The organism is Limnomicrobium aquaticum (assembly GCF_040545545.1).
GTDB classification, from domain to species: domain Bacteria; phylum Pseudomonadota; class Alphaproteobacteria; order Rhizobiales; family Rhizobiaceae; genus Ensifer_A; species Ensifer_A aquaticum.
This window is the reverse complement of sequence record NZ_JBEPMB010000002.1, coordinates 1-56997: the sequence shown is the minus strand read 5'-3', so window position 1 is coordinate 56997 and position 56997 is coordinate 1. Positions and strand designations below refer to the sequence as shown.

The window sequence follows — 56997 nt, the reverse complement described above, 5'->3', positions numbered from 1 at the left end:
GACGGGGATGCCCGCGTCCGGCGCGTACAGCCCTATTCCATCATCGCCGGCGGTGCCTATCCGGCGCTCAGCCTCGCCGCCGTGCAACTTGGCGTGCTGAAGGCAGCGCCGCCGGTTCTGGAAGGGACGTCGCCGGGGCTGCGGGTCGGCACCGGCCGTTTCGACCTTTCGGACGGCGGAAATCTCCGCTTTGTGGCATCCGGAGCGCAGGCGCAGGCGTCCCGCACCATCTCGGCAGCGGACGTGCTTTCCGGCAAGGTGGCCGGGGAGCGGCTTGCGGGACGAATAGTCTTTGTCGGCAGCAGCCTGCCCAGCTTTGGAGGATTGCGCGCCACGGCCTCCATGCCGCTGGAACCGAGCGTTCAAATTCATGCCGACCTCGCAAATGGCCTGCTGGCCGGCAGTCTGCCGCAGCGCGTATCTTCAGCGGTCAGATACGAAGCGCTCTATGTCCTCTTCTGCGGGCTGCTTCTATCGCTCGCAGCAGCCCGCCTCCGCCCATCCGGTCTGGCGGCCTCGGGACTTGCGATGACCGGCCTGACTTTTGCGCTGACGCTGGCTGTTTACGCGGCCAGCGGCCTCCTTCTCGACGGCATGACAGCGTCGCTTGCGACGGCCGCGATCCTTACCGTGGTGACGAGTTCACAATATTCCCGTGTCCGGCAGGCCGAGCGGCGCGCACGCGCGCGTTTCGGGCAGTACCTGCCAAAATCGGTCGTCGACCGATATCTCGATGCGCCGGAAACCGCGCGCATGGCGGGCGAGGCGCGGGAGGTCACCGCACTCTTCACCGATATCGAGGGCTTCTCGTCGCTCGCGCGCCGCATAGACCCGAAAATGCTTGTGGGGCTCCTCGACACCTATTTTTCCGAAGTGAATGCGCTGATCGAAAAGCGTGGCGGCATGATCGACAAGGTCGTCGGCGACGCGGTTCATGCGCTGTTCAATGCGCCCGAAGATCTGGAGGGCCATGTCGATATTGCGATCAGTTGCGCTGGAGAGATCAGATTGCTGACCGAAGAGATGCGCCAGCGTCCGGCATTTGCAGCCGTGAGCTTTGGCCGAACGCGCATCGGGATCGAAACCGGCCCGGCAATTCTGGGAGAGATCGGACTTGGCGGCAAGCTGGACTATACGGCGCATGGCGAGGCGGTGAACCTGGCTGCCCGCCTTCAGGAGGCCAACAAGCGACACCAGACAAGCATCCTCATCGGCCCTGCCGCAGGAAAACGCTCAAGCCTGACGCTGCGCGGGATCGGCGAACATGAGATCAGGGACTACGGGGAACTCGCCCTCTACACGCTAGATTGACGGTTTTCAGTCCGCCAACCGGCGGCGGCGCGCGGTTTCGATCAGGGTCAGAACGACAATCTCGGCCGCGATGCCGAGATTGAACATCAGGACGGACTGTAACAGCAGCAACCAATGGGCCGCACCGGCGGAGACGAGAACAGCGGCGCCGAAGGCCGCGAAAATGAAGGTCGAAATGAGGGCATAGGCGACTGCGGAACGGAGCTGGACGGCAATCATCCCCAAAGCGATCGATGTCACGGAAATCACTGCCATCTCCTCTCGAGCGAAGGTTTCTAGAGGCTCGAACTTAGTGCCGAGCCTCTGAAGAAATACCTAACGCAACCCCGGTTCCCGCCCTGGCGCTGTTGCATTGTGGCACAGCGCAAGACGCCACCTCTCCCGGATTGCATCCTGACAGATCACGCTTGCGCCTGCCATTCCGAAATCACACCAGGCCGATGAGACCGTTGGCTGTAGTTCCCGTCGCCATGACGCGCGTTGCGCGGATGGGCAGAAGTGCGCCTGCGCCGACATTGGCGAAGGTGACGCTTGCCCCCGATAAAAGGATCGCGACGATGTCGCCGCCGATACCGCAATAGATGGCGCGCGTCGTCTCGGCGACGTTGGTGCTGTCACTGGCTGCGATGGGAAATGCATGGGTCGCCGGCCCGGTGATGGACGGCGTATTGTCTGAAAACCGATCTGCCATGGTGAAGCCTTTCCTGTTTGGCATGAAGGGCCTTCATTGTGACGGCAGGTGCAGTTGCGGGGACAATCAATTCCCGGCAACAGGCGGACAGGTCGGAAACAGATTTCTCAAGTCGTTGAATTGTCTTTCCGATCAGCCCTACCTCGGCCTCGTTTCGTCGATGCCTTCCCATTTTTCGTCCCCGGCTTTCCCCGGAGAAACGCCCCGCGCGTGCTTTTCGATCTGGTCGCCAGCGTGTATCTCTTGCGGTCATGAGCAATCTCTTCGATGCCGATTCGGCGACAAATCTCTACGAATATTCGGTCTCGGAACTGTCCGGATCGATCAAGCGCACGGTCGAAAATGCCTTCGACCATGTGCGCCTGCGCGGCGAGATTTCGGGCTATCGGGGGCCACACTCGTCGGGTCATGCCTATTTCAGCCTCAAGGATGACCGCGCCCGCATCGATGCCGTCATCTGGAAGGGCAATTTCTCCAAGCTGCGTTTTCGCCCCGAAGAGGGCATGGAAGTGATTGCGACCGGCAAGGTCACGACCTTCCCCGGTTCGTCGAAATACCAAATCGTCATTGAAAACCTCGAGCCTGCAGGTGCCGGCGCCCTGATGGCGCTGATCGAGGAGCGCAAGCGCAAGCTTGCCGCCGAAGGCCTGTTCGACGAGGGGCGCAAGCAGTTGCTCCCCTATATGCCGAAGGTGATCGGCGTGGTGACCTCGCCGACGGGGGCGGTCATCCGCGATATCCTGCATCGCATTTCCGATCGATTCCCCGTCCATGTCATCGTCTGGCCGGTGAAGGTGCAGGGCGAAGGTTCGGGCGACGAGGTAGCAAACGCCATTCGCGGCTTCAACGCGTTGGAAGACGGCGGTGCGATTGCGCGACCCGATCTTCTGATCGTCGCGCGCGGCGGGGGTTCGCTGGAAGATCTCTGGAGCTTCAACGACGAAGCGGTGGTACGCGCCGCCGCCGAGAGCGAAATCCCGCTGATTTCCGCCGTCGGGCACGAGACCGACTGGACGCTGATCGATTACGCGGCCGATGTCCGCGCCCCGACGCCGACGGGGGCTGCCGAAATGGCGGTTCCGGTGAAGGCCGATCTCGAAGCGCAGGTGGCGACGCTTTCGGCGCGGCTGAAGGCGGCGGTGACGCGCCAGATGGAGACAAACCGCCAGTCGGTGCGCGCACTCGTGCGAGCGCTGCCCTCGCTCGATCAATTGCTGGCGCTGCCGCAACAGCGGCTCGACCGCGCCGCTTCCAGCCTTGGGCGTGGGTTGGAACTCAACACGCTGAACAAGCGCCGCGCCTTCGACGCGGCGGCCGGCAAGCTTCGCCCGGACATGCTGGCGAACCGCATTGCCGAGCGCCGCCAGATGCTGGACCAGCGCATGGCGCGGGCGGAACGCTCGGTTGAGCGGCTTGTGGATCGGAGCCGGTCGCGGGTCAATCGCGCCGATGCCGCGCTGGCGGGCCTTCCCGGCCGCCTCGCGCATGAAATCGGCCGATCAGGCGACAGGCTCAAGGGTCTGGCGCTTAGGGCCGATACGGCGCTGGCGACGCGGCTGTCGCGCGAGCGCTCGGCGCTCGCTGCGCACGAGCGCATCCTGCTGTCACTGTCCTACAAGAATGTGTTGAAGCGTGGCTATGCGGTGATCCGGGACGAGGCCGATGCGGTTCTGCCTTCTGTGGGTGCGATTTCCGAAGGACAGGCGCTGTCTATCGAGTTCGCCGATGGCCGGGTTTCGGCTATCGCGGGCGATGGTGGCCACGGCGCCGCGCGACTCAAGAAAGGTGAAAAGCCCGCCCCGGCGAAAAAGCCTGAGCAGGGCTCCCTGTTCTGATCGAGGTCGCTATCGTGATCAGATTCGTCCCATGAGCAGAAGCACGATGACGATCACGACGACCAGACCAATGCCGCCCGAAGGGCCATAGCCCCAGCCGCGCGAATGCGGCCAGCTCGGGATTGCGCCAAGCAGCAGCAAAATCAGGATGATCAGCAGGATTGTACCCATCTCGAAACTCCTCTCCATGACAGATGGCGGAAGGAGAACGAGTGTTCGCCGGCGAGCCTTCCGCGGGAAGAAGAAGGGCTTCTTCCTTACGGAGACCTAACGCGACCAGACGCCAAAATGTTCCGGGTACGCGGACGCACCCGGACATGTCGATCTGAGGTCAGACGCTGGCGTTATAGGCAGCGATCGCTGCCATGTTGACGATGTCGCTATCCTTCGCACCGATGGAGACGATCTGGACCGACTTTTCAAGCCCGACAAGGATCGGGCCGATGACGGTGGAGCCGCCGAGCTCCTGCAACATCTTGGTCGAGATGGAGGCCGAGTGGAAAGCCGGCATGACGAGCACATTCGCCGTGCCGGAGAGACGGCAGAACGGATATTGCTCCATGACCTTCGGATTGAGCGCCACATCGGCGGCCATTTCGCCATCATATTCGAAGTCGACACGCCGGCGATCGAGGATCTTCACCGCCTCGATGACCCTATCCGAGCGCTCGCCGGAGGGATGGCCGAAGGTGGAATAGGCCAGCATGGCAACACGCGGCTCATAGCCCATGCGGCGCGCCAGGCCGGCGGCTTCTTCCGCGATATCGGCCAGCTGTTCCGAATTCGGCATGTCATGGACGGCCGTGTCTGCCACCAGGACCGTGCGGCCACGGGCCAGAACGATCGAAACGCCGATCATGCGATGTCCGCTCCTGACATCGATGCAGCGCTTCACGTCTTCCAGAACGGTGGAATAGTTGCGCGTCGTGCCCGACACCATGCCGTCCGCATCGCCGAGCGCCACCATGCAGGCGGCGAAGTGGTTGCGGTCATTGTTGATCAGGCGCTGGACGTCTCGGTAGAGGTATCCCTGCCGCTGCAGGCGCGCATAGAGATAGTCGGTATAGGCTTCATTGCGGGTCGAAAGCCGGGCGTTGACGATCTCGATGCCGGGTCGGTTGAGATCGACGCCCGCCTTTTCCGCCGTTTCGCGCATCTGCTCCTCGCGACCGAGCAGGATGGCGGTGCCAAGCTGCTGGTTCACATAGGACAGCGCTGCCCGCATGACCTGCTCTTCCTCGCCCTCTGCGAAGACGACGCGCTTCGGATTGCGGCGGACATATTGATAGAGCCGCTGCAGGGTCGAGGCGATGGGGTCGCGACGCGCGTTGAGTTCGCGCGCATAGGCCTCCAGATCGAGGATCGGCTTGCGCGCCACGCCGGATTCCATGGCGGCCTTCGCCACCGCCACCGGGATCGCCGAGATGAGGCGCGGGTCGAACGGCACGGGAATGATATATTGCGGCCCGAAACGCGGGCGGTTGCCCTGATAGGCCGCCGCCACATCGTCCGGCACATCCGCGCGGGCGAGATCGGCCAGCGCATTGGCGGCGGCGATCTTCATGTCGTCGTTGATCGTGGAGGCACGCACGTCGAGCGCGCCGCGGAAAATGTAGGGGAAGCCCAGGACGTTGTTGACCTGGTTCGGATAGTCCGAACGGCCGGTCGCCACGATCGCATCACCGCGCAGGCGCGCGACATCTTCCGGCGCGACTTCCGGATCGGGGTTCGCCATGGCGAAGATGATCGGATTGGGTGCCATCGAGAGCACCATGTCATCCGTCAATGCGCCCTTGCTGGAAAGGCCGAAGAAGACATCCGCGCCGACCATCGCTTCCTTCAGCGAGCGGCGGTCGGTCTTGACCGCATGGGCCGACTTCCACTGGTTCATGCCCTCGGTCCGTCCCTGATAGATGACGCCCTTGGTGTCGCAGAGTGTGACGTTTTCGGGTGAAAAGCCCATCGACTTGATGAGTTCGATACAGGCAATGGCCGCCGCCCCTGCCCCGTTGCAGACGAGCTTCGTCGTCTTAAAGTCGCGGCCCGTCAGCGCCAGCGCGTTGAGGAGGCCGGCGGCGGCGATGATCGCGGTGCCATGCTGGTCGTCATGGAAAACCGGGATGTCCATGATTTCACGCAGCCGCTGCTCGATGATGAAGCATTCGGGCGCCTTGATGTCTTCCAGATTGATGCCGCCGAAGGAGGGGCCGAGGAAGCGGACGCAATTGATGAACTCGTCCGGGTCTTCCGTATCGACTTCAAGGTCGATGGAATCCACATCGGCGAAGCGTTTGAAGAGGACGGACTTGCCTTCCATCACCGGCTTGGAAGCCAGTGCGCCCAGATTGCCCAGCCCGAGGATAGCTGTACCGTTGGAAATGACGGCGACCATGTTGCCGCGCGTCGTATAGTCATAAGCCCGCGACGGATCGTCGGCGATGGCCTTCACCGGCACGGCAACGCCCGGCGAATAGGCGAGCGACAGGTCGCGTTGCGTGGCCATCGGCTTGGTCGGTGCAATTTCGAGCTTGCCGGGGCGTCCGCGCGCGTGAAAGTCGAGAGCTTCCTGCTCCGTGACGGACGCGAGATTGCGCGTGCCCTTGTTCCCGCTCTTATCGTTGCCGGCCATGTTTCCTCACCTTTTTACAATGGCGGCCTTGTGGCCCCCTCTTCATTATCCTTTATAGTCCGCCGACCCGACTGCAGATCTCAAGACCAACCCTCCTACCATGGTGGCCACCATTTCCGATCATCGTCAAACCGTGCTCACCGCAGAATTACTGGCATCGGACGAGAGCCGTCAATCGGCCACGCCGATGATGGAGCAATATATCGAGATCAAGGCCAACAATCCGGGCTCACTGCTTTTCTATAGGATGGGCGATTTCTACGAGCTGTTCTTCGAGGATGCGGTGGATGCATCGCGCGCGCTCGGCATTACGCTGACCAAGCGTGGTCAGCATATGGGCCTCGACATTCCGATGTGCGGCGTGCCGGTCCATGCGGCTGACGACTATCTGCAGAAGCTCATCTCGCTGGGTTTCCGCGTGGCCGTCTGCGAACAGATCGAGGACCCGGCGGAAGCAAAGAAGCGCGGCTCCAAATCCGTCGTGCGCCGCGACGTCATTCGGCTCGTGACGCCCGGCACGATCACCGAAGAGAAACTTCTCTCGCCCTCGGAATCCAATTATCTGATGGCGCTTGCGCGCATCAAGGGCGGGTCGGAACCGGCTTATGCAATCGCCTGGATCGACATTTCGACCGGCGTCTTTCGTCTGGCAGAGACAGCGCGAGAGCGGATGCTCGCTGACATCCTGCGCATCGATCCCAAGGAGCTGATCCTGGCCGATCAGCTCTTCCATGATCCCGATCTTCGCCCCGTCATGGATGTTCTCGGCCGGACCGCCGTGCCGCAGCCGCAGGTCCTTTTCGACAGCGCGACAGCCGAAAACCGTCTCGCCCGCTATTTCGACGTCAGCACGCTCGACGGATTCGGCACGTTCACCCGCGCCGAAATTGCCGCCGCTGCTGCCGCCGTCGCCTATGTCGAGAAGACACAGATCGACGCCCGCCCGCCGCTCGGCCGGCCAGAGCGCGAAAGCAGCGCCTCGACGCTCTTCATCGATCCGGCCACCCGCGCCAATCTGGAGCTTGCCCGCACGCTCTCCGGCAGTCGCGACGGCTCGCTCCTCAAAGCCATCGACCGTACTGTCACCGGCGGCGGTGCGCGACTGCTGGCCGAACGGCTGATGTCGCCGCTGACCGATCCGGATGCGATCAACATGCGCCTCGACAGCGTCGCGTGGCTGATGGACGCCACGACGCTCACAGACGACCTGCGCGACGATCTCAAGCACGCCCCGGACATGACGCGGGCGCTGTCGCGTCTCGCGCTCGGGCGCGGCGGCCCGCGCGATCTCGGCGCGCTCAGGCAGGGCCTGCAGGCATCCCGCATGATTGCCGCGCGACTGGAACGCGAAATCCTGCCGCCGGAGCTTCTGGATGCGCAGAATGCGCTTCAGGAATTGCCCGTCGATCTCGCCGCCGAACTCGAAGCGGTGCTGGGCGAGGAGCTTCCGCTGCTGAAACGCGATGGCGGCTTTGTGCGGGCGGGCGCGATTGCCGAACTCGATGAGGTGCGGGCGCTGCGCGACCAATCGCGGCAGGTGATTGCAGGTCTGCAGCTCGACTACATCGAGGAAACCGGCATCAAGTCGCTGAAGATCAAGTATAATAACGTCCTCGGCTATTTCATCGAAGTGACTGCCGGCAATGCCGGCGCGATGACCGACACGAACGAGGGCCGCGCCCGCTTCATCCATCGCCAGACCATGGCGAATGCGATGCGCTTCACCACGACCGAGCTTGCCGAACTCGAAACCAAGATCGCCAATGCCGCCGACCGGGCGCTCACAATGGAGCTTGACGCCTTCGACAAGCTGACGGCCCTCGTCGTCTCGCATGCCGAAGCGATCAAGGCGGCGGCGCGGGCGCTCTCCGTCATCGACGTCTCCGCCGGTCTTGCGACCCTTGCCGGCGAACAGGGCTATTGCCGTCCCATGGTCGACGACAGCAACGCCTTTGCCATCGTCGCCGGCCGCCATCCGGTGGTGGAGCAGGCGCTGCGGCGGCAGTCGGCCGAGCCATTTGTGGCCAACGATTGCGATCTCTCGCCGCCAAAGGGCGCGAAGGACGGGGCGATCTGGCTGCTGACCGGTCCCAACATGGGCGGTAAGTCGACCTTCCTAAGACAGGCGGCGCTGATTGCCATCATGGCGCAGATGGGCTCCTTCGTGCCTGCAGGGTCGGCGCGGATCGGCGTGGTCGACCGCCTCTTCTCGCGCGTTGGGGCCTCCGACGATCTGGCGCGCGGGCGCTCCACCTTCATGGTCGAGATGGTCGAGACGGCGGCGATCCTCAATCAGGCGACCGAACGCTCGCTGGTGATCCTCGACGAAATCGGCCGTGGCACGGCGACCTTCGACGGCCTCTCGATTGCCTGGGCTGCCGTCGAGCATTTGCACGAGGTCAACCGCTGCCGCGGCCTCTTCGCCACGCATTTCCACGAGCTGACAGTGCTTTCCGAAAAGCTCGGACGTCTTTCCAACGCGACGATGAAGGTGCGCGAATGGAAGGGCGAGGTGATCTTCCTGCATGAGGCGGGACCGGGTGCTGCGGATCGCTCCTATGGCATCCAGGTCGCGCGTCTGGCAGGCCTTCCCGCCGCCGTGGTCGCCCGCGCCAAGGACGTGCTGGCGCGGCTGGAAGATACTGCGCGCAAGTCGCCGGCCAGCCAGCTGATTGACGACCTGCCGCTGTTCAAGGTTGCGGCCAAGCAGGTCGAGGAAAGCCGCCATGCAGGTCCGTCAAAGGTCGAGGAGGCGCTGGCCTCACTCGACCTCGATGATATGACCCCACGCGAGGCGCTGGAGGCTCTGTACGCGTTGAAGAAAGAACTTCGCAAGGCTTGAGCGTTATACCTGTGCTTCCGACATAAAAGCGCCTATAGAGCGCGCTGAATCGTCAGTTGCATCGCGAAAACCCGAGGAATCAACGCCGCAATGGATGTCCGCAATCCGGAACATGCCGACCTCATCGACTGGAAGGCCCTGAAGTCGCAATGCGATTTCATCGCGAGCCGCCAGGCCGAGAACGCGGCCGCGACCCGCACCGCGCTCCTCGCCGCCATCAAGGACGCGAACGCCAAAGGCCGGGCGCGCGCCGAAGAATTGCTGATGGCCGATGGCGGCGGGCTTGCCTGCGCCATGCGGATTTCGCGCCTGCAGGACCATATCATCACCATCCTGCACGATTTCGCGCTGAACCACGTCTTCAATGCCGACAATACACCGGAAGCCTCGCGTCTCGGCGTGGCGGCCGTCGGCGGCTACGGGCGCGGCACGCTGGCGCCGGGTTCGGATATCGATCTCCTCTTCCTTCTGCCCGCCAAGAAACCGGCCTGGGTCGAGCCGGCCATCGAATTCATCCTCTATATCCTCTGGGACATGGGGCTGAAGGTCGGCCATGCGACGCGCACGGTTGAAGAGTGCATTCGCCTGTCCAAGACGGACATGACGATCCGCACCGCCATTCTCGAGGCGCGCTACATCTGCGGCCAGCGCGCATTGCTGTCGGAACTCGAAACGCGTTTCGACAACGAAGTGGTCCGGAATTCCGGTCCGCAATTCATCGCGGCCAAGCTCGCCGAGCGCGACGAGCGCCACCGCAAGAGCGGCGACACGCGCTATCTGGTCGAGCCGAATGTCAAGGAAGGCAAGGGCGGGCTTCGCGATCTGCACACGCTGTTCTGGATTTCCAAATATTATTACCGCGTTCGCGACACGCAGGATCTGGTGAAGCTTGGCGTGCTCTCGCGCTCGGAATTCCGCCTATTCGAGAAATGCGACGACTTCCTCTGGGCCGTTCGCTGCCACATGCATTTCCTCACCGGCAAGAGTGAAGAACGCCTGTCCTTCGATATCCAGCCGGATATCGCCCGCCGCCTCGATTATCATGACCGCCCCGGCCTCACCGCCGTCGAGCGCTTCATGAAGCACTATTTCTGGATGGCGAAGAATGTCGGCGACCTCACCCGCATTCTCTGCGCAACGCTTGAGGAACAGCAGGCCAAGGATGCGCCGGGCCTGACCAATGTCATCAGCCGCTTCGCCCATCGCCCGCGCAAGATTGCGGGCTCCCCGCAATTCGTCGAGGACCGTGGCCGTATCGCACTTTCAGGCCCCGATGTCTTCAAGGAAGACCCGGTCAACCTCATCCGCTTCTTCCATGTCGCGGAAATGAAGGAGCTGGAATATCACCCGGATGCGCTGAGCCGCATCACTCGCTCGCTGGCACTGATCGACAATTCTCTGCGTGACAACGAGGCTGCCAACGCGATCTTCCTGTCGATCCTGACCTCGCACAAGAACCCGGCCATGACTCTGCGGCGCATGAACGAGGCTGGCGTGCTCGGCCGTTTCCTGCCCGAGTTCGGCAAGATCGTTTCCATGATGCAGTTCAACATGTATCACCACTATACGGTGGACGAGCATCTCTTACGCACCGTCGAGGTCGTCGCCTCCATCGAGGCGGGCCGCGACAAGGATATCAATCCGCTTGCCGTGTCGCTGTTTCCCTCGATCGAGGATCGCCAGGTCATCTATGTGGCAGCGCTTCTCCACGATGTCGCCAAGGGGCGCCCGGAAGACCATTCGACCGCCGGCGCCAAGGTCGCCCGCAAACTCTGCCCGCGTCTCGGCATGACGCCGAAGCAGACCGAGCTTGTCGCCTGGCTGATCGAGGAGCACCTGACCATGTCGATGGTCGCCCAGACGCGCGACCTCAACGATCGCAAGACGATCATGGACTTTGCCGAACGCGTGCAGTCGTTGGAGCGCCTGCGTCTTCTGCTGATCCTGACCGTCGCGGATATCCGCGCCGTGGGGCCCGGCGTCTGGAACGGCTGGAAGGGCCAGCTCTTGCGCACGCTCTATTATGAGACCGAATTGCAGCTGACCGGCGGCTTCTCCGAAGTCTCGCGCAAGGAGCGCGCGGCAGCCGCCCGAATTCGTCTCGCCGAAGCACTGGAAGGCTGGAACCAGAAGGATCGCAAGACCTATTCCAAGCTCCATTACGAGCCCTATCTGCTCAGCGTTTCGCTCGAAGACCAGATCCGCCATGCAGGCTTCATCCGCGATGCCGACAAGGCCGGCAAGGCACTTGCCACCATGGTGCGCACACGCTCCTTCCATTCGATCACCGAGATCACGGTTCTGGCACCCGACCATCCGCGGCTGCTTGCCATCATCACCGGGTCTTGTGCGGCGGCGGGCGCGAACATTGCCGACGCCAACATCTTCACGACCGCCGATGGACGCGCGCTCGATACGATCATGATCAATCGCGAATTCAAAAACGACGAGGACGAAATCCGCCGCGCCACCTCCATCGGCAAGCTGATCGAGGACGTGCTGGCCGGGCAGAAGCGCGTTCCGGAAGTCATCGCCATCCGCACGAAGGGCAAGAAGCGCAACACGACTTTCACCATTGCCCCGGCCGTCACCATGTCCAACACGCTGTCCAACAAATTCACCGTCCTGGAACTGGAATGCCTCGACCGGCCCGGCCTGCTCTACGAGATCACCTCCGTTCTCTCCGATCTTTCGCTCGACATCACCTCGGCCCATATCACCACCTTTGGCGAGAAGGTCATCGACACGTTCTACGTGACTGATCTGGTGGGCCAAAAGATCACCAACGAGAACCGGCAGGCGAATATCACGGCCCGCGTCAAGGCAGTTCTGGCCGAAGTCGAGGATGAAGCCCGCGCCGGCATGCCCTCCGGCATCATCGCCCCGCCGCCAATCCGCGGCGTCAAGAAGACGAGATCCGGCGCATGAGCCTGTTCAAGAAATTCGTGACGGTGGGCGGTGGCACGCTCGGCAGCCGGCTGATGGGCTTTGCCCGTGAAACGATGATGGCGGCGGCACTGGGCACCGGCCCGATGGCGGAAGCCTTCTATGCCGCCTTCAAGCTGCCGAACCTGTTCCGCCGGCTCTTTGCCGAGGGCGCGTTCAATGCCGCCTTCGTGCCGCTCTTCGCCAAGGAAATCGAAACCGGCGGGATCGACGGCGCCAAGCGCTTCTCCGAAGAGGTTTTCGGAGTTCTCTTCACCGTCCTGCTGGTGCTGACCGTCGTGATGGAGCTCGCCATGCCGCTTCTCATGCGCACGATCATCGCGCCGGGTTTCGAGGGTGACAAATACGATATCACCGTGCGGCTTGCGGCGATCATGTTTCCCTATCTCGCCTGCATGTCGCTCACGGCGATGCTGTCAGGCATGCTGAATTCGCTGCATCATTATCTCGCTGCGGCGATTGCGCCGATTTTCTTCAATGTGGCGATGATCGCCGCACTCGCCTACGGCATCTGGATCAAGGCCGACGGTGTAACCATCGCATACTATCTGTCCTACGCGGTTCTGGTCGCAGGTATCCTGCAAATGCTGGTCCTCTATTTCGGCGTGCGCCATGCCGGTATGTCGATCGCATTCCGCCGCCCGCATATGACGCCGAACGTCAAGCGCCTGCTTTTGCTGGCCCTGCCCGCCGCCGTGACCGGAGGCGTCACGCAGATCAATCTGATTATCGGTCAGGCGATTGCCTCCATGAAGGAGGGGGCCATCGCGTCGCTGCAATATGCCGACCGGATCTACCAACTGCCGCTCGGCGTCGTTGGCGTCGCCGTTGGCGTGGTGCTCCTGCCGGAGCTTGCCCGTGCGTTGAAAAGCCGCCATATGGTGGAGGCGGATAGCCTGCAGAACCGGTCCATCGAGTTCGTTCTTTTTCTGACGCTTCCGGCTGCTGCCGGCATTTTCGCGTTGTCCGACGAGATAATCCGGCTCGTCTACGAGCGCGGCGCGTTTCACCCGGACGCGACGGTGACAGTTGCTGCGGTGTTGACATTGTTCGGCTTCGGTCTGCCGGGCTTCGTGCTCAACAAGGCTTTGACGCCAGGATTCTTTGCTCGCGAGGATACGAAAACGCCGATGCGTTTCACCATGATTTCCGTCGTGGTCAATAGCGGGCTGTCGATTGCTCTGTTCCCTTTCTTTGCCGAACGCGGCATTGCTGCGGCCGAATCGATAGCAGGCTGGCTTTCGACGATCATGCTGTTCATTGCCCTTCGTCGCCGTGGCCATCTCAACATCGAACGTCCGCTCGTCACCCGCGCGATCCGCATGGTCATCGCCTCTGTCATCATGGCGGTTGCAGCGCATTACATGGCAGCCTATTTTTCCGACTACCTGCGCTCGGGTAGCCATGCGCTGACACAGGCGGCCGTGCTCTTGCCCATCGTTTTCGCCTCCTTCGTGCTTTACCTTGCCATTGTCTTCGCCATCGGCGGGGCCGATATCGGCATGATCCGGCGCAACATGAAGCGCCGCGGCAAGGCGGCACAAGCAATTCCGGAAGACCCGGCTTGATCCCGTGCGGCTTGCACGCTATTGCGCCTGCTTGAACGGGCGATCGCCCACATCTGGCCAGACGCGGGCCTTCCAACCGCCCGCATGAGAGGACAATCATGAACCAGTTCCAGCCGCTCGTCTTTTCCGGCGTCCAGCCGACCGGCAACCTGCATCTCGGCAACTATCTCGGTGCGATCCGCAAGTTCGTGGCGCTGCAGGAGAAGAACGACTGCATCTATTGCGTGGTCGACATGCATGCGCTCACCGCGCAACTCGTCCATGACGAACTGAAGGAGCAGACTCGCTCGATCGCCGCCGCCTTCATCGCATCGGGCATCGACCCGACGAAGCACATCGTCTTCAACCAGTCCAAGGTCGCAGCGCACGCGGAACTGGCCTGGATCTTCAACTGCGTGGCGCGCATGGGCTGGATGAACCGCATGACGCAGTTCAAGGACAAGGCCGGCAAGGACGCGGAAAAGGCGTCGCTCGGCCTGCTCGCCTATCCGAGCCTGATGGCCGCCGACATTCTGCTTTATCGCGCCACCCATGTGCCGGTCGGCGACGACCAGAAGCAGCACCTGGAACTCACCCGCGACATTGCCCAGAAGTTCAACATCGACTTCACCGCGCAGATCCGCAAGACCGGCAAGGGTGTCGACATCAAGGTTGGCGACGAGCCTGTTCATGCCTATTTCCCGATGGTCGAGCCGCTGATCGACGGTCCGGCGCCGCGCGTCATGAGCCTGCGCGACGGCACCAAGAAAATGTCGAAGTCCGACCCGTCAGATCTCTCGCGTATCAACCTGATGGACGATTCGGAAACGATCGCGAAGAAGATCAAGAAGGCCAAGACCGATCCGGACGGCTTGCCGGGTGAGACGGATGGCCTTGCCGGTCGGCCCGAAGCCGACAATCTCGTCGGCATCTATGCTGCGCTTTCGGACAGGTCCAAGGCGGACGTGCTGAAGGAATTCGGCGGCCAGCAGTTCTCGACCTTCAAGCCGGCGCTTGCCGATCTCGCCGTCGCGGTTCTGGCTCCGATCAACGCGGAAATGCGACGCCTGATGGCTGCCACCGACCATATCGACACGATCTTGAAGGAGGGGGGCGATCGCGCTGCCGCCCGCGCCGCCGTGACGATGGCGGAAGTCCGCGACATCGTGGGCTTTCTCTGAGACACCGACGATCACCGATGAAGCACCCTCCCCGCAGTTTTGACGGCTTGCGGGGCGGGCGCGCAAATGGCATTGTCCGCGCATGGTTTCAAGACGCCTATCCCGCCTAGAAGGTCACCGCCGCAAGTTCATGGCCGTGGTGGACCAGACGCCCGAATGCAGCCGAGCCGTTCTTTTTGCCGGCTATCGAGCCCGTAACACCGGCGGCGGGGTCGTTCTCATGTTCGTCGTGCCGCAGCAGGATTTCCAGCAATGGCTGGGCGTTGGCGACATCATGCGCGAAGAGGCGATGGAAGAGGCAAACGCCGCTCTGGCCAAGACCGCGCAATTCATTCGTGAAAAGGTCGGCATCGAACCGGAACTCGTCATTCGCGAGGGACAGCCGGTCGAGCAGATCCACGCGCTGATCGAGGAAGACCGCGATATCGCGATCCTGGTTCTCGCTTCCGGATCGACCAAGGAAGGGCCGGGGCCACTCGTCTCTTCGGTCGCCGGGCGCGCCGCAGCCTTCCCGATCCCGGTCACCGTGATCCCCGATGCGCTGACCGATGAAGAGATCGAAGCGCTTTCTTGAGTTTCTGAGAAAAGTTTTTTTCGCTATAAGGGCTTTTGACCGGTTCGCGGGCTTGATCGACTTTCGCGATAGGCCTATTTTGGAAGCATTCTAAAAAGTTTGTGCCGCTTGATGAGCGGCGACGGAGACCGGCATGTTTATCCAGACCGAAGCAACCCCGAACCCCGCAACGCTGAAGTTCCTGCCCGGCAAGGTGGTTCTGCAGGAGGGAACGGCGGATTTCCGCAGCGCCGACGAGGCCGCAGCCTCGCCGCTCGCGTCGCGCCTGTTCGGCATTCCGGGCGTGACCGGCGTGTTCTTCGGCTACGATTTCGTCACCGTCACGAAGGAAGACCAGGAATGGGCGCATCTGAAGCCCGCCATTCTCGGCTCTATCATGGAGCATTTCATGTCCGGCGCGCCCGTCATGGGTGGTGCCAGCACGGCTGAAGCGACCGATCCGTCGGGTGAATTCTACAACGAAGGCGACGAGATCATCGTCAAGACGATCAAGGAACTCCTGGAAACCCGCGTCCGCCCGGCCGTTGCCCAGGATGGCGGCGACATCACCTTCCGCGGCTTCCGCGATGGCAAGGTCTTCCTGAACATGAAGGGTTCCTGCGCCGGGTGCCCGTCGTCCACTGCCACACTGAAGCATGGCGTGCAGAACCTGCTGCGCCATTTCATACCGGAAGTGCAGGAAGTCGAGGCCGTCTGAGGCCTCGCATGATCGTTCTTGCCATCGATACTGCTGGCGTCGATTGCTCCGTGGCCGTCTATGACGTTTCCACGGATACAGTGCTTGCGCGCGCGCAGGAAGCACTCGGCAAGGGCCATGCGGAGCGGCTTGCGGCGATGATTGACGAGGTGATGCACGCGGCCTCGCTTGTGCCTGCAGGCCTCGGACTCATCGGCGTCACGGTAGGGCCGGGATCGTTTACCGGCATTCGGGTCGGCGTCGCCGCCGCCCGCGGGCTTGCGCTGGCACTTGGCATTCCGGCCATCGGGGTCACCACGCTTGAAGTGCTGGCTGAGACCGCAAGACGAAAAGGCGAAACGGGCGCCATCATCGCCACGATCGACGCGAAACGCGGCGAGGTCTATGTCCAAAGCTTCGACAAAGAGGGGAAAGCAACTGACGAGCCGTGCGCTCTGCTGCTGGATGATGCGCGGGCGCTTGCTGCGTCTTCGCAGGCTAGACCCGTCGGTTCGGGAGTGGCTGCGCTGGCAAATTCGTTAGCAGAAGCTGACCATTTCGACATCGATACCGTCGCGCGGCTTGCAGCCCGTCAGCCGAAGGTTACGGGCAAGCCCGCGCCTTTATATCTGCGAGGACCAGATGCAAAGCCACAGGCAGGTTTTGCGATTGAGCGCAGAGCATAGGGACATGCTGGAGAAGTTCTTCTCTCGGAAAGTGGAGTTTGACATCCTGCCGATGCAAGCGACGCATTGCCGCGCCGCATCCGTCATTCATGGCGAACGTTTCTCCCGCGGCTGGAGTGACGGAGAATTCCACGATCTGCTGGGCCAGGACACGGTTGGCGGTCACGTTGCGCTTCAAACAGGCATCGCGCCTCACGAGGGCGTGGCGGGTTTTGTGCTGTCGCGCACGGCAGCCGGCGAGGCGGAGATTCTGTCTATTGGCGTCCATGCCCGTGTTGCCAGGCAGGGCCTTGGCTGGCGTCTCATGCGCGCAGCGCTGGCGGACATTGTTGCACGCGACGCGGCAACGGTCTTTCTTGAGGTGGACGAGACGAATACGGCAGCTCGCGCGCTCTATTCGAAACTCGGCTTCCGGAAGGTCGCCGAACGTCCTGCCTATTATGCCGGACCTGACGGCAAGAAGACCACGGCTCATGTCATGCGTCTCGACCTTAATCTCTCGCGAAACTCCCGGAGCGCCAAGCCGTGATGACCGGGCTTCGGATTGCGGCGCTTCTGGCTGTCGTCGTGATCGTGACACTGTTCATGGCGCCGTTGCAAATTCTTGCCCTGCGCTTTGACTGGCATCTGCGCCGGAAGCTCCCCGGCATCTGGCATCGCATCGCCTGCCATTTTCTCGGCCTCCGCATCCACGTCAACGGTGCACCCGCCTCCGGCCGCCCGCTTATGATTGCCGCCAATCACTCGTCCTGGCTCGACATTCTCGCCTTGAGCGCGGTGGCCGATGTGGTCTTCATTGCCAAGTCCGAAGTGAAGACCTGGCCGATCTTCAACACACTCGCACGTCTTCAGGCCACAATCTTCGTCGAACGCGAGGAGCGTCGCAAAACCGGCGATCAGGTCAACGAGATCGGCGCGCGCCTCGCCGGAGGGGAGATCGTCGTCCTCTTCCCGGAAGGCACGACCTCCGACGGAAACCGTCTCCTGCCGGTCAAGACCTCGCTGTTCGGCGCCGCTTCCGCGGCCCTTCCGGCGTCGCCTGAAGGCGTGGTCCTGATACAGCCCGTTGCGGTCGCCTATACCCGCGCCCATGGACTGCCCCTTGGCCGCTTCCACCGCGCCATCGCCGCATGGCCGGGCGATACTGAACTCATGCCACACCTTTCCAGGGTCCTCAAAATGGGCTCCATTGAGGCGGAAGTCACATTCTGCGACCCGATCGTCTATTCCGCCTCCAGCAATCGCAAGGCGGTGAGCCGTGCGGTCGAGGAAGAGATCGCAAACGCCCTGCACGCGTCGCTTCGCAGCCCTGCCTGAACCGTATCCGGCTCAGGCAGCCGCTATCAGCCGCTCCCCTGCAATGCGATAGGAAATAGCCTCCGCAATGTGAATGCGGCCAATGGCACGCTGCCCGTCGAGATCGGCAATGGTGCGAGCCACTTTGAGAATTCGGTGATAGCCGCGCGCGGAAAATTTCAGCTTTTCGGCCGCGTCCTGAAGAAGCGTCAATCCGCCGCGATCCGGCTCTGCAATCTTCTCGATGATCGCCGTGGAGCATTGCGCATTCGTTCGGATATGGGGAGCGCCGAATTCGAGGAAACGTTCGCGCTGCCTGTCGCGGGCCGCAGCCACGCGGCGCGCCACCTCGGCACTCCGTTCGGACGCTGCCGGGATCAGGAGATCGGCCGCGCTGACGGCCGGCACGTCGATGCGTATGTCGATCCGATCCATCAGTGGCCCCGAAATGCGAGCCTGATAGTCCGCGGCACATCTAGGGCCGCGCGCGCAGGTGTGGCCAGGTTCGCCCGCCATGCCGCAGCGGCAGGGATTCATGGCGGCGATCAGCTGGATATTGGCGGGATAGGAGACGCGATGATTGGCGCGCGCGATCACGCATTCGCCGGTCTCCAGCGGCTGGCGCAACGCATCGAGCGCCTGGGCCGAGAATTCCGGCAACTCGTCGAGGAAGAGCACGCCGTGATGGGCGAGCGAGACCTCCCCCGGCTTTGCCCTCAAGCCTCCGCCGATAAGCGAGGCCATGGTCGCCGAATGATGCGGGGCGCGAAAGGGACGCCGATCCGACAGTTTGCCGCCCGACAATTGCCCCGCAACCGAATGGATCATGGAGACTTCAAGCAGTTCGGCCGTCGAGAGCGGCGGAAGGATCGACGGCAGGCGCTGCGCGAGCATCGATTTGCCCGAACCGGGCGGGCCGATCATCAAAAGGTTATGTCCGCCGGCGGCCACGACTTCCAGTGCGCGCTTTGCGCTTTCCTGACCGCGGATGTCGGCGAGATCGGGCAGATTGGCCGGCAGTGCCCGAACGGCCGGCTCGGGGCGCGTGAGAACCTGTGTTCCGCGAAAATGATTGGCAAGCGCAATCAAGCTACGCGGCGCCAGAATATCGATATCGGGGCCGGCCCAGGCCGCCTCGGGACCGCTGGCAGCGGGGCAGATCAGCCCCTTGCCCATCGCATTGGCTGCAATCGCCGCGGGCAACGCGCCGGCAACCGGCGCAATGGTACCGTCGAGGTTCAACTCGCCCACCACGGCATAGTCGGACAAGGCGTCCGCCGGGATCGCACCCAAAGCCGCCATCAGGCCGAGCGCAATGGCGAGATCGAAGTGGGAGCCCTCCTTCGGCAGGTCCGCAGGCGCCAGATTGACAGTAATGCGCTTGGGCGGCAGCGACAGGCCGGAGGCGTGAAGCGCGGCATGCACCCTCTCACGGCTTTCGGCCACTGCCTTGTCCGGCAGACCGACAATCTGCATGACGAGCTTGCCCGGCGAGACCATCACCTGCACATCGACCGGCAGTCCCTCGATGCCGTGAAATGCTACCGTTGCCACCCGCGATACCATGACCCACCCCTCAACCTCTTAGGTTGCAGGCAGCCTCTCACAGTTGCAAGAATGAAGCAAGAACAAAAAAGCAACAAAATGGCGGAAAAATCCACACATGGTTGTATGCGGTTGTGTGCCCGGAACAAAACTCGAATTTGGGGGTGGCGCTCGCGAAAAATCATGTCGCCGCGAGCGGGAACCGAATGAATACTAAGAGGGGCGCTTGGCCTCGATTGCATCCCACAGAAAGCTCGCGATATCCGTGCCGCTGAAGCGCTTGACCTCGCGGATGCCGGTCGGCGAGGTCACGTTGATTTCGGTGAGATAGTCGCCGATCACGTCGATGCCGACGAGGAGGAAGCCGCGTTCGCGCAAGGAAGGGCCGATGCGGTCGCAGATTTCCTGCTCGCGCTTCGTCAGTTCGGTGTGTTCGGCGCGACCGCCGACATGCATGTTGGAACGGCTGTCATGCTCCGCCGGCACGCGGTTGATGGCGCCGACGGGCTTGCCGTCGATGAGGATGATGCGCTTGTCGCCCTTGCGCACGTCGGGAAGATACTGCTGCGCGATGAAGGGCTCGCGGAACATCAGGCCGAAGGTTTCCAGCAGCGAGGAGAGGTTGCGGTCGTCCTTCTTGAGATGGAAGACGCCGGCGCCGCCATTGCCGTAGAGGGGCTTGATGATGATATCGCCCATCTCCTCACGAAACGCGCGGATTTCGGCAGCGTCGCGGGTGATGAGTGTGGCCGGCATCAGGTCCGGGAACTCGGTGACGAAGATCTTCTCCGGCGAATTGCGCACCCAGGCCGGATCGTTGACGACCAGCGTCTTGGGGTGGATGCGCTCCAGCATGTGCGTGGAGGTGATGTAGGCCATGTCGAAGGGCGGATCCTGGCGCAGCAGAACGACGTCCATCGTGGAGAGGTCGATGCGTTCCGGCGCGCCGAGGGTAAAGTGGTCGCCCTTGGTGTCGCGCAGCTCCATCGGCTCTGCCGTGACATAGACCTTGCCGTCGCGCAGCGACAGTTTCTCCGGCGTATAGTGGAAGAGCCTGTAGCCGCGGGCCTGTGCCTCAAGGCTCATGGCGAAGGTGGAATCGCCCGCGATGTTGATGGACGAGACATGGTCCATCTGGACCGCGACATTCCTGATTTTTGCCATTTGAATTCCTCGGGCACGATTGCCCGGGATATTTAGGCGGTCACAGCGCCGAGCGCAACGGGCGTTTGATCACGCGGGCGATCTGGCGGTCGATCTTGCTTTTGAGCCGCATGGCCAGTGCAAGCGGAAGCGGGAAGGGACGGCGCAGGAAGGCAATCTTGCGGACATACTGCTCCACCTTCCACACCGCCCATGTATCGCCGGAGAAATAGGCAATGTCGCCGGCCTTCAGGGTGCGTGTCGCGCCGTTCTCATCGGTGACCTCGACCTCGCCCTCAAGGATCATAACGGTCTCGTCCCAGGCAAAATACCAGCGAAACGTGCCGGCTGTGCAGTCCCACAGCGCAGTCATCGCCGCCTTGTCCGAGCTTTGCGAATGCTCGGCCATGCGAGCCTCGGGCGCGCCGCTGAGGATCCAGGACGGATCGATCGGCGCGGGCTTCATCTGCAGATCGGCGGAGGCAGCGGTGACGAGCGGCGGAACGTCGTTCATGTCCAGAAGCGGACGAGCTCCGGCAACCAGAGCCATGAATGCCTGTATCGGCAGAAGATGAAACGCCATGGGAGGCTCCCTCTCGCAAAACTTGAGGGCCAATCTGCCGCAAAAACTTCACGAAATTCCTACGCCGAAAGATTGCATTTGAACAAACTTGCGCAATTTCAACATCGGATCGCGGATTTCTGTCCCGTTTCGGCGCAGATTCGTTTCAGACCGGTGCGACTTCGACGCGTCTTCCGCTGTCGACGGCGAAGAAATGCAAACGGTCCTGCGCAATCGTCAGGCGGATATCGGCCGCCAACGGCAGATCGGGGGACACGGCGACGACGAGAGGCTCGGCCCCGCAATGGCCGTGCAGCAGGCGCTGGGCACCCAGATCCTCGATGAAAGAAAGCGCGAAAGGCAGGCCAAGACCATTGTCCGAAAGGCGCAGGTCTTCCGCGCGCAAGCCAACCGTCACGTTTCCGTTCGGCAGATTGGCGGAAAGCCCTGTTTCGGCTCCGCCGATCGCAATCGCCCCGTTGCTGACGCTCGCTTTCAGGAGGTTCATGGCAGGGGAGCCAATAAAGCTGGCAACGAAGGTCGAGGCCGGACGGTGATAGACTTCCAGCGGTGCCCCGATCTGCTCGATGCGACCGCCGTTCAGCACGACAAGCCGGTCGGCCAGCGTCATGGCTTCAAGCTGATCATGCGTGACATAGATCGAGGTCGTGCCGAGGCGCTTCTGCAGCTGCTTGATCTCGCCGCGCATGGTGACGCGGAGCTTGGCGTCAAGGTTGGACAGCGGCTCGTCGAAGAGGAAGGCTGCGGGCTTGCGCACGATGGCGCGGCCCATGGCGACGCGCTGACGCTGGCCGCCGGAGAGCGCGCGCGGCTTGCGCTCCAGATAGGGCTGCAGTTCGAGCATGCGGGCAGCTTCGGCCACGCGCGCGTCGATCTCTACCTTCGGCGTGCCACGGTTGCGCAGGCCGTAGGCGAGATTGTCGTAGACGCTCATATGCGGATAGAGCGCATAATTCTGGAACACCATGGCGATGTCGCGCTCGGCCGGCTCGATTTGGTTCACCACGCGGTTGCCGATGGAGACAGTGCCATCTGTGATGGTCTCAAGCCCGGCGACCATGCGCAGCAGCGTTGACTTTCCGCAGCCGGACGGGCCGACGAGAACGATGAATTCGCCATCTGCAATGGCGATTGAAATGTCGCTGACGGCGTTGACATTGCCCGCATAGGTCTTGCCGACGCCCTTGATGTCGATGGCAGCCATGTTCTTACTTCTCCGTTTCGACCAGGCCCTTGACGAAAAGGCGCTGCATGAAAATGACGACGAGGACGGGCGGCAGCATGGCGAGGATCGCAACCGCCATGACGAGGTTCCATTGCGGCTCGGCATCGGTGACGTCCGACATGCGCTTGATGCCCATGACGATGGTGTAGTGCTGGCTATCTGTGGTCACGATCAGCGGCCAGAGGTACTGGTTCCAGCCATAAATGAAGAGGATGACGAAGAGCGCTGCGATATTGGTGCGCGACAGCGGCAGCAGGATATCCTTGAAGAATTTCAGCGGACCTGCGCCATCGACGCGGGCGGCTTCCAGCAGTTCATCCGGAACCGTCAGGAAGAACTGCCGGAAGAGGAAGGTGGCGGTTGCCGAGGCAATGAGAGGGATGGAAAGACCGGCATAGGAGTTCAGCATGCCGAGATCCGCCACCACCTTGAAGGTGGGCACGATGCGCACTTCTACCGGGAGCATGAGCGTGACGAAGATGATCCAGAAGGCGAGCTGGCGGAAGGGAAAGCGGAAATAGACGATCGCATAGGCAGAGAGGATCGATATCGCGATCTTCCCGATGGAAATCGCGAGCGCCATGATCAGGCTGTTGCCCAGCATCAGGCCAATCGGCGGTGCACCGGAGGAAGCAAGCCCGTCGAAAAGAATGGTCTTGTAGGTGGAGAAGAAATCCGAGCCCGGCAGGACAGGCATCACGCCGGTGATGAAATCCGTCGTCTTGTGGGTCGACGCGATGAAGGCGACATAGACCGGGAACGCGACGATGACGACGCCGAGGATGAGGACAAGATGGGAAAGAAGCTTCAGGAACGGGCGATGTTCGACCATGTCATCCTCAATATTGCACGTTGCGCTCGACGAAGCGGAACTGGATGAAGGTGAGCGCAATCACGATGGCCATCAGCACGACAGACTGCGCTGCGGAGGAGCCGAGATCGAGCCCGATGAAGCCGTCGGTAAAGACCTTGTAGACGAGAATGTTGGTCGCCTGGTTGGGTCCGCCCTGGGTGGTCGCGTGGATGACGGCGAACGTATCGAACATCGTGTAGACGACATTGACGACGAGCAGGAAGAAGGTCGTGGGCGAGAGCAGCGGGAAGACGATGTCGCGGAAGCGCTTGCCAGGACCCGCGCCATCGATCGCGGCCGCCTCGATCAGCGCCTTTGGAATCGATTGCAGGCCAGCGAGGAAGAACAGGAAATTATAGGAGACCTGCTTCCAGCTTGCCGCGATGACGACCAGGATCATGGCATCCGTGCCGTTCAACCTGTCATCCCAATGGTAGCCGACGCCCTTGAGCAGGTAGGGAACAAGGCCGATGGTCGGGTTGAACATGAACCAGAAGAGCACGCCGGCAACGGCCGGAGCCACCGCATAGGGCCAGACCAGAAGCGTCGTGTAGAGGCTGCGGCTTTTCAACAGCGAATTGGCGGCGACCGCGAGAACAAGCGCAACCACGATAGACGCCGTTGCCACCGAGACCGAGAAGACGAGCGTGACGATCAGGGAATTGAGATAGCCGGGATCGTGCAGGATGGCGGCATAGTTGGCGAGGCCAACGAACTGGGTGCTTGTGCCGAAAGCATCTTCGCGCAGGAAAGATTGCCAGACCGCCTGTCCGGCCGGCCAGACGAAGAAGATGAGCGTTACGGCAAGCTGCGGCAGGATGAGCCAGTAGGGCAGGATCTTGCTCGAAAATATGGTGCGTTTGGTCTGCATGGCCGGTTCCGATGGATCGGGAAGGCGCGCTCGCCGTGAAGCGAGCGCGCCCGAGGGAAAGACGTCTGCCTGATGGCCGGTCTTACTTGTTGGAGGCCGCGAATTCGGCGATCAGCTTGTCGCCGCGCTCGACGACGGCGTCGAGGGCTTCCTTGGCGGACTTCTTGCCGCCGAGCAGTGCCTGGAATTCCTCGTCAATCACCTTGCGGATCTGGACGTAGTTGCCGAAGCGCAGGCCCTTGGAATTCGAGGTCGGCGCGTTCAGCGTGATTTCCTTGATACCGACGTCAGAACCGGGGTTCTTTTCGTAGTAACCCTGCTTCTGGCCGAGTTCGTAAGCGGCCTGCGTGATCGGCAGGTAGCCCGAGAACTGGTGCCAGTCAGCCTGGACCTCAGCGGTCGACAGGTAGCGGAAGAAGTCGGCGACGCCCTTGTATTCTTCAGCGTCGTGGCCCTTGAGAACCCAGAGCGTTGCGCCGCCGATGATGGAGTTCTGCGGAGCACCCTTCACGTCGGCATAGTAAGGCAGCATGCCGTAACCGACCTCGAAGTCCTTGGCGTTGTTGACGACGCCGGCGCGGGACGACGACGAGTTCATATACATCGCGCATTCCTGGCTGTAGAACTTCGGCGGTGCGTCATTGCCGCCTTCCGGACCGCCATACTGGAAGAGGCCTTCCGTCTGCCACTTCTTCAGGTTTTCCCAATGCTTGATCTGGGTCGGACCGTTGAAGGAGAGCTTCGAATCGACGCTGCCGAAGCCGTTCTCGTTGGTGCCGATCGGCAGGTTGTGCCAGGCCGAGAAGTTTTCCAGCTGAACCCAGGAGATCCAGCCCGTGGTGAAGCCGCACTTGGCAGCGCCGGAAGCCATGATCTTCTTGGAGAAGGATTCGACATCTTCCCAGGTTTTCGGGGCCACGTTCGGGTCGAGGCCGGCCTTCTTGAAGACGTTCTTGTTGTAGTAGAGAATAGGGGTCGAGGAGTTGAAGGGCATGGAAAGCATGTTGCCCTGGGTATCGGTGTAGTAACCGACAACGGCCGGGAGGTATGCCTTGGGGTCGAACTGAGCGCCCGCATCCTTCATCAGCTGGTAGACCGGATAGACGGCGCCCTTGGCGGCCATCATCGTGCCGGTGCCGACTTCGAAGACCTGGACGATATCGGGCTGCTGCTTGGCGCGGAAGGCGGCAATCGCTGCGGTCATCGTTTCAGCATAGGAGCCCTTGTAGGACGCCACGACCTGATACTTGTCCTGCGACTTGTTGTAGTTGGCGACGATTTCGTCGAGCTTCTTGCCAAGCTCGCCACCCATGGCATGCCACCAGGTGATCTGCGTGGCTGCAAACGAGCTGGACGCGGAGAGCGCCAGTGCTGCTGCAGCGAGCGTGAGTTTCTTGAACATGAGATTGCCCCTTCCATTGGGTTGATGGACTGGAGCGGGCATTAGCCGTCTCAGGTGACGGGTAGATGAATTTTTTATTTCACTAATATGACAATCGATCCAAGGACTTCCATTTAGAAGACGTCGGGGAAATGAACCGGCAACCGCCACGGGAGAATGGCCACAATATCGTAGCGCCGCGAGAGTTTTGCGGCGTCCTTCTGTTTCGCCAACCAGTGCAGGCTGGCGGCCTCGATCCGCCGTTGCGCCGTGAACCCGACCGCAGAAATAGCCTCATCGACATGGCGCCGCGCCTTCACCTCGACGAAGACCGCAAGGTCGCCCTTGCGCGCGACGATATCGACCTCGCCGCCCCTGGAGCGGTAACGCATGGCGGCGATGTGATAGCCTTTGAGGAGAAGATAGAGGGCTGCAATATATTCCGCGAAAAAGCCTCGCCGGTAGGCCGCAAGCTTCTTGTCCTGCGGTCCCGACGCCATCGGTTCAACCCTTCAGCGCCATCAGACGTTCATAGAGCTCGCTGCGGGCAAGGCCGGTCTGCTTTGCGGCCTCCTGTGCGGCCTTGCTCGCCGGCATGTCGTTCATGAGTGAGAGAAGAAGCGCGTCCACATCGATCTCCTGTGCCACCTTCTCGCCCGGCGGCCCGATGACGAGCACGATCTCGCCCTTCACCGCCGCATCCTCATAAGCAACGGCGAGCTCGGCAAGCGTGCCGCGCCGGAACTCCTCGAAGGTCTTGGTCAGTTCGCGACAGACGGCGGCAGGACGATCACCTCCCAAGACATCGGCGGCAGCGGCAAGCGTATTGTCGATCCGGTGCGGCGATTCAAAGAAGATGAGGGTCGCCGGGACGTCTTTGAGTTCCGCCAGCCGATCGCGCCTGGCCTTGTCCTTCGTCGGCAGGAAGCCCGCGAACATAAAGGCATCGTTGGGCAGACCGGCGCCGACAAGGGCGGCAAGCGGCGCGGATGCGCCGGGGATCGGGATGACCCTGTGGCCTGCTTCGATAGCAAGCTGTCCAAGCCGGTAGCCGGGATCGGAGACCAGCGGGGTGCCGGCATCCGACACCAGCGCCACCGTCTTGCCCGCTTCCAGAAAGCCGAGAAGCCGCGCACCCGCTTCATCGGCATTGTGTTCGTGATAGGCAAAGGGCCGGTTGCGAATGCCGTAGCGGTCGAGAAGCACGCGGGTGACGCGCGTATCCTCGCAGGCCAGTACATCAGCGCCAGCCAGCGTTTCGAGCGCGCGCAGCGTGATATCGCCGAGATTGCCGATCGGCGTCGCGACAAGGTAGAGACCGGGACCGAGCGGACGCGCCGGCAATTCGGTATTGCCGATCCGGTAGGTCCGTTCTTTTGCGCTTGTTTCCGTCATCATGCCTGCCTTTTGTGGGCAGTTTCGCGCGAAAGCAAGCATGGGGGCAAGCGGCGGGAAGATAAATTGTGCGGCATCCGCTTAGATGCTTGCGTTCCGGTGCTTGTTTCTGCCATTTTGCCGGTCCCATCGGCCGGACCGGCCATCTGAGCGAGAAGAGGGCCGCGCGCTCACCGGGCGCGCTACAGCCACAGAAACGGTAACAGTTCCATGCGCATTACGATCGAGCGTTCCAATCTTCTGAAGTCGTTGAACCATGTGCACCGCGTGGTCGAAAGACGGAACACGATCCCGATTCTCTCCAACGTGCTGCTGCGCGGCGAAGGCCAGAGCCTGGAGATGAAGGCGACCGACCTCGATCTGGAAATCACGGAATCGACACCAGCCCAGGTCGAGCAGTCCGGCGGCACGACCGTTCCCGCCCATCTTCTCTATGACATCGTCCGCAAGCTGCCCGATGGAGCCGAAGTTCTGCTGGCAACGACGACCGACGGCAGCGCCATGACGGTCGCGTCCGGCCGCTCCAAGTTCTCGCTGCAATGCCTGCCGGTGTCCGATTTCCCGGACCTCAATGCCGGTACGTTCAGCCATTCCTTCAAGGTCAAGGGTTCCGACCTGAAGATGCTGATCGACCGCACGCAGTTTGCGATCTCGACGGAAGAGACGCGCTATTATCTCAACGGCATTTTCATGCACACCGTCGAGGCTGGCGGCGATCTGAAGCTGCGGGCCGTGGCCACCGACGGCCATCGTCTCGCGCGCGCCGACGTCGTAGCGCCTTCGGGCTCGGAAGGCATGCCGGGCATCATCATTCCGCGCAAGACGGTCGGCGAACTGCAGAAGCTCGTTGATGGCGTCGAGGGCGACGTTTCGGTCGAGATTTCGGACGCCAAGATTCGCGTCACCACCGGCCCGATCGTCATGACCTCCAAGCTCATCGACGGCACGTTCCCGGATTACCAGCGTGTCATTCCGTCTGGCAATGACAAGGAAATGCGCGTCGATTGCGCCACCTTCCAGGCTGCCGTCGACCGCGTATCGACCATTTCATCGGAGCGCGGCCGCGCCGTGAAGCTCGCGATTTCAGATGGCCAGCTGACGCTCACCGTCAACAATCCGGATTCGGGCTCGGCGACCGACGAAGTGCCCGTCGGCTACGACAACGATCCGCTCGAAATCGGCTTCAACGCCAAATATCTGCTCGATATTACCCAGCAACTATCCGGCGGCGAGGCAATCTTCATGCTGGCCGATGCCGGGTCGCCGACCGTCGTGCGCGATGTCGCCGGCGACGACGCGCTCTACGTTCTGATGCCGATGCGCGTCTGAGGACCTGCTTTCTGTCACATTGCTAAAGTGTGCTACATTTCGGTGCGCTTGCCCAATTGCGCCTTGTTTTTGTCTTAACGCGCCGCGATAGTGAAATTTCGTTGGTTGCGTCGTGAATGGAGAGAACATGGTCGTTGGGCTGGTGCGCAAGAAAATCGGCAAACATTTCGATGGTGAACTGCGCTTCGTGCGCGGCATGATCGAAGGACCCAAACAGGTTGGTGCAATCCTGCCCACCTCTTCCGTCACCGCGAGAGTCATGGCGCGGGTTATCGACCCCGCTTCCGGTCTGAAAGTGTTGGAGCTGGGTCCCGGCACAGGCGCGATTACCAAGGCGATCCTCAATCGCGTGTCGCCCCAGCGTCTCGTCTCGATCGAATATTCAACGCCGTTCTACAATCATCTGACGGCCACCTTCCCGGACGTGCATTTCATCAATGGCGACGCCTTCGATCTCGACACGTCGCTCGGCGATCTGCGCAATGAGACCTTCGATTGCGTAATCTCGGCCATCCCGCTTCTCAATTTCCCGATGAGCGGGCGCATTTCACTGGTTGAGAGCCTGCTTGAGCGAATTCCGGCTGGCCGGCCTATCGTGCAGATCTCCTACGGCCCGATTTCGCCTGTCGCGGCGAAGCCGGAGAGCTACACGATCAAGCATCTGGACTTTGTTGTTCGCAACATTCCGCCCGCGCAGCTCTGGACCTACACGAAGAACACCTAAGCCGCACCCGTGTTCGCGGTCTATCTCACCCATCCGCAGGTTCTGATCGATCCAGCCATTCCCGTTCCGCAATGGGGACTGTCCGACCTTGGTCGCGAGCGGACGATCAAGACCTCGCAAAACCCGTGGCTGCGCCACATCCGTCGCGTCGTTTCAAGCGATGAGGTGAAGGCGGTCGAAACCGCATCCATTCTGGCGGAGGCCACCGGCTGCGCGGTCGAGATCGCGGAACACATAGGCGAAAACGACCGCTCAGCGACCGGCTTCCTGCCGCCGCCGGAATTCGAAAAGGCTGCCGACTGGTTCTTCGCCCATCCACAGGAAAGCTTCAAAGGCTGGGAGCGGGCCGTCGATGCGCAGGCGCGGATCGTGTCTGCCGTCGAAACCGTACTTGCAGATCACGATCCGAAAATCCCGATCCTCTTCGTCGGCCATGGCGGCGTCGGAACGCTACTGAAGTGTCATCTCGCAGGCCGCGCCATCGGGCGCGATGCCGACCAGCCGCCGGGCGCGGGCGGCAATCTTTATATGTTCGATCTCTCAACAAGACGGCTTGCCTGCGACTGGCAAAAAATGGAACTGTGGTCGGGACCTGCATGAACCCGGTGACAGCCTGATGATTGTTAAGCGTAGACTGACGGACAACTGGACGCTCACGCGGGTGGCAGGACCTTCCACTGCCCCGGATCTTCCCAACCAGATCGCAGCGTCCGTTCCCGGCACCGTGCATACCGACCTTCTGGCCGCGCATCTCATCCCCGACCCCTATCTCGACGTCAACGAGATCGCGCTCGACTGGATCGGCCGCTCGGTCTGGCGCTATGCGACGGACTTCGACTGTTCCAATCAGGATCATGATCATCAGGAACTTGTTTTTGAAGGTCTCGATACGGTTGCCGATATCCGGCTCAACGGGCAAGTGATCGGCAGCACGCGCAATATGAACCGTAGCTACCGTTTCAATGTGGCTGCACTTCTGCGCGAGGGTCGCAATCGGCTCGAGGTCGATTTCCTGCCGGTCGAAGACTACGGCGCTGAGGTGCGGGCCGAACTCGGTTCCGCCGCAGAAATTCCGGCAAACTATCCGGGTTCATGGCCATTCGTGCGCAAGATGGCCTGCAATTTCGGCTGGGACTGGGGACCCACATTGATCACGGCCGGCATCTGGAAGCCGGTGACGCTGGAAAGCTGGTCAGGCGCGCGGCTCGGCACGGTGCGTCCGCAGGTGACGCTCGCAGGCGGCCTCGGGCGGGTGGTGGCGGATGTCGCGGTTCATGGAGTCGCAACGGAGCATGAGCTTTCGCTGACGATATCGATTGCAGGCGCACAATCGACGGCCACTCTTCCGGCCGGATCGGACCAGATCAATTTTTCGCTCGACATCGAGAACCCGAAAATCTGGTGGCCACATGGCCTCGGCGATCAGCCGCTTTACGACCTCGACATCACATTGACCGATAAAGCGGGCACTGTCCTCGACCGCTGGACGCGTAAGACCGGCTTCCGCTCCGTCCGCCTCGACACATCGCAGGACGAGCACGGCTCCGCCTTCACCATCATCGTCAACGATGTTCCCGTCTTCGCGCGCGGCGCGAACTGGATTCCCGATGACTGCTTCCTGCCCCGCGTAACCCCTGAGCGCTATGCCACGCGGATCAGTCAGGCGCGGGACGCGAATATCAATCTCCTGCGCGTCTGGGGTGGCGGGATCTACGAGACGCGGGAATTCTACGAGACGTGCGACAGGCTCGGTCTCCTTGTGTGGCAGGATTTCCTCTTCGCTTGCTCGGCCTATCCGGAAAACGAGCCGGTGCGCAGCGAGGTGGAGGCAGAGGCGCGGGAGAATGTCGCCCGCCTGATGCCGCATCCCTCGCTCATTCTCTGGAACGGCAATAACGAGAATATCTGGGGCTATTTCGACTGGGGCTGGCAGGATGTGCTGGGAAACCGTCCCTGGGGCGCCGGCTATTATCTCGATCTGCTGCCAAAGATCCTCGCCGAGACCGATCCAACGCGGCCCTATTGGCCGGGCAGTCCCTATTCCGGTTCCATGGATCTGGCGCCCAACCTGCCGAGCCATGGCTGCATGCATATCTGGGATGTCTGGAACGATGTCGGCTACGAGACCTATCGCGATTACATTCCGCGCTTCTGCTCTGAATTCGGCTGGCAGGCCCCGCCGACGCTGGCGACAATCAAAGAAACGGTGCGCGACAACGCGCCCGCGTCCGATTCGCCGGGAGTCCTGCATCATCAGAAGGCGACGCTGGGCAATGACAAGCTGCTGCGCGGTCTGGAAGGCTGGTTCCCTCCGCCTTCGACCTTCGAAGACTGGCATTTCGTCACCCAACTCAATCAGGCCCGCGCCATAAAGCTCGGCATCGAGCATATGCGCTCGCATCGCCCCGTCACCATGGGCGCGATTGTCTGGCAGCTCAACGATTGCTGGCCTGTCACGTCCTGGGCGGCAATCGATGGTGCAGGTCGCAAAAAGCCACTGTGGTATGCGCTGCGTCAGGCCTATCAGCCGCATCTTCTGACCATCCAGCCGCGTGACGACACCCTGAAAGCCATCGCCGTCAACGAGACAACGCTGTTCTGGCGTGTGCCGTTCATGATCGAGCGGCTCGATGTGGAAGGCAAGGTTCTGGCGAGCCATAAAGTCTGGCGCGTGCTCTGCGACCGCTTTGAAGCAACCGAGATCGAACTGCCGGCGGAAATCGTCACGTCGGGGGACCCGTCGCGCGAATACCTGCGCGCCCGCATGGGCAAGGCAGAGGCGTTTTGGTTCTTCGCGAAGGACAAGGATTTCGACTATCCGAACCCGGAGTTCGACTGCCGGGAGGAACGTCTCTCCGACCGTGTCCGGGTGACGATCACGGCAAGGACGTTGCTACGGGATTTCACCATATTGGCCGATACGCTGCATCCGGATGCCGAGGTCGACGACATGCTTGCAACGATCTTACCGGGCGAGGCGCGCGTCTTCGATATCACCTTCGGCGTGGGGGACATTCCCGGCGGCTTCCGCTTCGATCCGGCATGCATTCGCACGGCCAATACGGTTGCCCGAAGCGCCGGATAACGGATACATTTGCCTTGCCATCCCACGCCTTGCGTGCGAATCCACCGGCAGAGGCAAGATCGGGGGTTAATCCATGACTGCAGACATGCGCGAGCGGCTGATCGTCGGGCTGGATGTCCCGACCGTGCGCGAAGCGGAGGCTATCGTTCGCAAGCTCGACGACGAGGTGACCTTCTACAAGATCGGCTACCAGCTGGCCTTTGCGGGCGGGCTGGATTTTGCCCGAGAGCTTGCCAAGAGTGGCCGCAAGGTCTTTCTGGACATGAAACTTCTCGACATCGACAACACGGTTGCCAGTGCTGTCGAGAACATCGTCAAGATGGGCATGACCATGCTGACGCTGCATGCCTATCCGAAGGCGATGAAGGCCGCCGTTGCCGCTGCCAGCGGCTCAGACCTCTGCCTTCTCGGCGTTACCGTGCTGACCTCCATGGACGAGCAGGACATGATGGACGCAGGCTATGAATATGATCCGCACACGCTGGTACTGCGCCGCGCCGAACAGGCGCGCATTGCCGGCATGGGCGGCATTGTCTGTTCGGCGGAAGAGGCAAGCGCCGTGCGCCGCATCGTCGGGCCTGACATGGCCGTCGTCACGCCCGGCATCCGCCCCGCCGGCGCCGACAAGGGCGACCAGAAGCGCGTGATGACGCCTGCCGATGCGCTGCGCGCTGGCGCAAGCCATCTCGTTGTTGCGCGCCCGATCGTCAAGGCGGACGACCCGCGCGCGGCTGCCCGCGCCATTCTCGCCGAAATGGCAACCGTGAAATAAGCAAAGGGAGTGAACAAAATGGCCAAGGGATACTGGATCGCACGCGTCGATATCCGCGTGCAGGAGCGCTACCACGAATATGTCGCCGCCGCGAAGCTCGCCTTCGACAAGTATGGCGCGAAGTTCCTGGCCCGCGGCGGCAAGACCGAAGCGGCCGAGGGCACGGCGCGCGCGCGCAACGTCATCATCGAATTCGATAGCTTCGAGACAGCCCAGGCCTGCTATCATTCGCCGGAATACCAGATCGCCGCAGCCATCCGGCAAGAAATCGCCGACGGAGAAATCGTTCTCGTCGAAGGCGCGTGAACCGGGTCTCCCGGAGGCCCGCGTGCACTGCAAAATCACGCCTTCACGGAAGGCGCGAATTGGTCTAAGAGACCTTGAAACTCAGGACATTCAGGAGCGCTTGACATGACAATTGCCAACCAGACCAAACTCGTCACCGTTTTCGGCGGCTCGGGCTTTGTCGGGAGGCACATCGTGCGGGCACTCGCGAAGCGTGGCTACCGCATTCGCGTCGCCGTCCGCCGCCCCGATCTCGCAGGCTTCCTGCAGCCGGCGGGCAATGTCGGCCAGATTTCCTTCGTCCAAGCGAACCTGCGCTTCCGCAACTCGGTCGACCGCGCGGTTCAGGGCTCCGACTACGTCATCAACTGCGTCGGAATCCTCTTCGAAAACGGCCGGAACAAGTTTGACTCGGTGCAGGATTTCGGCGCCCGCGCGGTCGCTGAAGCCGCACGCGCCACCGGCGCCAAGCTGATCCACATGTCGGCCATCGGCGCCGACTCGGGCAGCAGCTCCGATTATGCCCGAACCAAGGGGCTCGCCGAGAAGGCGATCCGCGAAATTCTGCCCGACGCGACGATCCTTCGTCCCTCCATCGTCTTCGGGCCGGAAGATGAGTTCTTCAACAAATTCGCCAACATGGCCCGCACCGCGCCCTTCCTGCCGCTCGTCGGCGGAGGCAAGACCGCATTCCAGCCGGTCTATGTGGGCGATATCGCCGAAGGCGTTGCCAATATCGTTGACGGCAAGGCGCTCGCCGGCCGCATCTATGAACTCGGCGGCCCGGAAGTCCTGACCTTCCGCCAGTGTCTCGAGATCATGCTGTCCGAGATCGATCGCCAGAAGCCGCTCGTTTCGCTTCCCTTCTCCGTCGCTTCGCTTGTCGGTTCCCTGGCGTCGCTGGTGCCCTTTATCGCCCCACCGATCACCGCCGATCAGGTCAAGCTGCTGAAGCGCGACAACGTGGTTTCTAAGGAAGCGGAATCGGAAGGCCGTACGCTGGCAACACTCGGCGTCACGCCGACGCTGGTCGCTTCGATCATTCCGTCCTATCTGGTGCATTACCGCCCGGCCGGCCAATATGCCCGCACCGGCAAGGCCGCCTGAAAAAAATCGGCTTATCAACCCGTTCGCTGCCCCAGCGTGACGGGTTGAGACGTACAGTCTGAGCTGCTCCAGGTTGCGACGTGACTAAAATGCACCACGATTTTTTTACGCGACGTTTAACCTGAGATTCAGGTTACTGCGTTATTGATCTCCCCACGGGCCGGGCTTAGACATCGCGCACCCTTTCACAAGGACGCGCCGCCTCCCGGGGACGGCCAAAAAGTTTCACAGGGCGACATTCATCATGGGCAAATCCATCGCAATCTTCTTCGCATGTTCGGCACTGATCATCCTGGGAGCATCGTTTACGGCTCCTACCGCGATCGCTTCAAAGGCGGAGTGCGCCCCGGCCTATGGCGTTGATCCCTGCGCGGTCACCGCTTCGACGCGCTGAACGTTTCTACGAAGATTAATTAATGTGTACGCCTGTCGGTTAACCCGGCAGGCGTTTTTGTTGGATTTTCCCTGGCCTGCAGGCCATAAGCGTATACCAAGGACCGGTGATCAGAATTCATTTGACCGGATCGATTTTTGACGTCCGACCTGGAAGACCGGCGGTCCGACCTCACGGTCTGGCGAATATTTTCGACTACTTGCGGACGCCAGGAGCGGCCAACTTCACTGGCCTGGACGCTGTATCCGCATGCAGGATTGCAAAGGCAATATGCGGCGAACTGACCGAGCGGGCTTGTGTTCAATTGTCGAGATTTTGGTTGCGGGCGACTGATTGCACGGAGACTTGTATATTTGGGCCAACAGCGAAAGAAAAGCCAGTTCTCCGTGGCGGCCTCAAACGATGAAATCAAATACCCTGCGGTCAACGCGAACTGCGGCCCCGCTCGTTGCCGCAGAGCGCGGCGAGGCCAAATAGACCGCCATATCGCCACCTCTTCGACTGTTGCCAGCCGGCCGACGATTGACGCAGGGCGAAATGCCCTCACGAATTTCTCTCCCGCTTGCTCCCGCGATTTTTCCTCGGATATTGCATCTCTCAGCGTCTTGCGATGCCCTCGGACATTATCGGGCGGGGCAGGACAAGTTCGCGTCACTGCCCCGTCCGGCACGGTCGGGAGCGCCATCGTCCCGGACGATGACAATGACAATGACAATGACAATGACAATGACAACCGATCAGGGACCGCCGAGGGCGTCGCCATAGAATAAATGGAGTCATTCGGAATTTTCGAACCCGCCCGTCTGCTTGTCCGGCGGCAGGCCCGGCAAACCCGGGTAAAAGTCTATGTTCGCCTGCACCTCTCGCGTGATCAGCGTCCACGCTTTGGTTCCGATCGCTAATCGGCGAGCCGAAGGGTTTCGAACAGGAACCAGGCCCGCTGTTCGGCCTCGTCAATCCAGTTCTCGACGAGGCTTGCCGTCGCAACGTCGCCATGCTCGTCGCAGAGATCGTGGAGCGCGCGCAAGCGCCCGATGACAACGCTGTTGTCGTCCCTGAGTTCTGCCAGCATCTCGTGCGGATGGACGAAATCGGCGTTGTTGTCCTTGATGCGCTGCTTTGCGGCGATATCGCCGATCGAGCGCAGCGTCGTGCCGCCCAGTTTGCGAACCCGCTCGGCCAGCGGATCGGTCATGGCCAAGAGCTGATCGCCCTGATCATCGAGGAGCAGATGGTAGTCGCGGAAATGTGGTCCGGCCATGTGCCAGTGAAAGTTCTTGGTCTTGAGATACAAGGCGAAAATATCCGCAAGCAGCGCCGTTGCTGCCGCCGATATGTCGTGAACCGCCTCCCGGCCCAGTCCGCTCGGTGTATGCAGAGATGCGGCCCTGCGCGCCTTTGCGTCATTTTCCATGTCGGGTTCCTCTCCTGGTTCACGGCAAAATTGCCTGTTCTGAATGTGCGGGCTGTTCGAAACGGCCGCTTGCCGGGGGATCGCTCGCGGGAAATGTCTCGATCAACGCCTCGTCCAAATTCTCGTCGTCATGCTGCTTCTTGCGGTCTTGCTGGAGGCAATCATCTATGTCAGCCGGTTCCGGCAGGCTCTCCTTGCCGTCGCGCAGGTGCTTGTCCTGTTCTGGTGTCGTCTTTTTCATCCGATTTTCTCCCTCAAGAGCTTTCTTCCACCCGATCTGAGTTCAGCAACGCCAGTCCAATGAGGACGGGGGGTACAATGAAGCACCAGGTGTTTGACGCAAGGAAGGCACCCGCCGCGCTCACACAGCCGGCCGCGAACGATAAGAGGCTGAGGATCATCTTCGAGAGCCGGGCCTTGATGGCCTGCTTCCCTTGAGAAACATTTCCCGTCAGCAGATCGCCGAGATCCACCATGATTTGTGTGGTCGTTCCGGTCATTAGCGTTGTCGGCGGCATTTTGGTCATATGGGCGCGATGCACCGTGTTCTGCACCGCCATGGCTGCGACGAGAACCATGCCGATTGCAACGGTGGCAAACGCATCGGCGTCGCGGAAAGGGCCATGCCAGAACGCGAAAGCGCAGGCCGCGGCGAGGAGAACGAATTTGATAGAAAGCAGGACTTTGACAACGGGCCACCGACGCATTTCCATGGCCGTTCCGCCGATCCTGGTCACGAGTACGATCAGGCAGAAGATCGGCAGCGCCAGAAGCTTCGCGATAGCCCCGCCCGAACCGAAGGCGATCGCTGCGCCCAGCGTCACGAAGTTTCCGGTGACATGGGCGGTGAACAACCCGGCAAGAGCCAGAAAACCCATCGTGTCCACATAGCCGCCGTTCAACGAGAGGAGCGCGGAAATGGGAAGCCTGAACATGGCATCTCCTTTTGCAAGCGTGCGCGACCGCGCTTTCGGTTCGTGGCGCACCCGGCGGCGGGGACCGCCGGGCACATAGAAATAAAAGGCGAAATCGCCGGATTCAGGCTTGGATAAAAGCCAGAAGATCGGGATTGATGACGTCGGCATTGACGGTGAGCATGCCGTGGGAATAGCCCTCGTAAACCTTCAACGTGCCGTTCTTCAGCAGCTTGATCGAAAGTTCGGCGGAATCCGCGATCGGCACGACCTGGTCGTCGCCACCGTGGAGCACCAGCGTCGGCACGGTGATCGCCTTCAGGTCTTCCGTCTGGTCGGTCTCCGAAAAGGCCTTGACGCCATCATAGTGCGCCTTAGCGCTGCCCATCATGCCCTGACGCCACCAATTCAGGATAACACCGGGATGGACCTCGGCACCCGCCCGGTTGAAACCGTAGAAAGGGCCACTCGGCACGTCGTGGAAGAACTGGGCGCGATTGGCCGCGACCCCGTTGCGGAAGCCGTCGAAGACTTCCATCGGAAGTCCACCCGGGTTCGCTTCGGTCTTCAGCATCAACGGCGGAACGGCACTGACCAGAACAGCCTTGGCAACACGACCAGCGGGCTGACCGAACTTTGCAACGTAGCGCGCCACTTCACCGCCACCCGTCGAATGGCCGATATGGACGGCGTTCTTCAGGTCAAGATGTTCGGCGACAGCGAAGGCGTCGGCTGCATAGTGGTCCATGTCGTGGCCTTCGCTGACCTGCGAGGAACGACCGTGACCACGGCGGTCATGGGCAACGACGCGATATCCGCGCTGAACGAAGAAGAGCATCTGGGCATCCCAGTCGTCGGACGACAATGGCCAGCCGTGATGGAAAACGATCGGCTGGGCGTCCTTGGGACCCCAATCCTTGAAGAAGATATCGACTCCATCCTTCGTCTTTACATAGCTCTCAGTCATCGGAATGTTCCTTTTTCCGTGGGGTTAGACATTCCCGGAGCCGAGGCTGATGCCGCCGCGGCCACAGGACTGAAATCGCCGGCCATGATCATTTGCCGGCAAAATGAATTCAGTTCGGGTGGCCCTTCCTTGAAGATTTCTCTGACTCAGAGCGACCTTCTCTTCCGGAACCTCGACTTTACTTGCGCCAATCTGCCATGTTCACGGGCCGCCTTATTGTACGATCAGCCGCTTTTTCGGACAAAACAGCGCGCCGCTCCTGTCCAGTGATCCGTGCACTAGACCCGATGGATCAGGCTGGCGGGAACGCTCTCAAGCGCTACCAGGACAAACGCCGCAGCAAGGCCGAGATGCTCGAAAAAGCCGTTCATGGCCGCGGAACGCGCCGCGCCACGGGGGAGCTCCCAGAAACGGAGAACGATCAATGTCGACAGAAGCGTGAAAGCCGCAAGCGCAAGGGCTGCTGCCCAACGAAGGTAACCGGATATGACCATCGCCGACGATGTCAGCTCGAAGATGATGACCGTGACAGCGAAAACGGGAGCGGGAGACAGTTTGTAGCGCTTCATTTCCTCAACCGCGCTGCGAAAATCCAAGATCTTGACGACCGGGCCCTGGATATAGGCAGAGCATAGCAGGACAAGGACTGCCGTTTTCCAAACAGAATCTTTGATCAGGCCGGGGTCGGGAAAGCCGAAGAGCGTCATGGTTTTTCTCCCTTGCTAGACGGCCCAGCAGGAGCAGCCCAGCGCGCCGAAGAAGCCCTTGAGGTCATCGATGGGAAGTTTGGACGTCCATGCGCCGGCATGCGCATGACCGTGAAGATTGCAATTGCTGGCGCAGCCACAGGCAGAGATGATCTTGCGGTGCAGAGAATTTCTCCCCGCGCCTTCGGGCTCTCCCCAGGCGGCATAGCCGCCGAATTTGCGAACCGGAGACCAGTCCGGCATGGCGGGCGGCAACGGGTTTTCGTCGTAAGGCGCAAAGTCCGCAGCACCGTAGACGATCTTGCCGCCGACCACGGTCAGTTCGGACGTCAGGAACGAAATCTGATCTTCCGGGCATGAGAAGAAGTCCTTGTCCGGCACGATGAGGTCGGCGAACTGCCCCTTGGCGATCTGGCCCTTCTTGCCCACTTCATTGGAGAACCAGGTGACGTTTTCGCTCCACATTCGCAATGCCGTCTCGCGGTCGAGGCAATTGGCGCGTGGATAAAGTTGCATCCCGCCCACCGTCTTGCCCGTGATCATCCAGGCGAGCGAGACCCAGGGATTGTACGACGCAACGCGCGTGGCATCCGTGCCGGCGGACACGCGCACGCCCTTTTCAAGCATTCTGGCAATAGGCGGCGTCGCTTCGGCAGCGCCATGGCCATAGCGCTCGACGAAATATTCGCCCTGATAAGCCATGCGATGCTGAACCGCGATACCGCCACCCAGAGCCGCGATACGGTCTATCGATTGGTCGGAAATCGTTTCGGCATGGTCGAAGAACCAGTTCAGGCCCGAAAGCGGTATGTCCTGGTTGACGCGTTCGAAGACATCGAGCGCGCGGGAAATGGTTTCGTCGTAGGTCGCATGCAAGCGCCAGGGCCAGCGGTTTTCGGCCAGGATGCGAACGACGCCCTCGAGCTCGCCTTCCATTTCCGGCGGCATATCCGGTCTGGGCTCGCGAAAATCCTCGAAATCGGCTGCTGAAAAGACCAGCATTTCGCCGGCGCCGTTGTGGCGGAAATAGTCGCTGCCTTGTCTGTATTTGACCGAAGCCGTCCAGTTGAGAAAGTCCTCTTTTTCAGCCTTGGGCTTTTGGGTGAAGAGGTTATAGGCAAGGCGCACCGTCATCTGGTTTTCCTCAGCCAGCTTCTGAATGACGGCGTAGTCGTCCGGGTAGTTCTGAAAACCGCCGCCCGCATCGATGACGCCGGTCACGCCCAGCCGGTTCAGTTCACGCATGAAATGCCGGGTCGAATTGACCTGGTAGTCGAACGGAAGCTTCGGCCCCTTTGCAAGCGTCGCATAGAGAATGCCCGCATTGGGTCTGGCAAGCAGCAGACCGAGCGGATTGCCGTTTGCATCGCGCACGATTTCGCCGCCTGGTGGATTCGGCGTGTCCTTCGTGTAGCCCACGGCCCTCAGAGCGGCCGCGTTCAACAGTGCACGGTCATAAAGATGCAGCAGAAAGACCGGCGTATCTGGCGCGACCGCGTTGATCTCCGCAAGTGTGGGGAGGCGTTTTTCCGCGAACTGATGTTCGGTGAAGCCGCCCACGACGCGCACCCACTGAGGCGGCGGCGTGATGGCCACCTGCCGTTTCAGCATGTCCACCGCATCGGCAAGCGACCTCACGCCATCCCAGCGCAGCTCCATATTGAAGTTGAGCCCGCCACGAATGACATGGGTGTGGTTGTCGATGAGGCCCGGAAGAACGCGCCGGCCCTTCAGATCGATCAACTTTGTTTCAGGCCCCGCCAGTTCCATCACCTCCTTGTCGCCACCGACTGCAAGGAACACGCCGTCCTTGATGGCAACGGCGGATGCGGCGGGCCTGGATCGATCGAGCGTTGTGATCAGGCCATGATAGAGAATCAGATCTGCGGCCATGGGGGCTCCAGTTGCCGAATGCAATCGTGGCAGACCTCGCGATGCCTGCGGGGCGGCGACACGTGCGGGAAGGGATAAAGTCGGACCTCAAGCGAGGCTATTTGGCTGGTGTCGCCCTCGATAACGACACGGGGACGACTGGCCCGCATCATTGCGCTCCGGCACCTGGACTTCTTGAAGATTAGTGGGCTGGTTTGGACATTTGTGATTTCAGGAAATCACGTCCATTGCCACGCGATCGCGGCCTCCGCAGGACTTAAGACCGATGTCGCCGACGCCATGTTCCGGGCGGTGTACCCATTTTCCTGCTGAAAACACGCGTCAGATGGCTTTGGTCGGCAAAACCGCACAATTGCGAGATCTCCGCGACCGAAAGCTTCGTCTCGAGGAGCAGCGCCTTTGCCTTTTCGGTCCGGCGCGCGAGCAGCCATTGATGCGGTGTTTCGCCGGTGGTTTCCCGAAATGCCTGAACGAACAATGCACCCGGCATGTCGCCACAGGCCGTCGCCATCATGGACACCGGAATGTCACCGCTTAGGCTGTTATCAATCAGGTCTTTGACGCGCTTCATCTGCACTGCGGAAAGCGTAGTGCCCCGCTTCGTTGCCGCCGCGTCATGCGAACCATAATATCGCAACAGATGTGTTCCGATAGCCAGGCTCATCTGATCGACAAAGAGAAGGCTGCATTCCCGTTGATCTGAAACGGCAGCGTTCAAGGCACTCAGGAGGCCGGAGAGAACCAGATCGTCTCCATGAACGCCAAGCGTCAGCCTGGAATACTCGGAAACCCCGACGGCTTCACACATGCGTTCAAAGCCGATGTTGGATATCTCCAGCAGCTGGAAGTCAAAATTTCCCCCCAGATCGGCCTTGTAGTCTTCCGAGAAGTCGCGAACGTAGAAACTGTTGCGCTCGAATTCCTGCTGGATGACAGAGCGACCCTGGAATATCGCTCGGCGATGCCCCGCCCTTGTCGACATTCCTATGAGCAGGCCCCGTTCGGCAGCGGTGGTTTCCACGCGCCCAATCGCTTCCGAATTCGATTCACGGTGATAAAACTTCAGATAGCTGCCGGCCGCCTCCCGACTTTCGCCGATTTTTTTCAGAGAGCAACCGAGAGCGTCGACCGCCGTATCTTGTTCCGCGTTCATGCGCGCTCCATCCGCTGGTCTCCGACATGCAGTCTGCGATAGCGCCCCGGTGAAATGCCGGTATATTCGACGAACACGCGCGTCATGTGGCTTTGATCCGAGAAGCCGCAAGCAAGCGCAATCTCAGCCAGCGAAGCCTCGTTCTGCAGCATTCGCTTGGATCGGCCGATTCGGTAGTCCATCAGCCATCGGTGAGGCGTCTTGCCGAAACTTTCCTTGAAGGCTTTGATAAAATAGCTTCGCGACAGCTCGCAGACATTTGCCAGTTCCACCAAGGAGAAAGGCTCCTCCAGGTGAGCAACGAGGAACTCCGCGGCTTTGCGTTCCTGCCAGGGCGCGAGACAACCTTTGCTCTTCGAAGCGAAATAGATACCGCCGTATTTCTCAACCAGATGGGTCAATATCGCCTGGCAGATATTCGCGACGAAGGTGCGATCTGCGGTTTCGGGATGTCTGAGCGAAGGCAACAAAGCCTGGCTCAAGCCCAGCAATACCAGATCGACACCGTCACGCGCGCAGGCAAGGCCGTGGTAATCCGGACGCGCCTTGCCATGGGCAAAATCGAAAAGCGCATTATGGGGAATTTCGAAATGCGCGGAGTTCGGAATGAGGCTTGTGGCGCCGGGCGTTGCACCGCTCCAGTCATCGATGCGTATTTTCCCTGTCGGCCCCACATTGCCGCTGGCGCAAAGCCTGACACTCACACCATAGGCAAGAGAGCCTTCTCGCGCCCTGGTCTTCACCCGTTGCCAGGTCGACGTCTCCTCACCTGACATATGGCTCATCAGGATGCCGTTGCTTTGCAGCACACCAGCCGGCAATGGCTTGTGGGTGTTGACGTTGTGCCACGCGTCCATGACCATTCCGTTCAGTTTAAATTCGTCTGTCGCCATCGATCGGGCGACATGCCCGTGTGGCTGCGGAAAATCTCTTCAAATAGCTCGATGTCGGAGAATCCGCACAGCCTCGCTACGGTGGCAATGTCGGCTTCCGCGTCCCGAATGCACTGTTTGGCGAATGCCATTTGCCGATCCTGATGCCAATCCGGCGGCATCAAGAGGTTCACGGTCTCCGAAGCATGGCCGGCAGCGCCATGCGACAAGGCCTGAGGCTCAGCGTCGGCAGAAGCCGCATTCTCGCGATCCGTACAGGCGTCCGACGTTTCGCTGGCGACGCCGGCGCGATGTCCGGCAACAAACCCTTCGCCATAGCGCTGCAGAAGATGGGCGCCGATGGCGATGGCAATCGGCTGCAAGACTGATTTCGGAATGGGTGCATTGTTGTCCAGCATGGGGAGTAGTGCTGCCGCCACATGCGAGACCAGGGGATCGGAATGACCGCGCACACAACGCAACGGCAACCCAAAGGCCAGTTCGTCAAATAAATCGTTCCCGGTAAAAAACGCGTTCGGGATACAAAGGGCCAGCGCGTCGAGATCGCTATGCAGGCGGATTGCTGCACCGTTGGCGAGATCGACAACGCAGATGGACCCCGCTTCGTAGTGCCGCAGAGGCGCCAGTCTTCCACCGACCAGAACATCGCAATGTTGCGCATCCGATAGGTAAATCATCACGAAATAGCTGTCTGCTTCTGGCAGGGAGATGTCGAGCGATTGTGAATGATGACGCTGCCACACAAGCCGGGTTGCGGTGAAGAATGCTTCGTCGCCCACGCAGAAACTCTCGAAATTTGCGTCCTTGAGCCCGAAGTAAGGCCCAACGCCAAGGGCGAAGTTCGATCGAACCTTCAGAGGCATTTTCCGCTCCAACCCGATGTCGGCCCCAGCAGGAGACTTCGATTGCCGCCGCCCGAAATTGCGAAGTCATTCAGGCATCAGGTTCATTTGCGTAACATTAGTCAAGTGGAAGATATAGCATGGCAGTCTCCTAACTTGAACTCAAATGCCTCCACACCGGAATACGAAGACTGGCACCCTTTCAAATGAGCCGGCTGGAGCGCCACTCCTTGCCGTGCTGACCGCCAACGCCTGCGGTTGTATCTCGCTTACGGGATTCTCAGGCTGCTTATCGTTTGGGAACGCAAAACGCCCCCAGCAGGCCCGACCGCACAGAGACTTGAATATTCGGCTTGTTTCGTGACGTTGTGACAGTTGAAGATATCGGGAGCCGGCAATTGGGAAAGGCCGTCCTGAACCAACGCGAATGGCAGGAATGCGCGCCCTTTTCGGACGTTTAGGAGACCTGTGCGCGGATAACCTTTCCTTATTAAATTGATTTTAATTTCAGATACTTGGATGTTTTTGGCTCTTTCGAGCACGGGCGATTTTCGGGGCAGCCGTCAATTCTGGTCCATTTGCCGCCCATTCTTCCCCTTCATTGTGCGACCATCACGATGTTGACGCATCGCTTCATGTTGCAGGTGATGGCGGTCAGACGAATTTGTACGCCAGCTTTTGCCATGCCTCTCCAGCGCGTCCTGCGCAATCCGTAGGATCGTTTCCACGTTCCGAATATCTTTTCGATCCGACCACGGATGCGGTGGATCGGCTGGTTATGTGCTTCGAGGCGGGCGCGTATCTCAGCTTCATCCCGTCCCCACATTCCGGTGGCAACGATGCGTGGCCTTCCGCCTTTGGCAATAACCGCCTTGCCGAAATGATCGCCACGATAAGCGCTGTCTGCATAAACGTTGCCGGGGTTTTCGGGAAGCGCGGCAGGACCGGCGCGTCCGTCATTGATGTTGGCCGGCGTCACCGCTACTTCCTCCACCAGCGCCGTATCCGCATCAGCGCCCACATGCGCCTTGTATCCGTGAACCGCCGTTTTGCCACGATGTTTGACCCAATGACCGTCGGTGTCGTCTTCACTGGCCGAGGCGATAATGGTTGCATCGACCAATGTCCCGGTCTTCAAGAGCCGAATAAAAGGTGAAACGCCCACGAAAAATGAGGCCGCCTGTCAGAGATGCCCAAGTACGACTTCCACCAGATATCTCCGCATGATCATGAGGTCCTCACTCGCGATCTGTTGCAGGTGCATCGGGGCACCGACATCGAAAGCTTCAAGGCAGGCCGCGATGGCGGCATAGACCTGCGCTTACTGTCGGGCCGTCAAAGATCATCACGAGCCAGATGCACACAAGTACGGTCAGCAGCGCCCCGCAAGCGCGCTGCGGCCTCCGAGCAACCTTTCAAGCCGCGTGTGAACCGGAAAGAACAGGATCACCAGAATGACCGCCTAGAAAATGGTCGTGTAGTAAGGGATGATCAGCCATATGAGGGCGACGATGACCACCGTAAGAAGCAAGTAGAAGCTTGCTCGTTGAAGGGACATGACGGCGGTTTCCTCGTGTCGGGGAGCCGAATGGACACTGTAGCGGTTCCAATACACGATTGCGCGCCGCGCCGACGCAAGGCCGCTGTCAGGCGATCTCTTCCGCGATGACTTCGAAATGCGTCAGCGTGGCCGGTCCGAAGGCTGTCGACAGGGCGACGTCCGTGGCATCGCGCCCTCGTGCCATCAGGAGATGCCCAATTCGCGGCCTGTTGTGCCTCGGATCGACCGTCCACCAGCAACCGCCGAGATAGACCTCCATCCACGCGCTGAAATCCATCGGATGCGGATCCTTCGGAACGCCGATATCGCCCAGATAGCCGGTGCAGTAACGGGCCGGAATGTTCAGGCAGCGGCACAGCGTGATGGCGAGATGGGCAAAGTCGCGGCAGACCCCGGTCCGGGCGAGGAAACCGTCATGGGCTGTCCGCATCGGATCGGCCCGGTCGTAGTCAAAGACCAGATGGCTGTGTACGAAGTCGGTGATGGCCTTCACCCGCGGCCATCCAAGCGGCGTCCAGGAAAACTGCTTCCAAGCAAATTCCGCCAGCCGGTCCGTGTCGCAGTAGCGGCTTCCGAGCAGGAAGACCAGCACATCGTCCGGCAGGTCCTGGATCAGGTGTTGGACTGCCAGCTCGGGAACCGGATCGGGAAGACCGCTGTCATTCACCTCGAATTGGGATGAGATCATCGTCCTGCCCGGCGGCGCGACGATGCGGCTGCACGCATTGCCATATGCATCCATATAGTCGCGTACGGATATCGAACGATTGAAATTCAAAGATTGCGCTGCGCAAAGGTCCCGCTCCCGCGATGGATGAACCTTGAGCACCAGCAGCATGGGCGTCTCGTTCTGGCATTCATATTCGATGTGAAATCCAACACGGATCCGCATTGCAAACCTTCCGCGAAACGACGCTCATAGACACATAAACCGTAACAGTCGACATGCGAGAACGGTTCCGTCTCTCCTTCGCGATTATTCAGAGATGAGGTCGGCCTTTCGCGTGCCCTCCTGTCGGATCGCGAACGCGCAAGCCTAACCCGTCACTTGGCCGTCGCCGACGAGAATCTGGCGCCGGCACCAGGCGGCGATCTTGTCGTCATGGGTAGAGATCAGAAATGTCGTTCCCTCCTCGCGATTCAGGAGGTCGATCGTCTCCATCACCTGATTGGCGGCGGCGCGGTCGAGATTGCCTGTCGGCTCATCGGCCAGCACCAGTTCCGGGCTGTTCATCAGCGCGCGGGCTACCGCCACGCGTTGTTTCTGTCCGCCTGAAAGGCTAGTAGACAGGAAATCCATCCTGTCGGCAAGACCCATCCGGACCAGCAGTTCGCGCCCGCGCGCGCGGGCAGCGGCGGTCTCGCGGCCCTCCCGCACGGCGGTGGGGAAGATGACGTTTTCCAGCGCGGTGAAATCCGGCAGGAGATTGTGGAACTGGAAGACGAAGCCGATATGCCGGTTGCGGAATTCCGTCAGATCCTCGTCGCTGGCCGTGGTGAGATCCTGCCCCAGCATCGTGTGGCTGCCCGAGGTCGGCCGCATCAGCGTGCCGAGGATGGTGAGCAGCGTGCTCTTGCCGGACCCGGACGGTCCGAGCAGCGCCGACATCTCGCCCTGGGCCATCGTGAAGTCGAGGCCCTTCAGCACCTGGGTCGCGGCATCGCCGTCCCCGAAGGTCTTCCAAAGGTCGCTGACATTGAGCAGGGGCTCGGTCATTGGCCGATCGCCGTGACGGGATCGACGCGCGAGGCAGCACGCGCCGGCAGGATGGAGGCGAGCGTGGCGCTGATCACGGTCAAAAGGATCGCAAGCCCATAGGCGCCCTGCGTGATGTCGATCGGCAAATTGCCGGGCTTGAATGCCTCGCGACCGGGAAAGGCAAGCAGGACGAGATAGCCGAGGCCCGCGCCGAGCAACCCGCCGGCCAGTCCGATCATCGCGCCCTGAATGACGAAGACGGTGACGACGAAGGAGCGTGGCGCGCCCATGGCCCGCATGATCCCGATCTCGGGACGCCTGCGATAGGTGGAGAGGAGAAGTGCGGACGCGATGCCGATGACGATGGTGATCAGCGCGAAGGATTTGAGCATGAGGCCCGTCTGCGCCTGGGCCTTCAGCGCGTCCAGCAGCTGGGCGGCATTCTCGGTCCAGGAGGTGGCGGGCAGGCCGGTGATCGCCTTGATGCGCGCGGTTGTCGTATCCGCCTGATAGAGGTCCGCAAGCTTGATCTCGACCCGCGAGACGCCCTGCGGCATGGCAAACAGCGTTCGCGCGGTGGCGAGGCTGACATAGGCCTGGCGGCGGTCGGGTCCGCCGGAGCCGATCTCGTAGATGCCGGACACAACCAGCGACTGGCTGATGCCGGTATCGGCCTGAAGCTCGACCGTCTGGCCGAGCCGGTAGCTCATGTCGTCGGCAAGCTTTTTGCCGATCAGGACCTTGCCCGGACCGAGATCGACCGTTCCCGCGACAAGATAGGATTTCAGATTGATGATGGCGGACACCTTGGCGGGTTCCACGCCCGTGACGCTGACCTGTGCAGACTGCGCGCCCCGTCTCAGGAAACCGCCCCCGGTGATCTCGCGGGACACGGCCTTGACGCCAGGCAGTTTTCCGATGACGGGAATGAAGGCGTCGACCGAAGAGAGGCGCGCCTCGCGGCTCGTGTCCTTCTTCTGGACCATGAGGACCGCGCCCTTTTCATCGTGCAGGAGCAGGGCGGGGACGCGCGCCTCGGCCTCGATCGTCACATGGGAGAGATCGCCCGCCGTGCGCGACAGGATGTAATCGGCCAGCCCGCCGATCAGGGCACTCATGAAGATGAAGATGAACACGCCGACCGCGACGCCGAAGATGAGGAGCGCGGACTGCGCCTTGTTGGAGGTCATGTAGCGCGAGGCGATCTTGAGCGCATAGAGCATGCTAGCGCTCCTTGACCTTGACGCTCTTTCCATCGGCAAGGCCGTTCGCATCGACGATCAACCGGTCGCTGGGCTTGAGGCCATCTGTCACGAGCAGCCGTTCGGCAGGCCAGTCGATGACCGTGACCGGCATCTTGTGCGCCTTGCCGTCGGCGGTCACGACGAAGACGGAATGGTCCTGCCCGGTGGTGACGATGGCGGCCCGTGGCGCGGAGATTGCCTTGTCCTGTCGGTCTACGATGATATTGGCCGTCACCGTCAGCCCTACGGGTGCCGATTGCGGCGTGTCGAACGCGATCTTGACGGCAAGACCACCTGTCCCGGCATCGACCACCGGCGCCACGAAGGTGACATGGCCTGCCTGCGTGGCCGTCGCGCCCGTCAGCTGCAGGAGGGCCGGCATGCCGGCCTTGATCTGCGTCGCATAGAGTTCGTCGACATTTGTCTCGACCACGAGGTCGCTCAGGTCCGCAAGCGTGAAAAGCGGCGTCGAAGGATCGACAACCTGACCGGGATCGACGTTGCGCTTCAGGACCGTTCCGGCAATGGGGGCGACGATGCTGAACTTCGTGAGCAGAAACTGCGCCTGATCGACCAGCGCGCGCAGCCTCCCGACTTCCTGATCGGCGCGCACCATGGCGTGCCGGGCATCTTCGAGCACCATTCGGGAGACGTTTTCCCGGAGCGCCTCCGCCCGGTCGAGCGCTTCGCCGGCCTGGGTTTGCGCGACCTGCGCCTGTTCCAGCGCTGCGATGCTCTGCCTCACGGCGGCGGTCTGCGATGTGTCATCGAGCGTTGCAAGCACCGCGCCCCGCTGCACGATGTCGCCTTCCTGCGCCATGCGGGCCGTCAACGTTCCGGCGACGGTCGATTTCACATCGACAGAACGAAGCGCCGCGATCCTTCCGTTGATGGCAAGGACGCGGGTGATCGGGCCGGGGGCGACAACCTCCACGGTCACGATGGCCGAGGTCGCCTTCCAGGGCTGACGGTAGAGCACTCCCGCGATGATGACGAGGCCGACGGCCAGCGCGACGAGCAACGGCCAGCGCCGTGATCGCGGCTCTGTCACGTGGGGTGGATGCGTGTGTGGCGGATCGTGCGGAGGAACGGTCACGGCTGGATACGGCTTTGCGGGAACCACCGCATTGCGCGAAACGGTCTCGGTCGGCCTGCCGCTCTGTTCGGGAACCACCATCAATTCAATCCGTGTTGCACGCTTCGGGGATTGGCGCATTGCCGCGCGATGCCGCCTGAAACGCAGCCTGTCCCGACACCAATGCGGCAGCGGTTCGCCTGTTTTCAAGCGCTCGGCGATAACCCGGTTCCAAGCCCATTTTGCAATTCCACGCTGTCGAGAAGTCTACGCCCTTGGGGCGGAGCTAGTCTTGATCGGGATCAATAGGGCTGCGTCGCAGACTATCTTGCGGGCGCTTGAGCTTGCCAAAACATCGAGCAACGGCGAGGAACCATGCTGCCGGTCAGTCAACCGAATGCATCGGAAGGATAGCCCTGTTTCGGCATCCGGCAGCAGAGCGGTGCACCGGCAATACACCAGGAAATTCGGTTTCACCTTGATCTGAGGACAAAAGATCCGAAACTCTGGGCTTGGTACGCTGCACCGATCAAGCCTTGGCTGTCGTCGGAATCAAGGTTGCCAGAAGTTCGCTGATCTTGATCGTGGTGAAGTTGGAGTAGGTGTCGGAGACGGCGTAGGGCAGAGCGATCAGGTCTCCATGGCGCATGGCGCCGCAGGAATAGACGACATTCGGAACATAGCCCTCGCGCTCCGTCGGGTCCGGCTGCAGCAGCGGTTCGAGGGTCCGCGAGAGGATGATGCCAGGGTCATGCTTGTCCAGCAGTGTCACCCCGATCGAATAGCGCCGCATGGGGCCGACCCCGTGCGTGAAGAGCAGCCATCCCTCGTCGATTTCCACCGGCGATCCGCAATTGCCGATCTGGACGAACTGCCAGGCAAATTCTGGCCGCATCAGCTGCCTTCCTTCCTCCCAGTGGAGGAGATCGTCAGAATAGAGCAGGTAGAGGTTCTCGCTGTCCTGCCGCGCGATCATGGCGTAGCGGCCGTTGATGCGGCGGGGGAAGAGCGCCATGCCCTTGTTGCGGGCGGCTGGCCCTCGAAGCGGTGTCAGGGTGAAGTTCAGGAAGTCGCGGGTCTCCAGAAGTTCCGAGCGGATCGCCGAGCCGCTATAGGCCGTGTAGGTCGCAAAATAGGTCGTCGACCCTTCGTCTTCGAACGCGACAAAGCGCGCATCCTCGATGCCGTTCGATTGCGCCTCGGTTACGGGAAAGATGACGCGCTCGCTGAGATCACTCTCCTCCTTGAAGCTAAGGCTGATGCAACCGGTTGCCGCCAGGCCGTGCTGGGCGTGGATGTCGGGCAGGCCGGCGAGCCGCACCGGTGTGGCGATGGCCAGAATGCCGGCGCTGTCGATCACCCCGGAGCGGAATGTCAGGGAGGAGATATGTCCTTCGCCGACGGCTCTCAGGCTGATGATGACGCGACGGCTCCCGGCGGGCAGGTCCGACTGATCCGGATGCGGCACGATGCTCGGATTGAACAGGGCGGCGGATTCGAACGAGTATTCGTTCATGAAATAGGCGCCGACCAGTTGCCGCTGCTGCTGGCTGAAGCGCTGATGCTGCATGAAAGCGTCCTCCATCGCATCGGCGCGAAGCTCGAACTGGCGCAGCAGATTGCGGTGCCGGCCATCGAAATTCGCCAGGATATCGCGCAGCTGGTTCGCCGTCGCCGCCTGATCGAGAGACAGAACACGCTCGACGATTTCGTTGGCCCGCGTCTTGTCACGCGGGTTGAGGTGGCGCGGCTCGGTCGAGGGCCGGAAGGGCCGGACAATGACCCGGGTCGGATCGGGTTTCAGATAGAGCGCCTGTCGCTTGAGAAGGCGTAGATCGGATACGACCGAGGTGTCGGGTTCATTGAGATCCGCTGAAATATTCATGAAATTTGCCTTGCGCCAGCGCGCGGAAATGCCGGACGCAGCATTTGCGTTGCGCGTTCGATCTCGTTGCAGGAAATGAGGTAGCAGAGGACCGATTCCGCGCCCCTGTTCTCGTTAGGACGGTCGGCATGCAGGCCATCGCAGCAGCTTCCCGTTTCCGGATCAATGAGCGAGATCCCGTGATCGTTCCCGCCCGTGAACCAACGGAAAGCGCGTCGCGCCTCCTCGAACCACCACGCGTCCGTGGTTGCGGTATAGGCCGCAAGGCAGGCCGAAACGGTTGCGGTGGCTTCGACCGGTTGCTGGTCGAACTGTTTCGGAGGCTGGTTGACATCGAAGAAGCCATCGGTGCCGATGGCCCGAAACTGCCGCTTTTCGCCGGTCTGCTGCGCCATCAGCCAGCGGAGCGTGTCGAGGCCTGCTTGCGTGAAGCGGTCCTTGCGGGTCGCAAGACCCGTGACGATCAATGCCTGGCTGAGGCGCGCATTCTCGTAGGACAGCCCTTCCTCAAACCAGCAGCGTCCCACCTTCGAGACCCGCTCCTGCAGGTCCATGAGTTTTTCGGCCAGTTGCAGCCGCAAGTTGGCACCCCTGGTGTCGTCGGGATTGACCTGGCAATAGTCGTTGAGGCCGAGCAGCGCGAAGGCCCAGGCGCGGGGAGATTTGAAGCTCAGGCTCGCGGACATGGCGCGTTCGAAGAGGACACTCGCCCACCGCCGCCGAAGCAAGTCGGCATCGGAGAGCGCGCATGCCCCGAGCGCCCACAGGGTGCGGCCGTGGCTGTCTTCGGAACCTTCGTCCTCCAGCCAGCGCCGGTCGAAGCTCATGAAATTGCGGAAACGTCCGGTATCAGGGTTCCAGGCATGTTCAACGAAGGCGGCGAACGATCCCGTCAGCCTGTCCGGAATTCCGGTCTTGCCGGCTGCCGTGAGGTGCGCGGACAGCAGCAAGGCCCGTGCGTTGTCGTCCACGCAATAGCCGTGCGACCTGTCGGGCACCGAATAGACGGCATGCTGGAAAATCCCGGTATCGTCGCACATGGCGGAGAAATGCCCGAGTTTCAGGGATGTCAGCTGCTGGGGCGGACGCCCGATGGCGAGAGACACAAGATGACTGCCCGCCGGAGCGCGATAGCCGGCTCTCGCCTTGTCGATGCTTTCGAGATAGAGCGTGGCGACATGCGACCAGATCATCGACCGGCCGGCCTCGTAGGCGCGCCGGCGCATGGCCATGCGCTTGCCATCATCGTTGAGCAGCGAGGCGATCGCCCTGCCGGTTGCGGCTGCGTCGCCAAAGGGCACGAGAAGGCCGCGACCATCCGCCAGCAGCTCCCGTGCATGCCAATAGGGTGTCGAGACGACTGCGCTTCCCATGCCGAAGCTGTAGGCAAGCGTTCCCGACGTCATCTGCGCCTCGTTGAGATACGGGGTGACATAGATGTCGGACAAGGCGATGAAGTCGAGCAGCGTCGGCAGGTCTACGAATTGATTGAGAAACTGAACCGCATGTCCGACGCCGAGATTTTCGGCGCGGAGCCGCAGACTTTCGCGATAGGCTTCGCCCTGCTGGCGCAGAAGCGTCGGATGCGTCGCACCGAGCACGATGTAAAGCGCATCGGGGCTACTCTCCAGAACGGCAGGCATGGCGTCGATTGCCACTTCGATCCCCTTGTTCGGCGATAGAAGACCGAAGGTCAGGATGACGGGACGGCCCGCAAGGGCCCTTCTGGCCTTGGCGCTTTCCGTATCGTGAAACGGGCGATCGGGAATTCCGTGCGCAATGATGTCGATCTTCGCGGTGTCCACCCCATAAACGTCGACGAGCAGGCTCCGCCCTTTTTCCGCCATGACGACGACCCGTGCCGATTTTGAGATCACCTCAAGCAGCACGCGGCGCTGCGATGGCGTCGGCGCGGCCAGGATCGTGTGAAGCGTGGTGACGACGGGGACGTGGAGCCGCGACAGCAGGCCAATGATATACTCGCCGTCGTCGCCACCGAAAATGCCGAACTCATGCTGGAGCGATATCGCGTCGAAATGGCCCTTGTTCAGAATTCTGGCGGCCGTCACGTAATCTTCCGGTTCACCCTCGCGGATGCTGAAGATGACGTCCGGCGGATAGTCGTAGGTTTGTTTGCTATCCGTCATGGCGATGATGGCGGTCTGCGTATTCTGCAGCGTGTCCGACATCGCCCGCGAAAGGTCGCTGGTGAATGTCGCGATGCCGCACTGGCGGGGGAGCGAGTTGCCGATGAATGCGATGCGTCTGGACTGGGTCATGAGCGTTCCCTTCAGAACATGAGGGTCCCATGGGCATGCACCCGGAGACGAGGATTTATGCGATTGTCATAGGTGGTCACTGCCTGCAGATGGACTCGGGGCCGCATCAGGTGTTGATGACAGCCTCGAGATTTTGCTCCGATGCGACACGGCGCTGATCAAGCTCCGCATTCCAGAGCCGGTATTGCGGATTGTTGTTGTAGACGGGCATGGGGGCTTCGACCGCGTAGACATGGGCGGCGGCAGGCGACAGGCCAGTGGTCGTGACAAGCCGGACGATCTGTCCCACAGTAAAACGATGGGTGGGCATATTTGTTCCTCCGATAGTATCGGGTTGCTGCATTGATTGTGCCTGCATTGCGCTGGCGGTGGCCTCTTCAGGTCAGACGGCCAGTTTGGCTGACGCCTTGTCGTTCTGCAGAGCATCCTCAAGGTTGGACGGATCGATCGTGATCAAGCTGGTCTTCTGTCCACGGGTGATTTCGATCAGTGTCGCGATACGCCGGTAGGCGATCCACGAAAGTCCGTCGATCTGCTCCTCGTCTTCAAGCAACCTGTAATCGCCGGCCGCATGAATGCCCTCGACACCGGCGAGGCTGAAAGGCTGGTCGAAATGCACATATCGTGTCGTTGTTCTGGTCAACATGACCGCTCCGTTTCCGGGTCAATGACCCTCTGGGCGCAATCTCTTGAGATGTTCGGCCGGCGCTTGGCCGAGTAGCCGAAGCGCGGTGTTCGTCACTGATATCGTGGATGACCATGGCGGCAGCTGCCACCGTCTTCTTCCCAGCGTGACAGATCGTTGCCGGTGTCCCGTGCGGCCTGCCTGTCCGAGACGGGATAGTCAGCCTGGAGGATCATGCCGTCCTCGATGCGCCCGATCATGATGCGTTCGCGGTCCTTGTCGGGACCGTGGGCGGCGTCGAGATCAGACGTGACATAGTCTGCGCGTCTCAGTAGCGCCCTCAGCAAGGCCGCATCACTGGGACCGTGGTCATTGGGTGTGCTGTTCGATACCATCTGAATAGCTCCCGCCACATGCCCAGCAGCGGATAGCCCGCTTCCGGTTCAGAGTTTTTCTCGTTCCTCGCTTCGAGGGCTCTTCCCTGATGCCTTTTGGGCCGTCACGGCCGCCCGCAAACTCAGCTCGCGGTCTGCAGCGACGAGCCGATTGCCCTGAGATCGAGTTCGATCGTCGGGCGATGCGTTCGCCCGTAAGAGGTGCGAGCAATCTCGATGATTCGGCCGCGGAGGCGATCAAAGGCCATGAGGTAGTCCTGGGTATGCCACTCAGCATGGGCCCCAGTGCCGTGAAATGCGGCGACCGGTAGAAGAAATTGAACGCAGCTAAATCCATCATAGCCCAGGAAACGGATCATCCCGCGCCGTTCATCATAGTCGCGCGTTGGATTTGCGAATGAGAGGGTCAAAGCACCATCCCCGCTGTTCTGGGATGTTTGCGTGCCGTGACGAAACGTTCGGCCCAGCCGCTGACCGCGAGGATCAACTCCTCGGGTTTTTGCGTGCCGTGCTGATAGAGATCGATGACATGGCGCGCCGCGCCACGATCCATTTCTCCCATAGGCTCTTCATATTGAAAGCCCGCGCGCCTGATTACGTTTCTGATGATGCTGATATCAGCAATGCCAATAGGTAGACTGGAATGATTGGAAGACATGATGTCCTCCTTGATTGGGGCCAAGGTGATTGTCGCCCAGAAAATGACAGCGCCCGTTCAATGACTGCCAATGTTGCTAATATAGAGACTCTATTTTAAATTGCAAGGATTACAAAGATTCATGTATTTAAGATTGTCTCTTTCGAGCGCAGGGCTGGCTGCGTCGTCGCAGGCTGCTGTCGCGCAAAGCACCGTGACGTACCGAACGCGTCGGTCTATCCGCCGGCGTTGCCGCGGAGGCCGGTTTCCTTGTTCATAGGGCCTAAAAACCCTCCTTTATTGGCACACGGTTCTTTCGGCCTCGATGAGGGCACCCTGAAGAAAGGCCGGCCACCATAACTTTAAGCCCTTCTAAAATGTGAAACTGCAATCCTTGATTGATATATGCTTCCACCACTGGATGCCATACCCAAACCCATGAACGCCTCCGCATCTAAGGCGGCGAGGCTGGAGAGACGCGATGTCAGACTCAACCGGGAACCGCACCGATCATAAAATCCTGGCAGATCACGCCAGTGGATATCTTGGGAAAACATTCGATCTGCTGACCGAACGGGAGCGTTCCATTGTCCGTCGTCTCCTTGAACGCCGGTCGATTTCCCGCGATACCAATCAATCGTTCGATGAGAAGCTAACCACAGCCGAACGGATGGCAGACAAGGTCGCGGAGTTTGGGGGGTCCTGGACCTTTATTCTGATCTTTGCGATCGTCCTTCTGGTGTGGGTAACGGGCAACCTGGCCGCATCCGTTTGGGCTTTCGATCCCTATCCTTTCATTTTTCTCAACCTGATCCTGTCGATGCTGGCCGCGGTGCAGGCGCCCATTATTATGATGAGCCAGAATCGCCATGCAGCAAAGGATCGGCTGGCCGCCGCCCACGACTACGAAGTCAACCTGAAAGCGGAGATCGAGATCATGGCGCTTCACGACAAGCTCGACCAGATCCGTGAGGTTGAGATCAGGGAACTGTTCGCCAAGCAGCAAGAGCAGCTCACGATGCTTACCAAGCTCATCGGCACAACAAAACAATAATGCGTTGCCACACTGGGCTGCCGCCTCTGATTTACCAAATGGTGTCTTTTCGCGTGCAGCATAAACCGGGTGGTGAATGGTTCGAATCCCATCAAGGCGGAGCGGAACGGAACTGCGGTCACGCTAACATCTGCAGTCCATGCTTTTGCACAAGCGAAAGCAGCTTCAGCGCCAGCCAGCAGACCGTTTGGCGCTGGTCTCCCATTTTTGGACTGTGGATTGGCTCGTCTTCAGATAGCGGGCGATGACCGGCTGACTGACGTGATTTATTTTTCGCGAAGGGCCTTGATCTCATACGCCGTGCGCAAAGGCAAAGCGTCAACCTGTCTCGCCTATGGCTACCGCCTCGCCGCAGTGCGCGATGCCAACGGCGACCGCATCCTCGGTTACCGGGACATCGACGAAGTCAAGGCGAACACCGTCCGCTGGATTTTCGAGCAATATGCCGCGGGCGTTTCACCGCGCGATATCGCACAACAATTGAATGAGAGAGGCATCGAGGGCCCAAGAGGCGCGGCCTGGCGAGACACGGCGATCCGCGGACATGCGGAGCGTGGCACGGGCATCCTCAACAATGAGACGTATATCGGAAGGCTGGTCTGGAACAAACGCAATTACCGGAAGAACCCGGACACGGAGCGGCGGGTGGCACGCGCCAACGACGCCGCACAATGGGTCACGTCGGACGTGCCGGCGATGCGGATCGTTTCCGACGCGCTTTGGGCGAAGGTCAAACGCCGCCAGAAGGAAGTCGGCGAACTGTTTTCCTATACGACGACGAACGCGTTGAATGCGTCGCACCGCCCGTCATATCTCCTGTTGGAATGCGCTGAATGCGGCGGCCCTTACGCGAT

The 56997-nt window shown here is 61.0% G+C and carries 54 protein-coding genes and 1 pseudogene (1 of these 55 only partly in view); 20 read left to right on the top strand and 35 right to left on the bottom strand.

What is annotated here, in order from left to right; translation table 11 throughout:
* A protein-coding gene (locus ABID16_RS08845; protein WP_354555986.1) for a CHASE2 domain-containing protein crosses the window boundary here: on the top strand, positions 1–1311 show its 3' portion. 549 nt of this gene lie to the left of the window's left edge; only the last 1311 of its 1860 coding nucleotides appear in the window; its start codon lies beyond the left edge, outside the window; its stop codon occupies positions 1309–1311.
* 6 nt (positions 1312–1317) lie between these two features.
* Here the strand turns inward: ABID16_RS08845 and ABID16_RS08840 are convergent, their stop codons facing one another.
* Complete coding sequence (locus tag ABID16_RS08840) at positions 1318–1560, bottom strand: hypothetical protein (protein WP_354555985.1); 243 nt, start codon at positions 1558–1560, stop codon at positions 1318–1320.
* Positions 1561–1738: 178 nt separating this feature from the next.
* The gene (locus tag ABID16_RS08835; protein WP_354555984.1) at positions 1739–2026 is read right to left on the bottom strand and encodes a spike base protein, RCAP_Rcc01079 family; all 288 of its coding nucleotides are present in this window, start codon (positions 2024–2026) and stop codon (positions 1739–1741) included.
* A gap of 227 nt (positions 2027–2253) precedes the next feature.
* On the opposite strand from ABID16_RS08835, the gene xseA reads away from it, so the two are divergent.
* Positions 2254–3837, top strand: a complete 1584-nt coding sequence (gene xseA / locus ABID16_RS08830) for an exodeoxyribonuclease VII large subunit (protein WP_354555983.1) — start codon at positions 2254–2256, stop codon at positions 3835–3837.
* Positions 3838–3855: 18 nt separating this feature from the next.
* Here the strand turns inward: xseA and ABID16_RS08825 are convergent, their stop codons facing one another.
* Both ABID16_RS08825 and ABID16_RS08820 read right to left on the bottom strand, forming a co-directional pair.
* Entirely contained in the window at positions 3856–4008 is a 153-nt protein-coding gene (locus tag ABID16_RS08825; RefSeq protein WP_354555982.1) for a DUF3309 family protein, read from the bottom strand.
* Positions 4009–4168: 160 nt separating this feature from the next.
* On the bottom strand, positions 4169–6466 hold the full coding sequence (locus ABID16_RS08820) for an NADP-dependent malic enzyme (protein WP_354555981.1): 2298 nt from the start codon (positions 6464–6466) through the stop codon (positions 4169–4171).
* 100 nt (positions 6467–6566) lie between these two features.
* Between ABID16_RS08820 and mutS the strand changes: the two genes are divergently transcribed.
* The 9 genes from mutS to olsA all read left to right on the top strand — a co-directional run bounded on the left by mutS (position 6567) and on the right by olsA (position 18235).
* Entirely contained in the window at positions 6567–9308 is a 2742-nt protein-coding gene (gene mutS / locus ABID16_RS08815; RefSeq protein WP_354555980.1) for a DNA mismatch repair protein MutS, read from the top strand.
* Positions 9309–9398: 90 nt separating this feature from the next.
* A complete protein-coding gene (locus tag ABID16_RS08810) occupies positions 9399–12236 on the top strand; it encodes a [protein-PII] uridylyltransferase (protein ID WP_354555979.1) in 2838 nt (945 codons plus the stop codon).
* A complete protein-coding gene (gene murJ / locus ABID16_RS08805) occupies positions 12233–13822 on the top strand; it encodes a murein biosynthesis integral membrane protein MurJ (protein ID WP_354555978.1) in 1590 nt (529 codons plus the stop codon). Before ABID16_RS08810 ends, murJ begins: the two co-directional genes overlap by 4 nt.
* A gap of 98 nt (positions 13823–13920) precedes the next feature.
* Entirely contained in the window at positions 13921–14982 is a 1062-nt protein-coding gene (gene trpS, locus ABID16_RS08800; protein ID WP_354555977.1) for a tryptophan--tRNA ligase, read from the top strand.
* Between the two features lie 82 nt (positions 14983–15064).
* Entirely contained in the window at positions 15065–15556 is a 492-nt protein-coding gene (locus ABID16_RS08795) for a universal stress protein (protein WP_354555976.1), read from the top strand.
* Positions 15557–15689: 133 nt separating this feature from the next.
* Positions 15690–16253 (top strand): NifU family protein, encoded by a 564-nt coding sequence (locus tag ABID16_RS08790; RefSeq protein ID WP_230830613.1) that lies wholly within the window; start codon positions 15690–15692, stop codon positions 16251–16253.
* 8 nt (positions 16254–16261) lie between these two features.
* On the top strand, positions 16262–16918 hold the full coding sequence (gene tsaB, locus ABID16_RS08785; protein WP_354555975.1) for a tRNA (adenosine(37)-N6)-threonylcarbamoyltransferase complex dimerization subunit type 1 TsaB: 657 nt from the start codon (positions 16262–16264) through the stop codon (positions 16916–16918).
* A gap of 4 nt (positions 16919–16922) precedes the next feature.
* Complete coding sequence (locus tag ABID16_RS08780; RefSeq protein WP_354555974.1) at positions 16923–17447, top strand: GNAT family N-acetyltransferase; 525 nt, start codon at positions 16923–16925, stop codon at positions 17445–17447.
* The gene (gene olsA / locus ABID16_RS08775; RefSeq protein WP_435532394.1) at positions 17444–18235 is read left to right on the top strand and encodes a lyso-ornithine lipid O-acyltransferase; all 792 of its coding nucleotides are present in this window, start codon (positions 17444–17446) and stop codon (positions 18233–18235) included. Before ABID16_RS08780 ends, olsA begins: the two co-directional genes overlap by 4 nt.
* Before the next feature lie 12 nt (positions 18236–18247).
* Here the strand turns inward: olsA and ABID16_RS08770 are convergent, their stop codons facing one another.
* The 9 genes from ABID16_RS08770 to rsmI all read right to left on the bottom strand — a co-directional run bounded on the left by ABID16_RS08770 (position 18248) and on the right by rsmI (position 27213).
* Positions 18248–19780, bottom strand: a complete 1533-nt coding sequence (locus ABID16_RS08770) for a YifB family Mg chelatase-like AAA ATPase (RefSeq protein WP_354555973.1) — start codon at positions 19778–19780, stop codon at positions 18248–18250.
* A 192-nt stretch (positions 19781–19972) separates the two neighbouring features.
* Positions 19973–20923 carry a glutathione synthase gene (gene gshB / locus ABID16_RS08765; protein WP_354555972.1) on the bottom strand — a complete coding sequence of 317 codons (951 nt, stop codon included), beginning with the start codon at positions 20921–20923 and terminating at the stop codon, positions 19973–19975.
* Between the two features lie 40 nt (positions 20924–20963).
* Positions 20964–21416 carry a cupin domain-containing protein gene (locus ABID16_RS08760; protein ID WP_435532407.1) on the bottom strand — a complete coding sequence of 151 codons (453 nt, stop codon included), beginning with the start codon at positions 21414–21416 and terminating at the stop codon, positions 20964–20966.
* 214 nt (positions 21417–21630) lie between these two features.
* Positions 21631–22689 (bottom strand): sn-glycerol-3-phosphate import ATP-binding protein UgpC, encoded by a 1059-nt coding sequence (locus tag ABID16_RS08755; protein ID WP_354555970.1) that lies wholly within the window; start codon positions 22687–22689, stop codon positions 21631–21633.
* A gap of 4 nt (positions 22690–22693) precedes the next feature.
* Positions 22694–23542: a sn-glycerol-3-phosphate ABC transporter permease UgpE gene (ugpE, locus tag ABID16_RS08750; protein ID WP_354555969.1), complete on the bottom strand. Its 849-nt coding sequence runs from the start codon at positions 23540–23542 to the stop codon at positions 22694–22696.
* Positions 23543–23549: 7 nt separating this feature from the next.
* Positions 23550–24434 (bottom strand): sn-glycerol-3-phosphate ABC transporter permease UgpA, encoded by an 885-nt coding sequence (gene ugpA / locus ABID16_RS08745; RefSeq protein WP_354555968.1) that lies wholly within the window; start codon positions 24432–24434, stop codon positions 23550–23552.
* Between the two features lie 82 nt (positions 24435–24516).
* Complete coding sequence (gene ugpB, locus ABID16_RS08740; RefSeq protein WP_354555967.1) at positions 24517–25836, bottom strand: sn-glycerol-3-phosphate ABC transporter substrate-binding protein UgpB; 1320 nt, start codon at positions 25834–25836, stop codon at positions 24517–24519.
* A gap of 113 nt (positions 25837–25949) precedes the next feature.
* Positions 25950–26315, bottom strand: a complete 366-nt coding sequence (locus ABID16_RS08735) for a YraN family protein (protein WP_354555966.1) — start codon at positions 26313–26315, stop codon at positions 25950–25952.
* A gap of 4 nt (positions 26316–26319) precedes the next feature.
* Positions 26320–27213, bottom strand: a complete 894-nt coding sequence (gene rsmI, locus ABID16_RS08730) for a 16S rRNA (cytidine(1402)-2'-O)-methyltransferase (RefSeq protein WP_354555965.1) — start codon at positions 27211–27213, stop codon at positions 26320–26322.
* Between the two features lie 207 nt (positions 27214–27420).
* On the opposite strand from rsmI, the gene dnaN reads away from it, so the two are divergent.
* From dnaN to ABID16_RS08695, 7 genes are all read left to right on the top strand, one after another.
* The gene (gene dnaN, locus ABID16_RS08725; protein ID WP_354555964.1) at positions 27421–28539 is read left to right on the top strand and encodes a DNA polymerase III subunit beta; all 1119 of its coding nucleotides are present in this window, start codon (positions 27421–27423) and stop codon (positions 28537–28539) included.
* A gap of 127 nt (positions 28540–28666) precedes the next feature.
* Positions 28667–29263 carry a phospholipid N-methyltransferase PmtA gene (pmtA, locus tag ABID16_RS08720; protein ID WP_354555963.1) on the top strand — a complete coding sequence of 199 codons (597 nt, stop codon included), beginning with the start codon at positions 28667–28669 and terminating at the stop codon, positions 29261–29263.
* Between the two features lie 9 nt (positions 29264–29272).
* Entirely contained in the window at positions 29273–29863 is a 591-nt protein-coding gene (locus ABID16_RS08715) for a histidine phosphatase family protein (RefSeq protein ID WP_354555962.1), read from the top strand.
* Between the two features lie 16 nt (positions 29864–29879).
* Complete coding sequence (locus ABID16_RS08710; RefSeq protein WP_354555961.1) at positions 29880–32348, top strand: glycoside hydrolase family 2 protein; 2469 nt, start codon at positions 29880–29882, stop codon at positions 32346–32348.
* 73 nt (positions 32349–32421) lie between these two features.
* Positions 32422–33120 carry an orotidine-5'-phosphate decarboxylase gene (gene pyrF / locus ABID16_RS08705; RefSeq protein WP_354555960.1) on the top strand — a complete coding sequence of 233 codons (699 nt, stop codon included), beginning with the start codon at positions 32422–32424 and terminating at the stop codon, positions 33118–33120.
* Positions 33121–33138: 18 nt separating this feature from the next.
* On the top strand, positions 33139–33426 hold the full coding sequence (locus ABID16_RS08700) for a DUF1330 domain-containing protein (RefSeq protein WP_354555959.1): 288 nt from the start codon (positions 33139–33141) through the stop codon (positions 33424–33426).
* A 105-nt stretch (positions 33427–33531) separates the two neighbouring features.
* Positions 33532–34512 (top strand): complex I NDUFA9 subunit family protein, encoded by a 981-nt coding sequence (locus ABID16_RS08695; RefSeq protein WP_354555958.1) that lies wholly within the window; start codon positions 33532–33534, stop codon positions 34510–34512.
* 1292 nt (positions 34513–35804) lie between these two features.
* Here ABID16_RS08695 and ABID16_RS08690 read toward each other — a convergent pair.
* From ABID16_RS08690 to ABID16_RS08590, 21 genes are all read right to left on the bottom strand, one after another.
* A complete protein-coding gene (locus tag ABID16_RS08690; protein WP_354555957.1) occupies positions 35805–36320 on the bottom strand; it encodes a Dps family protein in 516 nt (171 codons plus the stop codon).
* Between the two features lie 19 nt (positions 36321–36339).
* On the bottom strand, positions 36340–36561 hold the full coding sequence (locus tag ABID16_RS08685) for a hypothetical protein (RefSeq protein WP_354555956.1): 222 nt from the start codon (positions 36559–36561) through the stop codon (positions 36340–36342).
* 13 nt (positions 36562–36574) lie between these two features.
* The gene (locus ABID16_RS08680; protein WP_354555955.1) at positions 36575–37255 is read right to left on the bottom strand and encodes a YoaK family protein; all 681 of its coding nucleotides are present in this window, start codon (positions 37253–37255) and stop codon (positions 36575–36577) included.
* A gap of 103 nt (positions 37256–37358) precedes the next feature.
* The gene (locus ABID16_RS08675) at positions 37359–38201 is read right to left on the bottom strand and encodes an alpha/beta fold hydrolase (protein ID WP_354555954.1); all 843 of its coding nucleotides are present in this window, start codon (positions 38199–38201) and stop codon (positions 37359–37361) included.
* A gap of 278 nt (positions 38202–38479) precedes the next feature.
* A complete protein-coding gene (locus tag ABID16_RS08670) occupies positions 38480–38908 on the bottom strand; it encodes a DoxX family membrane protein (RefSeq protein ID WP_354555953.1) in 429 nt (142 codons plus the stop codon).
* Positions 38909–38923: 15 nt separating this feature from the next.
* Positions 38924–40801 (bottom strand): amidohydrolase, encoded by a 1878-nt coding sequence (locus ABID16_RS08665; protein WP_354555952.1) that lies wholly within the window; start codon positions 40799–40801, stop codon positions 38924–38926.
* A gap of 256 nt (positions 40802–41057) precedes the next feature.
* Positions 41058–42065, bottom strand: coding sequence for a helix-turn-helix domain-containing protein (locus tag ABID16_RS08660; RefSeq protein WP_354555951.1), 1008 nt, complete (start codon positions 42063–42065; stop codon positions 41058–41060).
* The gene (locus ABID16_RS08655) at positions 41951–42847 is read right to left on the bottom strand and encodes a helix-turn-helix domain-containing protein (RefSeq protein WP_354555950.1); all 897 of its coding nucleotides are present in this window, start codon (positions 42845–42847) and stop codon (positions 41951–41953) included. The genes ABID16_RS08660 and ABID16_RS08655 overlap by 115 nt, the downstream gene beginning before the upstream one ends.
* The gene (locus tag ABID16_RS08650) at positions 42823–43710 is read right to left on the bottom strand and encodes a helix-turn-helix domain-containing protein (RefSeq protein WP_354555949.1); all 888 of its coding nucleotides are present in this window, start codon (positions 43708–43710) and stop codon (positions 42823–42825) included. The genes ABID16_RS08655 and ABID16_RS08650 overlap by 25 nt, the downstream gene beginning before the upstream one ends.
* A gap of 577 nt (positions 43711–44287) precedes the next feature.
* A complete protein-coding gene (locus tag ABID16_RS08645) occupies positions 44288–44812 on the bottom strand; it encodes a transposase (protein WP_354555948.1) in 525 nt (174 codons plus the stop codon).
* A gap of 523 nt (positions 44813–45335) precedes the next feature.
* Complete coding sequence (locus ABID16_RS08640; RefSeq protein WP_354555947.1) at positions 45336–46142, bottom strand: transglutaminase-like domain-containing protein; 807 nt, start codon at positions 46140–46142, stop codon at positions 45336–45338.
* A 144-nt stretch (positions 46143–46286) separates the two neighbouring features.
* Positions 46287–46967 carry an ABC transporter ATP-binding protein gene (locus ABID16_RS08635; RefSeq protein ID WP_354555946.1) on the bottom strand — a complete coding sequence of 227 codons (681 nt, stop codon included), beginning with the start codon at positions 46965–46967 and terminating at the stop codon, positions 46287–46289.
* Positions 46964–48172: an ABC transporter permease gene (locus tag ABID16_RS08630; protein WP_354555945.1), complete on the bottom strand. Its 1209-nt coding sequence runs from the start codon at positions 48170–48172 to the stop codon at positions 46964–46966. The genes ABID16_RS08635 and ABID16_RS08630 overlap by 4 nt, the downstream gene beginning before the upstream one ends.
* A gap of 1 nt (position 48173) precedes the next feature.
* Positions 48174–49370 (bottom strand): efflux RND transporter periplasmic adaptor subunit, encoded by a 1197-nt coding sequence (locus ABID16_RS08625; protein ID WP_354555944.1) that lies wholly within the window; start codon positions 49368–49370, stop codon positions 48174–48176.
* A 427-nt stretch (positions 49371–49797) separates the two neighbouring features.
* Positions 49798–51153, bottom strand: coding sequence for a glycoside hydrolase family 130 protein (locus ABID16_RS08620; RefSeq protein ID WP_354555943.1), 1356 nt, complete (start codon positions 51151–51153; stop codon positions 49798–49800).
* Positions 51150–53432: a glycosyltransferase family 4 protein gene (locus tag ABID16_RS08615; protein ID WP_354555942.1), complete on the bottom strand. Its 2283-nt coding sequence runs from the start codon at positions 53430–53432 to the stop codon at positions 51150–51152. Before ABID16_RS08615 ends, ABID16_RS08620 begins: the two co-directional genes overlap by 4 nt.
* Before the next feature lie 106 nt (positions 53433–53538).
* Complete coding sequence (locus ABID16_RS08610) at positions 53539–53742, bottom strand: hypothetical protein (RefSeq protein WP_354555941.1); 204 nt, start codon at positions 53740–53742, stop codon at positions 53539–53541.
* 72 nt (positions 53743–53814) lie between these two features.
* Complete coding sequence (locus ABID16_RS08605) at positions 53815–54078, bottom strand: hypothetical protein (RefSeq protein WP_354555940.1); 264 nt, start codon at positions 54076–54078, stop codon at positions 53815–53817.
* A gap of 92 nt (positions 54079–54170) precedes the next feature.
* Entirely contained in the window at positions 54171–54452 is a 282-nt protein-coding gene (locus tag ABID16_RS08600; protein WP_354555939.1) for a hypothetical protein, read from the bottom strand.
* Between the two features lie 122 nt (positions 54453–54574).
* Positions 54575–54862: a DUF1488 family protein gene (locus ABID16_RS08595; RefSeq protein WP_354555938.1), complete on the bottom strand. Its 288-nt coding sequence runs from the start codon at positions 54860–54862 to the stop codon at positions 54575–54577.
* A complete protein-coding gene (locus ABID16_RS08590) occupies positions 54859–55110 on the bottom strand; it encodes a hypothetical protein (RefSeq protein ID WP_354555937.1) in 252 nt (83 codons plus the stop codon). The genes ABID16_RS08595 and ABID16_RS08590 overlap by 4 nt, the downstream gene beginning before the upstream one ends.
* Before the next feature lie 460 nt (positions 55111–55570).
* Here ABID16_RS08590 and ABID16_RS08585 point away from each other — a divergent pair, with 460 nt between their 5' ends.
* Positions 55571–56143, top strand: coding sequence for a DUF1003 domain-containing protein (locus ABID16_RS08585; protein WP_354555936.1), 573 nt, complete (start codon positions 55571–55573; stop codon positions 56141–56143).
* A gap of 118 nt (positions 56144–56261) precedes the next feature.
* Here the strand turns inward: ABID16_RS08585 and ABID16_RS08580 are convergent.
* Positions 56262–56445 (bottom strand): annotated as a pseudogene (locus ABID16_RS08580) (helix-turn-helix domain-containing protein); the annotation flags it as partial.
* Here ABID16_RS08580 and ABID16_RS08575 point away from each other — a divergent pair.
* A partial coding sequence (locus tag ABID16_RS08575) for a recombinase family protein (protein ID WP_354555935.1) occupies positions 56444–56997 on the top strand: 554 nt, incomplete at its 3' end. The pseudogene ABID16_RS08580 and the gene ABID16_RS08575 sit on opposite strands and share 2 nt — an antisense overlap.

What these genes read in the sequence shown, in the direction of transcription:
- ABID16_RS08835 (WP_354555984.1), bottom strand. Translation starts at nt 2,026, where the DNA reads ATGCCAAACAGGAAAGGCTTCACCATGGCAGATCGGTTTTCAGACAAT.
- xseA (WP_354555983.1), top strand. Translation starts at nt 2,254, where the DNA reads ATGAGCAATCTCTTCGATGCCGATTCGGCGACAAATCTCTACGAATAT.
- ABID16_RS08825 (WP_354555982.1), bottom strand. Translation starts at nt 4,008, where the DNA reads ATGGGTACAATCCTGCTGATCATCCTGATTTTGCTGCTGCTTGGCGCA.
- ABID16_RS08820 (WP_354555981.1), bottom strand. Translation starts at nt 6,466, where the DNA reads ATGGCCGGCAACGATAAGAGCGGGAACAAGGGCACGCGCAATCTCGCG.
- mutS (WP_354555980.1), top strand. Translation starts at nt 6,567, where the DNA reads ATGGTGGCCACCATTTCCGATCATCGTCAAACCGTGCTCACCGCAGAA.
- ABID16_RS08810 (WP_354555979.1), top strand. Translation starts at nt 9,399, where the DNA reads ATGGATGTCCGCAATCCGGAACATGCCGACCTCATCGACTGGAAGGCC.
- murJ (WP_354555978.1), top strand. Translation starts at nt 12,233, where the DNA reads ATGAGCCTGTTCAAGAAATTCGTGACGGTGGGCGGTGGCACGCTCGGC.
- trpS (WP_354555977.1), top strand. Translation starts at nt 13,921, where the DNA reads ATGAACCAGTTCCAGCCGCTCGTCTTTTCCGGCGTCCAGCCGACCGGC.
- ABID16_RS08795 (WP_354555976.1), top strand. Translation starts at nt 15,065, where the DNA reads ATGGTTTCAAGACGCCTATCCCGCCTAGAAGGTCACCGCCGCAAGTTC.
- ABID16_RS08790 (WP_230830613.1), top strand. Translation starts at nt 15,690, where the DNA reads ATGTTTATCCAGACCGAAGCAACCCCGAACCCCGCAACGCTGAAGTTC.
- tsaB (WP_354555975.1), top strand. Translation starts at nt 16,262, where the DNA reads ATGATCGTTCTTGCCATCGATACTGCTGGCGTCGATTGCTCCGTGGCC.
- ABID16_RS08780 (WP_354555974.1), top strand. Translation starts at nt 16,923, where the DNA reads ATGCTGGAGAAGTTCTTCTCTCGGAAAGTGGAGTTTGACATCCTGCCG.
- ABID16_RS08770 (WP_354555973.1), bottom strand. Translation starts at nt 19,780, where the DNA reads ATGGTATCGCGGGTGGCAACGGTAGCATTTCACGGCATCGAGGGACTG.
- gshB (WP_354555972.1), bottom strand. Translation starts at nt 20,923, where the DNA reads ATGGCAAAAATCAGGAATGTCGCGGTCCAGATGGACCATGTCTCGTCC.
- ABID16_RS08760 (WP_435532407.1), bottom strand. Translation starts at nt 21,416, where the DNA reads ATGAACGACGTTCCGCCGCTCGTCACCGCTGCCTCCGCCGATCTGCAG.
- ABID16_RS08755 (WP_354555970.1), bottom strand. Translation starts at nt 22,689, where the DNA reads ATGGCTGCCATCGACATCAAGGGCGTCGGCAAGACCTATGCGGGCAAT.
- ugpE (WP_354555969.1), bottom strand. Translation starts at nt 23,542, where the DNA reads ATGGTCGAACATCGCCCGTTCCTGAAGCTTCTTTCCCATCTTGTCCTC.
- ugpA (WP_354555968.1), bottom strand. Translation starts at nt 24,434, where the DNA reads ATGCAGACCAAACGCACCATATTTTCGAGCAAGATCCTGCCCTACTGG.
- ugpB (WP_354555967.1), bottom strand. Translation starts at nt 25,836, where the DNA reads ATGTTCAAGAAACTCACGCTCGCTGCAGCAGCACTGGCGCTCTCCGCG.
- ABID16_RS08735 (WP_354555966.1), bottom strand. Translation starts at nt 26,315, where the DNA reads ATGGCGTCGGGACCGCAGGACAAGAAGCTTGCGGCCTACCGGCGAGGC.
- rsmI (WP_354555965.1), bottom strand. Translation starts at nt 27,213, where the DNA reads ATGATGACGGAAACAAGCGCAAAAGAACGGACCTACCGGATCGGCAAT.
- dnaN (WP_354555964.1), top strand. Translation starts at nt 27,421, where the DNA reads ATGCGCATTACGATCGAGCGTTCCAATCTTCTGAAGTCGTTGAACCAT.
- pmtA (WP_354555963.1), top strand. Translation starts at nt 28,667, where the DNA reads ATGGTCGTTGGGCTGGTGCGCAAGAAAATCGGCAAACATTTCGATGGT.
- ABID16_RS08710 (WP_354555961.1), top strand. Translation starts at nt 29,880, where the DNA reads ATGATTGTTAAGCGTAGACTGACGGACAACTGGACGCTCACGCGGGTG.
- pyrF (WP_354555960.1), top strand. Translation starts at nt 32,422, where the DNA reads ATGACTGCAGACATGCGCGAGCGGCTGATCGTCGGGCTGGATGTCCCG.
- ABID16_RS08700 (WP_354555959.1), top strand. Translation starts at nt 33,139, where the DNA reads ATGGCCAAGGGATACTGGATCGCACGCGTCGATATCCGCGTGCAGGAG.
- ABID16_RS08695 (WP_354555958.1), top strand. Translation starts at nt 33,532, where the DNA reads ATGACAATTGCCAACCAGACCAAACTCGTCACCGTTTTCGGCGGCTCG.
- ABID16_RS08690 (WP_354555957.1), bottom strand. Translation starts at nt 36,320, where the DNA reads ATGGAAAATGACGCAAAGGCGCGCAGGGCCGCATCTCTGCATACACCG.
- ABID16_RS08685 (WP_354555956.1), bottom strand. Translation starts at nt 36,561, where the DNA reads ATGAAAAAGACGACACCAGAACAGGACAAGCACCTGCGCGACGGCAAG.
- ABID16_RS08680 (WP_354555955.1), bottom strand. Translation starts at nt 37,255, where the DNA reads ATGTTCAGGCTTCCCATTTCCGCGCTCCTCTCGTTGAACGGCGGCTAT.
- ABID16_RS08675 (WP_354555954.1), bottom strand. Translation starts at nt 38,201, where the DNA reads ATGACTGAGAGCTATGTAAAGACGAAGGATGGAGTCGATATCTTCTTC.
- ABID16_RS08670 (WP_354555953.1), bottom strand. Translation starts at nt 38,908, where the DNA reads ATGACGCTCTTCGGCTTTCCCGACCCCGGCCTGATCAAAGATTCTGTT.
- ABID16_RS08665 (WP_354555952.1), bottom strand. Translation starts at nt 40,801, where the DNA reads ATGGCCGCAGATCTGATTCTCTATCATGGCCTGATCACAACGCTCGAT.
- ABID16_RS08655 (WP_354555950.1), bottom strand. Translation starts at nt 42,847, where the DNA reads ATGGCGACAGACGAATTTAAACTGAACGGAATGGTCATGGACGCGTGG.
- ABID16_RS08650 (WP_354555949.1), bottom strand. Translation starts at nt 43,710, where the DNA reads ATGCCTCTGAAGGTTCGATCGAACTTCGCCCTTGGCGTTGGGCCTTAC.
- ABID16_RS08640 (WP_354555947.1), bottom strand. Translation starts at nt 46,142, where the DNA reads ATGCGGATCCGTGTTGGATTTCACATCGAATATGAATGCCAGAACGAG.
- ABID16_RS08635 (WP_354555946.1), bottom strand. Translation starts at nt 46,967, where the DNA reads ATGACCGAGCCCCTGCTCAATGTCAGCGACCTTTGGAAGACCTTCGGG.
- ABID16_RS08630 (WP_354555945.1), bottom strand. Translation starts at nt 48,172, where the DNA reads ATGCTCTATGCGCTCAAGATCGCCTCGCGCTACATGACCTCCAACAAG.
- ABID16_RS08625 (WP_354555944.1), bottom strand. Translation starts at nt 49,370, where the DNA reads ATGGTGGTTCCCGAACAGAGCGGCAGGCCGACCGAGACCGTTTCGCGC.
- ABID16_RS08620 (WP_354555943.1), bottom strand. Translation starts at nt 51,153, where the DNA reads ATGAATATTTCAGCGGATCTCAATGAACCCGACACCTCGGTCGTATCC.
- ABID16_RS08615 (WP_354555942.1), bottom strand. Translation starts at nt 53,432, where the DNA reads ATGACCCAGTCCAGACGCATCGCATTCATCGGCAACTCGCTCCCCCGC.
- ABID16_RS08610 (WP_354555941.1), bottom strand. Translation starts at nt 53,742, where the DNA reads ATGCCCACCCATCGTTTTACTGTGGGACAGATCGTCCGGCTTGTCACG.
- ABID16_RS08605 (WP_354555940.1), bottom strand. Translation starts at nt 54,078, where the DNA reads ATGTTGACCAGAACAACGACACGATATGTGCATTTCGACCAGCCTTTC.
- ABID16_RS08600 (WP_354555939.1), bottom strand. Translation starts at nt 54,452, where the DNA reads ATGGTATCGAACAGCACACCCAATGACCACGGTCCCAGTGATGCGGCC.
- ABID16_RS08590 (WP_354555937.1), bottom strand. Translation starts at nt 55,110, where the DNA reads ATGTCTTCCAATCATTCCAGTCTACCTATTGGCATTGCTGATATCAGC.
- ABID16_RS08585 (WP_354555936.1), top strand. Translation starts at nt 55,571, where the DNA reads ATGTCAGACTCAACCGGGAACCGCACCGATCATAAAATCCTGGCAGAT.